Source organism: Bacteroidota bacterium, assembly GCA_030017895.1.
Lineage (GTDB): Bacteria > Bacteroidota > Ignavibacteria > UBA10030 > BY39 > JASEGV01.
Genome location: JASEGV010000012.1, coordinates 1 through 51,900, shown reverse-complemented (window position 1 = coordinate 51,900; position 51,900 = coordinate 1). Strand labels below are relative to the sequence as shown.

Here is a 51,900-nt window from a genome sequence, read left to right as displayed (position 1 = left end):
TTTGTGGGTTTAATATACATCCCCTAATATTGAAAGTCAAGTGTTTTTTGTAAAATTTTTACGAAAAAATATTTTACGTCCTCCTCTCACACTTTTCCGCAACTTGTTGATATAATATAAACCCAGCGAACCTACTCTTTCAACGAACACAAAAAAGCCGATTCCTTCTACCGTGAGATATACTTAACACTTTGTTTAACAACTAATTTAAAATATTTCATCTTCAGTTAGATAGAAGCTTGTACGCACTCAGTGTCATTTCCCCCACCTTCGCCCATAAATAATTATCCCTAATTTGGTTAGTCAGTCCCCCATCCCTTGGTTTTTCAATGGCTTTTCTAATCCCTTCACCAATTGAATCTGCCGAAGTCGGTTCAACATACTCAGCAAAATCCTCAAAGTATTCTTCTGTTCCACCGTATTTCGTAATTACTATTTTTGCGCCGGCAAGTCCGGCTTCTAACGCAGCAATACCGGGTGTCTCGAACAAAGAAGGTAATACAAATACATCGCAAGCCGCATACGCAGAAGCGAGCATATCAGAATCGTTCGGGATGTTATCCAATAATAAAATATGTTTACTTGCTTCTTTGCGAATCGCATCCAACTCTTTTCCTGCCTCCATCCTGCCGATAATCACAGCCGGTTTATCAAGACGGTTTAAAGCGCGAACAAGCCGCAAAACATTCTTTCTTCCCGGTCCGATATGTCCCACGTTCAAAATAAAGTTTGAGATGCCGTAAGTTTTAACAAACAGCGAGGGATCTGCATTTAAAAACCTTTCGCTGACGCCGTTCGGAACAACATGGATTTTTTCTTTTTGGACACCAAGCCCTAACTCAATTAGCTCTGCCTCTTTTTTCGTGTTCGGCAAAACTGCATCAGCCCATTTGCACATCTCGGAAACGAATCCGTAGTCAGTCCATACGCCGCGTAATTTTTTCAGAACGGTCTTGTCGAACCACAACACCCGCTTTATAAATTGAGATGAGTGTCGTGAGAAAAAGATCGGAGACACGACTAACTTAATTCCCAACTTCGACACTTCACGAGTAAAATGGTAAGTAGATATTCCGCTGCCGAAAATGTGCAATATATCGCAGTCGCCTTTCTTAAGTGTTTGCCACATATCGAACAAATGCACCTCCACGCCCAACTTTTCCAACGCGGCTTTGGTTTCAAGTACCTGAGTGCGAGGACCGCCTTTCAGCATCATTACGGATTGATATGTAGCTAAAAATACTCTCATTTTCTACCTGTAAAAAAATAATCTTCAATTTTATTTATGAGCATCCAGATATTATACTTTCTGATACGATGAATATCCTTTGGCAAAGGAATCGGAATTTCTTTTTCCTGCCAACTGATTTTATCTAAATCAATCAAAGGCTCTGGAGCGGTTATTGTTTCTTTTCCAGCAGGAGATGCCAATCTTAATCTTAATTCCGGTATCGTATGCTCAGTGTTTACATTCAGTATAGTTCCATCCTGCTGAATCATAACTTTTGCTTTTTCCCTTTTATTCCACCACCCGGTAAATTGGTGCATTGTAAGTTTAGGTATATCGATTAATTGCATTCTCTGAAAAATTTTTTCTACTACATCAATATTCTCATTTGTCGGATGGTGATAGAAAATGATTGGCTCATTTAGTTTTAATTTTTTCTCAATCTCATTTTCATAATATGCGATCATTTGTCCGGTTGTATAACCCTGCCTTCTCAAACTTCCAATACAAATTGGATGAACAGGTATTTGCAAAGTAGAATAGTTTGTGAATGAAGGTAAGTTATCATAATCATAAGCAAACTCGGAAGAATATTCAAAATCCAAATCTCGAACGGCTTGTCCGAGTGAGGAGTTCCACTTTCCAAACGGTGCAGCAAAACCTTTTGGATTGATTCCGCTTGCTTTCATCATTTCTAATGCTTTGCGGATATTTGAGTAGTTATCTGCGTAAGATTCATACACCGTATGCTCGTAACAATGCACTCCAATTTCTTGATTTTGCATTTCAGTGTACTTTCCAATCCATTTTTGCTGGCTCTTAACATCCACGAACCAGGTTATCGGTATTTTATATTTCTGCGAAAGTTTATACAAAGAATCGACTTGCTGCTCAGTTCCGTAATCGGTATCCACACGAAAGATGGAAACCGATTTTTTGCCATCGGGGTAATACCACTTGTGGGCAAAATGCAAATTAGAATGCGAGTAAATCATCTCGATGGCTTTAGTTATTAATCGTCGAAGCGAACCTTTTGAAACTAATGAAACATTTTCGTACGGCAGGCGTTTCCCTTCTGCATAAAAATTTTTCTTTTTCGATTTAGTGCTTTCCAATAAAGCATCAACATCGAAAGGCATAATTACAACAAAACCATCTCCGTATTTACTCGCCAGAACCGCAGGAATATTTTTATCAGTCTTTAAATGACTCGCCCCTTCCGATATTGTGGCATTAGTATAAACATCTATAATCTCGGAATCAGCAAAAACTCCAAGTAAATCGGAAACGAGATATTTAATATAGTCCTTTTTCGATCTTTCAAGTGATATATTTTCAATTACGGCAGCCGAGCATACCACACATCCGCCAGTTTCGATATATTTTTTTACAGCGAGTAACTGATGCGTTGTAATATCATCAGATAGAACTATTAGCGGAAAGCTGTTTAATTTTACCTTATCAACATTACTACAAATCGAAAAAGGAATTCCGATTTGAGCTAACACACTCTCCCATCCAACCGATTTTCCTATTATTCCAATTTTTATTTCCATAAGAGCAACTCTTTAATTTTTCCAATATCTGATTTGTTAATACATTTGAACAGATAAATTAAAACGGAATAAATTAGTAAGCCCGCAATAAATGAGAGGGCAACGTTGTATGTTATTGTATAGTAAATAGTTAAGCCCATAGCAGCCAATGCAGGCATTTCCTTAAAAATATAAATGATTATATCTATTTCTACAAATTTTTTAAGATATAATTTGAAAGCAATCAGGATTAGCAATTCGGCGGCTACAATTGCGATTGCGGTTCCGAGTAAGCCAAAGTAATAAGTTAACAGAAGAACGAGGATTATATTTGCAACCGCTCCGAAATAAATGGTTCGTGCAAAATATTTTTCCTGTTTGATTGCCACTAATGTGTAACCTAAAACGGAATTCATCATCGTGATCAAGAAATAGCCGATGAGAACTTGGAATATGATGATTGAATTTGTGTATTGAATTCCAAAAACTAAATTAATAAGCGGTTCGGCAGCGACGATACAGAATAAACTCAACGGTAAAATCATTAATATTAACCATCGTAAAACGAAGTTAAGAATTTCAGAAATTCTATTTTGATTTTGTGAATATATTCTTGTGATAGCCGGGAAATAAATCGAATACAACAATCTATCGGCAATCAAAAGAACGAATACTAATTTACTCGATACGTTGAAGATTGCCACATCCGAAGCGGTAAGAATTACTCCCACTACTAACAACGGCAAATTCACATTTAATTGAGCCAATGTCGATGCAAAAGAGACGGCAAACGATTCTTTAATTATTTCTTTCCAACACGAAATTGAAATAGATAATTTTATATATCCATACTTTGAAATAAACCAACCGAAAATTAAAATAAGACCTGCAACATTTGCGAATAAAAACGAAAGCGGCACAACCATAATTGAATTATGATTTAGTAACAATAAAAGTAATAGCAGGTAAACAGCCGATATGATAAGTTTGCTGATTGAAACCGGGACTAAATCTTCTTTGCCTTGAAAATACCAATCTAAAAATAATGCGCTCGGAACAATGCTAATTGTAAAATAAATAATTAAAGTGGATAATCGATAATCGGTAACAATGATAACTGAAAGAATGGAGACAATAATAAAAATTAATACCGATAAAATAAATCGGAGCGAAATATAATTGCCTATGAAATCGTTGTTTGTTCCCGAAGCCACCTGCCTTATTCCATAAGTATTAAACCAGTGAACAGCGAAAAGCAGAGCATATCCGAATACCGCGATTGCTATGCTGATTAATCCGAAATCGTGCATACTCAACGAACGTACTAAATAGACAGTTGTAACGAAACCAATGAGGCGGCTGCCTCCTTCGCTGATTGCGAGCGAGAAAATATTTTTCGAAACCCTCGTCACTTTGTTAAGTCCTGAATGGTTGCGATAAGAGAAGTTTCTCTTTTATGAATCGGAAAATTTTCAATCACGTGCTGACGTGATATTTTTCCTGTTTCAGTTGGAAGTTTAATCGCATTCCTGAAGGCTTCCTTCATAGCATCTTTATCTCCAAATTCAATTATGAAGCCCGTATTTCCAATGCCTGTCGGAATCCCGCCGCGGTTTGTTCCGACCGGAATACATTCGCATAACATCGCTTCACATAACGAGTTAGGCAATCCTTCGGTGTAAGAAACTTGTGTATATACTTTTGCTTTTTGATAGAACTTCAGAAGTGTTTCTCGCTCGACGAATGGGATTACTTCAACATTTTTAGGTAGGTGCGGTTTGATTTGTTTGAATAATTCCTCTTTTATTCCTATAATTTTGAATTGGATTTCGGGAAGCTCAATAGCCGCTTCAATCAACTTGTCAAAACCTTTTTTCATCATACGCCATTCGTTTTCGCAAGCCCCGACACTCAGAATATAATTTTCTTTCTCTCCTTCTGCTTTCCAGAAATTATGATCATAACCTGTGGGAAGATAAACAATATTTTTCCCAGCGTAATTAGCAAGTCGCTTCGCTTCGGCGATCAAGAACGGATCAACAGATAATATTTTATCAGCATTACGAATAGCGTAACGGACAAATTTCGATTTCCACCAACTTATCCAGATACCGTAATTTATTTCCTTATAATCAGCGACATCAACTCCTCCAATTACAATTACAGATTTTTTCCCGAACAATCGTGAGAAGAAAACCCCAAATGCCGAGTATATAGATGCGAACCACGTATAAGTAACATCTGCCTTCGGAACAGAAAACAATAATTTGATGCTGTGAATAATTCCGCTGCCGATTATTTTATGGACCACGAAATGTTTTTCGAGAATGTTAAAATCTTCTTTTATAAAAGAAGTGTAAATTGTAGATGAAAACAGGATCCTTTTCTTTTTGCCCATTTCCATCATACAGACCTTTACTTCTTCACCAACTTACTTTTGAGTAGTTCAATAGTTGTTCTTGCAGTAGCATCCCAATCAAAAGTCTTCGCCCACTGATATGCGTTTGCAGATAACTTATCCCGAAGGGAATTATCGTCGAGCAGGAATTTAATTTTTGATGCAAGTTCCGGAATATTCCCATATTCATAAAGCAGACCTGTCTCCCCATCCTTGACGGAATCTCGTAAACCCGGTACATTGCTCGCAATTACTGGAGTCTGGCAGGCGTTTGCTTCAATAACTGTTAAACCCCATCCCTCCTTTGAAGAAGTATTAACTAAAAACCACATTTGTTGTAGCAAATGCACTTTTGTTACCTCGTCCACAAAACCGGTAAATTCAACATTATTATTGATACCCAATTCTTTAGATAAGTTTTGCAGATTAATCCGATTATCACCGTCGCCAATAATAACAAGGCGTAGGTCAGGATATTCCTTGATTACAATTGCAAAAGCTTGTAGCAAGTGTTCAATTGATTTGTATTTCTTAATCCTGCCGAAATAGCCGATTAACTTTGTTGAGCTTCTGTTATTTTCTCCCGGATTATAAAGCTTATGGTCAACACAATTATAGGCAAAATAAATTTTCTGTGAATCAATTCCTTTTTCGATCATCTCAGCTTTTGTGCTTGGTGAAACTACGATTACTGGAACTCCCATTTTTTTACAAATATAAATTCCAATTTTTTCCATGGAATAAACATAGAGTGCCATCGGGAGAGGAGCTTCTAAAAATATACTCTTATTAAAGAGATGATGAACAATAAAGAATAACGGTTTACGAACATAGAGTGGAGTAAAAAAAGGAATCTTGTTCATATCATCGATGACGATATCATAATTTCCTTTCCGAAACTTTGTTACGTATTTATAAACAACTCGGAAATTAAAAAGATAACGTCCTCCCTCTCTGATAACCCGAATGCCGCCAATATTTTCCTCTCTCTTTGCCCCCTTAAATGATGAACAATAGAGAGTAACTTCATGCCCTAACTGAGCAATGCGTGAAAATATTTCATGCAGGTGAACTTCAGCTCCACCCGAAAGTGGATTCCTGATATCCTGCCAGTTAAAAATTAATATCTTCACGCTTTAGCCGGTTACAAAAAATTATGGTTTAGAGACCGAATCTTTGTTCTCGGCAGCAGCTTTTTGGCTGGCTTGTAATTCTGTAATCCGGCTTCTGATAGAAGGATCGTTCGGATAGAATACTCCAATGCGGTTCAATACTTCTATTGCTTTTTCATAATTGTCGTTGCCGTCATAAATTTCGAGCAGTACGCGATACGGATTGTAGTAAGAATTCATATCAGCTTGATTCGTATTAATCATTTTCCAGCATTCTTTTTCTAAATAATCGGCATACATATTTCGTTTTTCGATGTTGCCAAGCCGTGAATAGATCGACATAACATCCGAAGCTAACCGCCAGTCAAAAGATATTCCCTTCAATGGCATTACTTCTTCCATTCGGTCTAAAACTTTCAGAGCTTTTTCGGTATCCTTCTCAACGTTGAAATACTGCAACGCTAACCTTACAAATCCTGAACGATAGTTCACAGTAAGACGTGTGATATTTTCATCGAAATAGGATGTTGTATCATTTAATCCACGATAGAGATAACCGTATTGCGGTTCTTTGGAGGGGATAGTATTTTCAGACATAAAATTAGCATCCATAATTTTCGTGTGGATACCTGTTTCTTGTGTTGCGGCAACGGGTTTGAATACCCAAGCCAAACCATCCATCCACATATAATCATCCAATCCAATTTTACTATCAGGCGATACTGTGGTGGCAAAATAAATCGGACGTTCCCACTTGTTCGACATTATTATATCTCGCACCATTATATCTTGGACACGAATTACTTTATGCTCACCGAACGTTACAGTATTCTTCATCGTGAAAGAGATTCTACCTTTGTTTATCAGAGCAGTATCGGTAACACCATATTTTTCGAAAACATTTTTGGGCACGGGTATATTCATCTGGCGGGTTTCCCAAACGATCGGTTGAAGCTGGTCGATTTGTGCATCAGGAAAACTAATGGCGACTTTTTTAGCGCCGTGAGGTCTGTAATTTTTTAACTGCTTGATATACCAGTTTGTATTCACTAAACTTAAATTTACAATTCGAATATCTTGGCGAACTCCTTCGACATCCTGAAGATACCAAAGAGGAAATGTATCGTTATCGCCGTTAGTAAATAAAATAGCATCTTTCTCACAAGTTTGTAAAATATTATACGAATAATCCCAAGCGACATAATTATTGCTTCTGTCGAGTCCGTGCCAGTTGATTTTTAAAAAATTAACCGGTATAGCAATAAAAAATAATGCAAGTACACCCCCGGTCCCGATTGAATACAAAACGTCCCTCTTTAAATATTTTTTTATAAAATCGATGACAGCAATGATACCTAAAGATATCCAAATTGAAAAGACGAAAAACGAGCCTACATAAAAATAATCGCGTTCACGCGGTTGTGGCTGCTGTTGATTTTGATAAAGCGCCAGTACAACCCCCATTACTATGAACATTGCAAGGAAAGGTAGAGCCATTTTCCAATCTTTTCGGATATGATAATAAAAACCAAGCAATCCAAGTAAAAATGGAATACCGAATGTATATTTCCAGCTAACGCCTGAATCCTGCCAATCGCCTTCAACACCGACATAATTCCAAAGTAGATAACGGTTATACATGTGATTGATTTGGTAGCGCCACATAAAATCCATATCGCTCGTATAATTTTGCCAAGTTTGTGCATGCATTGGTTCTTGACTATACCGTCGCTGCATCACAGGGGCATCGCCATATTGTTCGCGATTTAAGTAACTGACAAGCCGCGACAAATTACTCGGATCGTTTTCATTCATCGGCATATCGGGAACATTTGCTCGGATAAGAACCAATGTGTAAGTCGAATAACCTATTACTATTAGTAAAAAAGAAATTAAAGTAATATTTAAAATCTTTATCTTATTTTTTATGGAATAATAGATTCCGTAGAAAGAACCCAGGATCATTAAAACAGGAATGTAGGAAATTAAATCGTTCTTTATTCCTCTGAATTCCCCGTTCAACATTATCGGGAAATATTTAACTACTCCGGGATATATTCCAAAGAAAATAATGACTGAAATTATACCCAACTTAATAAACGAATTAGTCTGAAATTCATATTTTCTGAAGTAATAAATCATTGCCACCGTGAACACAGTAAGAACCGCTAATAAGTGGACACCGATCGATAGTCCGATCAGATATGCGATTAAGAAGATATATTTTTCGTTATGCGGCTCCAGATGATGGTCGTACCAGCGCATAATTAACCAAACGATTATGCCTACGAATAGCATACTTACCCCATAAACTTCAGCTTCGGTGGCACTGAACCAGAAAGTAGTCCCGAAAGCTAATGAAAGAGCCCCGATTGCGGAAGCTCCATAAACTGATAATTTATCTAACACTGAAACCGGGTTACCACGGAATGAAACAATCAACCTGACTGCAACTAAATATAGAAACATAACAGTAAGAGCACTCGAAAGACCCGACATCAAGTGAACCCGTACAGCAATATCGCCTGAAAGAGGAAGCATACTTGCTATGCGGCCCAAGAGTAAAAAAAACGGAGAACCCGGTGGATGGGGTACCTGCAATAAAAATGCAGCTGCAATGAATTCGCCAACATCCCAAAATGTTAAAGTCGGAGGTGTTGTTATATAATAAACAATAAACGAAGTTAATAAAACTCCGATTGCAGTAATTCTATGATACCAGTTTTTTTGTTGCATTACTTCCTCATTTAATTAAATTTGCTAAAATATAGATTATTAAAAAGAATTTTGCAAGATGAACATCCTGCTTATTTCATCAGCAATCATAATCCCACTTTTGGTTAGTTGGAGATGATCATTTTCGAACGAAGCTAATTGATTCGATGTAAGTTTTTGTATTAGATTTTCAAATTGTAACTTATAGTCGTAATTGAATTCTTTATTCAGCATCTTAAAATCTACACCTTTACTGCGTAAACCCAACATAAATTTTTCGTTGATTAATTGCTCGGTGTTTAAATTTTCAGTTTCAGAAATCGGTAGCATATTATTTTCAAGCCGGCTATAATAACTGAATATCGTATCAATATTCCACCAGCGTTTGTTTTCCCAGAATGAATGAGCAGAGGGCCCGAAGCCCAAGTAATTCGAATGATTCCAGTAATTATTGTTATGTTTCGATAAGTATCCCGGTTTTGCAAAATTCGATATTTCGTAGTGTTCAAAACCAGCCGATTTCAATTCATCGATTGTCAGATCCATCATCTGCGTTTCGACTGCTTCATCAACGGTTTGAATTTTTTTATTTTTTACGAGTTGATGCAACGGTGTTCCTTCCTCAACAATCAAACTATAAGCAGAGATATGATTGACTTTGGCCTCAATCGCTTTCTGTAGATTATAAAGTAAACTATCTATCGTTTGTGTTGGCAGGGAATAAATTAAATCGATACTGATGTTCTCGAAGCCCGATTCTTTCGCATCAGATATACATCGGACGCCATCGGCAACAGAATGAATACGCGAAAGAAATTTCAGATCATTGTCATTAAACGATTGAACTCCAATACTCAAACGATTGATACCTGAATTCTTATATTCTTTGAGTTTTTGGAAATCAACAGTACCGGGATTTACTTCGAGAGTAATTTCTGCTAGTTCGTTTACCTTAAATAATTTTTTGATAGCATTTATAATTTCAGATATTTGCGATGGGTGGAGCAAACTCGGCGTTCCACCACCGAAATAAATAGTTTGAATTTCTTCAAGATTATGATAATCGCTATAAAGTTCAATTTCTTTTAACAAGAACTTGACGAATACACTATGGTCTTTGTGATTTGTTTCAGAATAAAAGTCGCAATATATGCACTTGCGTTCACAGAATGGGATATGTAAATATATACCAGCCATATTGGATTAGTGGATAAGCATACCGATACGATTCCAACGGATGCTTGCAAATTTTTCTATAAAATTACTGAAAGTGAGTTCTTGGTTCCACGACCAAAACACAAATAGAGCTTTGCCGATGATATTTCTATCCGGTAAAAAGCCCCAGTCGCGGCTATCGGAACTGTTGTTCCGGTTATCTCCCAGCATAAAATAGTAATTTCTTTCAACTGAATAAGTGTCGGTTATTTTTCCGTCCACTAAAATTAAATCGTCATCAGACAAACTTACTGTATGTCCTTCCCGCTCAATAAACATTTTCCAATCAGCGATATTTGATTGATCGAGTGATAATATGCTCCCTTTTTTCGGGACGACCACCGGCCCGTAGTTGTAGGAAGAATGATTAGCTGATGTTTGAATTTCAGGGAATGCAGCGCCATTGATATATAAAACGTTATTGATAATTTGGACAGTATCGCCGGCTATCGCGACACAACGTTTGATGAAACTGACGCTGTTGGAGTTTTCTATATCATCGATGCGCCCCGGATGATAAAAAACTACGATGTCGCCGCGTTGAGGTTTTCGAAAAGTTGGAATGGATAATTGCTTAATCTCTGTATCGGTGAAAGGAAAATATTTAGGACTTCTAAAGTTGTAAATGAATTTATTAACGAGTAAATAATCGCCTTCTAAAATTGTGTTTGCCATAGACGATGTGGGAATACGGTAAACTTCTATAAAAAATGTTCTTAAAAACAATCCTGCAATAATCGTAATAAATATTATTAAAAGATGTTCGCGTAACCAACTTAATTTATTTTCTTGCTCACTCACAATTACTTAACGAGTTTTCCTATACGATTAAATCTGACGGTACTTAACTTCCTGCTAAAATCTAAAATTGAAATATGCGGATCCCACGACCAGTATAAAATGAGAGGTGTGCCGACTACTTCACAAGTCGGGATAAATCCCCAGAAGCGGCTATCAAGGCTGTTATCGCGGTTATCGCCCATACCAAAAACATAATCTCTTTCTACGACGTAGGTGTTTTGTAATTTGCTATCAATAAATACTCCTCGATTATCGTATGTAACTTTATGACCTTCGCGTTCGATGAATATTTTCCATGTAGCATAATTATGAATACCCAATTCAATTATGTCCCCTTTTTTGGGAATTCTAATCGGACCGTAATTATCTTCATTAAAGGGAGCTCTCGGCGGAAATATTCGGTCGTCAGTTTCTCCCTTCGGTTTAATCATCCCTGTATTGAAATGTATGTTTCGTGGAATCGGAGCTGGATCGCCGTTTACGAAAACAACACGGCCACGGACTTCTAAAGTATCGCCGGCAATTGCCACAGCCCTTTTCAAGTAATATGCAAACGGTTCAGCTTCTACTTCTTCCCTGTTACCAGGAAAAGCAAATACAATAACATCACCCCGCTCAACACTCCATAGTGCTGGAAGTTTGAAGTGAGGGATTTTAGTATCGGTGAAAGGAATTGTACGCGGAGTTGTACCGCCAAAAACAAATTTGTTCACAAGTAAAAAATCGCCGCCATAAATTTCGTTCTCCATCGACCCGGTCGGAACCTGGAACGAAGCTATCACAAAACTATTCAAAATCAAAAATATTCCTAGTATTGTACCGGTTTCTTTGAACCAGTGAATAGTTTTTTCTTTAAAAGTTTTCGCTTCTTTTCGAGTTTTTGATGGATGTTGTTTTGTTTCTGTTTTGTTCATAGTTAATAAAATTTTTTATTCTTCAATTGAAAGCACAGCCAAAAAAGCTTCTTGCGGAATTTCGACTCTGCCTACCTGCTTCATACGTTTTTTGCCTTCTTTTTGTTTTTCGAGCAGTTTGCGTTTACGCGAGATATCTCCGCCATAACATTTAGCAATAACGTTTTTACGCATAGCTGAAATCGTGTCGCGTGATATTATTTTACTTCCGATTGCAGCTTGAATCACAACCTCGAACATCTGACGTGGAATAAGTTTGCGTAATCTGGCACAAAGTTTTTTACCCCATTCGTAAGATTTATCGCGATGGACTATGGTGGAGAGTGCATCAACCGATTCACTATTTAACAAGATGTCCAACTTAACTAAATCCGATTCGCGATAATCCAAAAAATCATAATCGAACGATGCGTAACCGCGTGTAGTCGATTTAAGTTTATCATAAAAGTCGAATATAATTTCAGATAGCGGAATCTCGTATCTTAAATCAGCACGGGTCGGATCGAGATAAGTTGTATTTTTATAAATTGCTCGCCGCTCGGTGCAAAGCTTCATTATATTTCCGATATATTCTGTGGGTGTAATAATTTGAGCGGCAATATAAGGTTCTTCGACTCGATCGATATTTCCGATTTCAGGCATCAGCGCCGGATTATCAACCAGAATAACATCGCCTTTATGAGTTGTAACACGATACTCAACGTTTGGAACTGTTGTTATTAAATTTTGTTTGTATTCGCGTTCAAGTCGTTCCTGAACAATTTCCATGTGAAGCAAGCCAAGAAAGCCGCAGCGGAAACCGAAGCCGAGGGCTGAAGATGTTTCAGGTTCAAAGATAAGCGCCGCATCGTTGAGCTGAAGTTTTTCGAGTGAATCACGTAGCAGTGCAAAATCGTCAGCATTAGTTGGATACAAGCCGGCAAACACCATCGACTTCACTTCTTTATATCCGGGCAGGCGTTCTGAAGCCGGGTTATCGGCATTGGTAATTGTATCGCCCACTTTTGTATCGTGAACGTCTTTAACACCTGCAACGAGGTAACCCACGTCGCCCGCCTTCAGCGAGCCAGTGCGAACCCGTTTCATTTCCAATACACCAACTTCTTCAGCTTCAAAAATTTTGTTGTTTGCGAAAAATTTTACTTTGTCGCCTTCCTTTAATGAACCTTCGAAAACCCGAAGGTACACAACTGCGCCACGATAAATATCAAAAATAGAATCAAATATCAGAGCGCGTAATGGAACACCGACATCACCTTTTGGCGCTGGAATCCTAGCAACGATTGCCTCCAAGATTTCATCGATCCCGATTTTTTGCTTGGCGCTTGTTAAGATAATTTCATCCTCGCGGCATCCTATCAAATCCATAATTTGATGTTTAACCGATTCTATCATCGAACTCGGTAAATCAATTTTGTTGATAACCGGTATAATTTCTAATCCAGCGTCGATTGCAAGATATAAATTGCTGATTGTCTGTGCTTCGACACCTTGTGAGGCATCTACAACTAATAAAGCTCCTTCGCACGCAGCAAGTGAGCGAGAAACTTCATACGAAAAATCGACGTGCCCCGGTGTATCGATCAGGTTCAAAGTATAAGTTTTTTTATCGTTTGCCTTATAACTCATTTGAATGGCGTGAAGTTTAATCGTGATACCGCGTTCCTGTTCAAGAGCCATATCGTCGAGGACTTGATTGACCTTCATTTCACGCAGAGTTATGGTTCCGGTGCGTTCTAAGAGGCGGTCGGCTATAGTCGATTTACCGTGGTCTATATGTGCTATTATGCAAAAATTTCTGTTATTTTCCATTTAACCGTTCTAAAAATAAAATAACCGCCAATGGCGGGCGGTTAAAATATACGACAAAATGATTAGATTTGCAATGAAGTTTTAAGAAACTTTTAACCAACTTTCTAACGATTGCAACAATTGACGCAATCCTCCTGTGATTGTATCATGTTGAGATGAGGGAATTTCTTTCAAAATTTCTTTATGAATTTCGATGAATTTGTTGTTAAGAGTATGAACGATTTCAACGCCGGACAGAGAAAGAGTAACAATAGTACTTCTTCGATCCTGATGATCAATCGAGCGGGTGAGGATGTTTTTCTTTTCTAATCCATCCAAAATTCGCGTGAGACGGCTGCCGCTCAGTCGGATTCGGACTACTAATTCTTTTATATTTAAGCTAATATCTTTCCGGAAATATCTTAAAGTTCTAAATTCGGATACCGTTAAATTTAGTTGGTCAGCCAATCTGCTCTCTTTTTCCTGACAATTTTGAAGAAGGTTAAAAGTAAGTTCAGCAATCTGTTCGGCAAAGTTATTTTTGTTACTCATCGAATATTTTTTCCTAAATATAGTTATAAATTTAGCCAATAATTTAATTTTAGCAACAAAACGTTGTCGGGAGGAATGTTGAAAGTATTTGACAAATCTTTTGTTGCTTTTGAAAAGAATATTGGCTCGAAGTTTTGGCGCGCTTGTGTCCAAACAAAAAATAAAGTGCTACCCGGTAAAAATTCCCACCGCACAACAATGTTAGCATTGAGAGCTTTATACGTAAAATTTTGATAATAAAAATCGTAATCGAAAATTTCTAAATTGTCGGGTGTTATGATTTTTTTGAAATTCCTATAATGCCATTTATAAAGAAAGACTTGTGTAAAATATTGCAAACTTAAATTAGTTCGCAAAGTAATTATACCTCGCAATGCAACATCAAAATAATCTAAATCTCTATCACCAAAAAGAGTGAACGGTTTTCCCGTAATAGGATCTATCGCAGTCCGAAATGCCCCTCCTAAAAATACTCCAGTCTCTTCTTTCCAACGTTTTGCGAGTGTGAACATCGGAACAAACTCAAGCCAAGTTGTAGGGCGCAAAGTTAAATTTAAAGAACCGACAATTTCTTTTTTCGACTTCGAATCTACTTCATAGATCAGGTGTGTTTTAAAACTCACAGGCATTCGTGTATCCGATGAAATTTCAGCTTGCAGTGAAAGTATTTCCGGCTTTCTATATAAACCGATTATACCTCGTTCTGCTCCTTGATAAATTTTCATATCTTTCATAACGTGTAAAGTAACCGACCAAAAATTTTTTAGAATGAAATTAGAAGCTATACCAATATTTTTTGCTGTATTGTAATAATCATAGTTCCACCTGTAATCAGTCCCCAACATTAATAAGTACCGGAGAAAAATTCCGCTCGCTTGATCGTCTTTATAAATTAAATTCGACCGTCCACCGAACTCTCGCGGTCGGTTATATAAGCCAAGTTCATTTATGTTGAATTTTTTTGACGCATAATCGAAACTTGTATTATAAACCCAGTTCTTGCCGGCAATTTTTCCAAAGAATAATTTACCCGCACTACCATGATATTTTTGGTGATGACCAAGGAAACCGTCCCTTGCTGAAAACTCTGATCCCGTTAGATAGCCATCAAAGGAATATGTATTATCAAAAAATCTTAAATTCCAATCAGCACCACCGCTATAGTTTGGTGATTGCTTATCGAGGAAAGCACTTGTTGCCATAAATCCGACGGATGAATTTGTTAGAATATCCTGAGATAAACGCAACACATTATAGTTGGCACTCGGTTCAACGATTTTCGTTTTTCTCGCAAATGCTAAATCTTTGTAAACGGCTAATTCACCCTCCGTAACGGTTGATAATGCGCCAACAGTTAAGCCCGATTCAGTCCTCCCAGTTAGTTTAGCAGCCCCAATGATTGTAGTATTTTTCGGTAAATATGTAATTTCAGATATTGAACCAAAACTTCTATCATCGTCAATTTCATAATTATATCTAGGAGTTCTCCCAATTCGTCGGGAATAAAATAAATTCATTTGTTGCTCATCGGGTGTAACTCCGAATGAAAAAATATGATTCCCCTCTAAAAAGAAAGGGCGTTTTTCCGGGAAAAGAGTTTCGAAAACAGTCAAGTTCATAACCTCTTGGTCAACTTCGACCTGTCCGAAATCAGGATTGATAGCAGCATCGATTGTAAAATTATTCGTGATGCCGTACTTAATATCAACGCCGACGTCTTTGTAAAATACTTTTTTAAATGTATGTGGTTTTTGTTGCTGGTCGAAATTAAGGTGTGAAACTGCATAAGGGAGGATTGACAAGTGTAGTGATGGATTTATACCTATGATCCCTGAAAGATTTCCAATTTTTGAAATGCGGCCTGTTTCTCTGCGTGGTATCATTACCCATTCAGCTAATTCCTTTTTGCGCGCAATGTAGCGTCTGAAATTTATCCCCCATACTATTTCTCCTTCCTGGTTTGTGAAACGCAGGGCGCTGAAAGGTATTTCGAATTCAGCCGACCAACCATCACTATTGATTTTCGAAGCATAATTCCATACTGCATCCCATTGAATGTCGTACTTTACTCCATCATGATACAATATACCATCCGATTGGACACCTGAAACAGTACCGGCAAAAACAAATCCTGTTTGTCCATCATTATATGAATCGATTGTAATGCTGAACCGATCTGCTTCGCTACTTCTATCACGCCGGGTCAATTGTTGTTTTATACCTTCGGGATTCGAGTCGCTGCATATAACGCCAAAATACAATGCATAATCATCATACAAAACTCTGACTGTAGTCCCTTCTGTAGGTTTGGCCCCTTCTACAGGATCGTACTGAACGAAATCGGACATCGGTACGGCTTTTAACCAAACCCCTTCATTCAATAACCCATCTATGATGGGTGAAGGGTTTGTGCGGGTTGCAACAATATTTTTAGGACTACTTCCCGCAAAAAGTATGTTCACCAAAAATAAGTAGATGACGCAAAAAATATATTTTTTATAATAAAACATATGTTACCGCCTCCTAAATAATGCATTATTTTAATTGTTGTTTAAAAAACTCTATATAACTGAAGTTACGCAAAAGAGTCATTCTGAACGAAGTGAAGAATCTGAAACCTCAAATTCAGGCTATTTTTAGATGTTTCGCTTCGCTCAACATGACAAAAAGTCAATTCTGCGTAACTTCAGTATATAATATAAAAAAATCTATTTAAAACGCAAGACTTTTCAATTTTATCGTTATTTAAAAAAAACATTCTAAATACAACGGTTTTAAGCGTGTGTTAAAGACGTAACTGTTTCAATATGGAAAGTTTGTGGGAACATATCGACCGGTTGAATGGCTTCAAGAATATAGCCAAGTTCAATCAGCATTTTTATGTCGCGGGCTTGTGTTGTTGGATTACAACTCACATAAACTATCCGTTTTGATTTAAGAGCCGCAATTTCGGTTACAACTTTTGGATGCATGCCGCTACGAGGCGGGTCGAGAATAATTACATCAGGTTTAGAATGATGATTTAGCCATTCAGTTTCCTTTGTTAATTTTTCTTTCAGGTCGCCCTGTATGAAATGGCAATTATTAATTTGGTTAAGTTCGGCATTTAACTTTGCATCTTGAATTGCACTTTCAACTACCTCGATTCCGACAACCTCTGAGGCGGAATCAGAAATATACAGTGCTATAGAACCTGTACCGCTGTAAAGATCATAAACAACCTCATCACCCTTCAATGAAGCATATTCCTTAACAACCGAATAAAGCCGCTCCGCTTGTTTCGAGTTAGTTTGAAAAAATGAATTCGCTGAAATGCGGAATTTATAGCCACCCAATTTTTCGTATATGAATCCGCCCCCGTAATAAACTCTTTCAGTTTCTCCCACAGCAACCATCGATTTCCGACTTGTAACATTATTCACAACGGTTGTTACTTCGTGAACATTTTGGGTTAGCAGCTCCGTATATTTTTTCATAATACTCGGTTTATCGTATGTAGTAACGAGGTTAACCATTATTTCACCGGTTGCCTCACTCGTCCGAATCACCAAGTGTCGTAAATAGCCTTCATGAGTATTTGTAGTATAAATCGTAAGTGCGTTTTCACGAACAAACTCCCTTGTAAAATTTATTATTTTATTAGTCTGTTCCTTTTGCAACCAGCATTCATCAATATCCAAAACTTTATCGAACACTTTAGGAATGTGCAGCCCCAACCCGAATGTTTTTTCTATTTCAGTTCCCGAATCTATCTCTTCTCTAGTAAGCCATTTTTGATTCGAAAAAGTAAACTCCATCTTGTTCCGGTAAAAATAATCGTCGCCGGAGCCGATTACCGGTAAAACATTCGGATTTTTGATGCCGCCGATTCTTTCGAACGCATCCACGACGTTTTTGTATTTAAACACTAACTGGGATTTGTAATCGAGATATTGAAGTTTGCATCCTCCGCAAGTACCGAAATACTCGCATCTTGGCTGAACGCGATATTGGGAAGGTTCGAGAATTTCAATTACACGTACATTGCTGTATGTTTTTTTTGATCTGACCTCAACACATCTCACGACATCACCCGGTACACCACCAGCAACGAAAAAAACTTTCCCATCGGAACGTGCTACACCTTTACCTTCGGATGATAACGAATCGATTTTTAAAATTATTTCATTTTGATTTTGCATAAAAAATAAAACCACGAATAACGAGGTTATCCGTGGCGGATAAAATGTTGGTGTTTGAGTTAACTAGTTAGTTCACGTTCTTTAAAATTTCTAATAGGTATTTCCAAAATTTTTCAACAGTGTCTATATATATCTTTTCATCTGGAGAGTGAACTGCTTCGAGAGTAGGTCCCATCGATATCATATCCATACCGGGAAATTTTTCGCCGATAATTCCGCACTCTAAACCTGCGTGGATAGCTTTAATATGAGGTTCATTACCGTAAAGATTTTTATAAGCACTTTTGGCGGTAATTAAAATTTTTGAATTCATATTCGGTTTCCAACCAGGATAACCGTCCGAATGTTCCACGTTTGCTCCTGCTAACAGCATAGAAGAACGGACTTGGCTCACAATATCCATTTTAGAACTTTCGATCGAACTTCTCTGACTCGTGCTAATTGTTATAGCTTTATCCGTGGTGTTTACAATTGCAAGGTTCGTTGAGGTTTCGACCAAATCTTTTATCTCCTGACTCATCGCAATTACACCGTGAGGTAAAGCGTACAGCAAGTTTAACAAACGATCGGTGAAATTCTTTGTAAACACTTTACTTACAGCATCCGATTTTGCCACTTTAACAGTTACCCCTTTATCCACGACACTGTACTCAGATTTAAATATGGAATCGAAATTCCGGACGGATGTTTCAACTTCCGGAACCTTATCGGAAGGAACAAGTATTGTAACTTCGCCCTCTCGTGGGATTGCATTTCGTTTATTTCCCGATTCAAATTTCGCAATGTAAATACCGATTTTATTATGTAAATTCCAGAGGATACGATTCAATAATTTGATCGCATTACCACGCCCGGTTTGAATATCTAAACCGGAATGCCCGCCGCGAAGACCCGATAAAGTAACTTGCAACGGTACATAACCTGCCGGTACATCTTCCCATTCAATAGGAAGTGTAGCTAATGAATCCTTACCGCCGGAACATCCGACGTAAAGTGCGCCTTCCTCCTCCGAATCTAAATTGATCATTATTTTGCCGTTTAGAAAATCGCCCTTTAAATTTTGCGCCCCCGTTAAACCCGTTTCTTCATCAACTGTGAATAAAAATTCGAGCGGACCGTGAACGAGTGTTTTATCCGCCATTATCGCAAGCGATATTGCTACTCCGATTCCGTTATCGGCACCTAATGTTGTTCCGTTTGCTTTTAGAACATTTCCATCTCGAACTAACTCTATGGAGTCTTTCTCAAAATCGTGTACTTTATCTTTGTTCTTTTCGCAAACCATATCGAGATGACCTTGTAGAATTACTGTGGGGGCATTTTCTTTCCCGGCTGTTCCTGCTTTAAAAACTGCTACGTTACCGAAGCTGTCTTTTTTTGCAGACAAGCCAAGTTTGCTTGCGGTTTGCAGCATATATTCAATTATTGCTGTTTCGTTTTTGGACCCGTGGGGGATCTGACATATTTCAGCAAAGTATTTCCAGACTAATTCTGGTTTTAATCCTTGTATTGCCGTTGACATTTAAATCTCCTATCTATTTAATTAATATTCCATCTTTAATAAAAAATTGTAATTTGCGATTTATGATTTCGTATTTTTGTTTCAGAAAGTTATTTGTTGAACGTTACACAATCACCACGATACAAGTGCTGGATGAACTTTGCGACTCTCTCGACAGCCGGTTCGGCTTCGGCGCCATATTTTTGCCGAAGCCGTTCCGCTATCTCGTTTACGGTTGTACGTCCATCGCATTGTCTCCATACAAAACTGCCATACTTGTCCAACTTAACTTTATAAAATTTCCTTTTAATGTATGGTTGAAGATATTTACCAAGAAATTTATCTCTGAATTTGGGAATTAATAGTGTAACTTTTTCATCTTCCTGAACTTCATATTCGAACATCCGAATTGGTATTAAGTCAAGAATATTTAATTTATCAAATTCCGATTTTTTCTTATTAAACATCTTCATCCTAAAAAATTACATTACTGCTGAAGGCGGAGCCGGTTCATCCGGTTTGCCTGCATTTTTCAGTGGTATTTGGATAAGTATCCAAGCGATGATGGCAAAGATTACCAAACTCGTGAAGAAAGATGGCTGAGCAAAAATTGCTAACAACGGAATTTCACCAAACGCCAGAGCCGCGAACAAAAGCCCGATTAAAGCTTCGCCGGCAATCAGACCAGCAGCGAGTAATACACCTGTATTTTCTATGCGAGCTTTTTGTGCATCGTTATGTTGCCGTTTCAAATTGAATCTCTCAACTACACCTTTAATTAAACCGCCTATAAAAATAGCAAAAGTGGTTTCAAGAGGAAGATACATTCCGACTGAAACTAACATTGGACTCTTTACTTGCATCAGGATAAAGGCAAAGCCCATCAACATACCAACAATAATTAGGGGCCAAGCCATTTGTCCACCAACAATACCTTGAGAAAGTAAAGCCATCAAACTTGCTTGCGGTGCAGGCAAGTTTTTACCGCCGAAACCTGTACCGCCCATATTTATATCGCCTTGATGCAGAACAACGAGCGGGATAAACATTACAATACCTGCTAATGCAACACCAAATAAATCTCCAACTTGCATCTTCCATGGTGTTCCTCCTAAAATATGACCGACTTTTAAATCCTGCAACATTTCGCCAGCAACTGCTGCAGCTACGCAAACAACAGCCGCAACACCAAGCACCGCGGCTACTCCTGTGCTACCGGTCATTCCTAATAAAACCATCAACAATGCAGCAACAAGTAAAGTCGATAATGTTAATCCGCTAATGGGATTGTTACTCGAACCGATAATACCCACTAAATAACCTGAGACAGCCGCAAAGAAGAAACCTGCGATTATCATCACAACTGTAGCTACCAAAGCAGCAACAATATCTTGAGCAAAATAGTTATAAATGAAAAATGTAGCAACGGAAGCTATGGCGATGCCAATCATAATCCATTTGAAATTTAAATCTTGTTCTGTTCTTACAGTTGTGTGACCGCCACTCGCGGCTTTCCTAACATCGCCAACCGATCTTTTAATTCCGGTAATTAAACTTTTTCTCATCCGGAATAATGTAAAACCTGCACCAACCAACATACCACCGATTGCGATCGGGCGAACGATAAACTTCCAAATATTCACAGCGGCTGCCATCCAGGTTTCATCAGTAACGACAGTTCCATCAGGAAATAAAGTCGGGGATAAAAAGTACATTATGATTGGAACAAAAAGACCCCATGCGAGTAATCCGCCGCTGAAGTTTAGAGATGCGAGTTTAGGACCGATTATATAACCGACGCCGATATAAGCGGGGCTTACACCGGGGGAGCTTAACAGGATACCACCTTGAGCGGTTGCTGTACCGGTCGCTTTTAGTCCGATTGTTGTTTGAGAGAATGTAATAAATTTTTCCCAAGATGTGGCAAAGAATTTGAATTGACCTAAAGCTTGGATAAGTGCACCGATGCCCATTGCACCGAATAAAAATTTTGCACCGGTTCCGCCTGAACGTCCCGCCTTATGAATTTCGCCGGCAGCAACTGATTCCGGAAAAGGCAGCTCAACATCTTCGACCATCACACGTCGTAATAATGCAACGAACATTATACCTAACACACCGCCAGCAATCATAATTGCCGTTGATTCGAGGTAATGCCCTGTTGTAGCGAAATCGGGCCAGATACCAGCGATATAAAAAGCTGGAATTGTAAAAATAGCTCCTGCGGCAACTGATTCGCCTATCGAACCGACAGTACGAGCGAAATTTTCTTCAAGTATCGACCCTTTAAAAATTCTTAACAAAGCCATTCCTATAACGGCGGCAGGATATGTGGCTGCTATAGTCATACCTGCTTTTAAGCCCAAATAGGCATTGGCTGCTCCTAATACTACACTTAATATAAGTCCGATTATCAACGCCTTTAGTGTAAATTCTTTCATATCGGTTGTAATCGGAACATAAGGTTGGTATCTTGGACCCGAACCTTTGGCTGTTACATCTGCCATAAGTTTTTCTCCTTAAATGATTTTTAATTTAGTTAATTAATTTTATTACTTGTGAACAAACTCTTGAATACATAACCGGCTATTTGCGGGTTTTCTTTGAACCTTCTTATTGAATATTTATACCAATGATGTCCATAAGGGACATAAACCCGCAACCGATGCCCTGCTCGTACAATCTGTGAACGTAATTCCGGGCGGACACCTAACAACATCTGAAACTCATACTCGTTTTTTTCTAATTTCAAATCTGAAATTAACTTGTATGCAGAATCAACTAATTCTTCATCGTGTGTTGCAATGCCTACGTAAGCTTTTCGCTCGAGCATCGTTTTTAAAATTTTGTTGAAATTATTATTTATCTCTTCTTTCTTTTTGAAAACGATCGCGACAGGTTCAACGTATATGCCTTTGCACAAACGGAAATTCATAAACCCACGGTCCATCAATTTCACAGCATCCGTTTCTGTGCGATGCAAGTATGCCTGTAAAACTATTCCGACATTCTTAAACTCTTGCCTAACATTAATATAAATATCAATCGTATCATCGGTACAACTCGAATCTTCCATATCAATGCGTACAAAATTATTAAACTCGTTAGCTGTTCGAACAATTTTCCGTACATTTTCGAGACAATAATTTTTATCGAGCTGTAAACCTAATTGAGTGAGTTTGATTGATAAATTCGAATTAAGTTTTTCATCACTAATAATTTTTAGGGTTTGGAGAGCAGCTTGAGTTGCACTATCGGCTTCATCTTTTTTTGTTATCGACTCGCCAAGCACATCCATGGTTGCGACCATATTAAGTCTATTGAAGCTTTTTACGGTCTTCACAGCGTCGCTCAATTCTTCACCCGCGATATAACGGTTGGCAAAAAAACGGACAAGTGGGCGTGGAATGGCAGGAATTGTTGCTACAATCAGCTTATTTAGTAAATGCATTGTTCTTTAAAATAGGATTAGTAATTAGTTTTCCAAAAAACCTTCGTCAATATAGGCAAGAAGTTTTAAAAAATCAAGGAAAAAAGTCGATTTTGTAAATATTTATTTATCCAAAAATTAGGTTCACAAGCCAAACTGACATTAAGAGACCTACCATATCTGCAATAATGCCTGCCGGAACTGCATGACGTGTTCGATATACACTCACAGAACCGAAATAAACTGCCAATACATAAAACGTCGTCTCGCCGCTGCCCATCATCACTGATACCATTCTGCCTATCAGAGAGTCGGCACCGTGTGTATTTATTGTCTCGCTCATCACTCCCAAAGCACCCGAGCCGGAAAGTGGACGCATAATAGCCATCGGCAAAGCTTCAGCAGGCATACCTATTAAATTTGTAATTGGAGAAATGATTAAAGCTAAAAAATCCATCGCTCCGCTCGCACGAAATATTCCGATCGCAACCAACATAGCCACGAGGTATGGAATTATTCGCACACCGACGTTGAAACCTTCCTTCGCACCTTCGACAAATACTTCATAGATTTTTACTTTCTTGACAGCGCCGTATATAACGATGGATAATATTAACGACGGTATTGCCACTACTGATAGTGTTTGAATTATATTTATGACTGCTTGCATTTTAAATCCTGAACTTTGAACGTTAAGTTATGGAATTTTTGAAAAATCCGAATCATTTATTCGGTTCCAATTGCTTTCTAAATATTTTTAACCCCGCCAACAATTTCACCACCGTAATACCAACAATTGTACTCACTGTAGTTGCCACTATTACAGCGCCTATAATTTCTGTTGGATTAGAAGAGCCGCTCGCCGCCCGAATTGCGATGACAGTTGCAGGTATTAGCTGAACATTACTTGTATTGATAACGAGGAAGGTGCACATTGCATCGGTTGCAGTTCCTAATTTTTTATTGAGCTTGTTGAGTTCCTCCATAGCTTTTAGTCCGAGAGGTGTAGCCGCATTAGCCAAACCTAATATGTTAGCTGATATATTCATGATCATCGCTCCCATTGCAGGATGTTCGGGCGGAACATCCGGGAATAAACGAGTTGTGATTGGTTTCAGAAAACCGGCAATTTTTGTGATTAATCCGGATGCTTCGGCAATTTTCATCACTCCTAACCAGAGAGCCATAATACCTATTAATCCAATTGCCAACTCGACTGCCGTCTTAGCATATTTGACTATACCGTCGTTAGTAACAGAATTAAGCTTAACAAATTTTACCGGAGCGAAAGAAAGTGTAGCTTTAAAATTGAGCGTATCGGCTTTATCCCTTCTTACACTGGCAAGTAAGTAATCCTTTTTATTTTGTGCGGCAAATATTGCGCGCCACAGCGGAGGTGTATGTTCATCCAAGAATATATGGACCACACCAGAATGATCATCAGCCATAATTAAATTTGCACGTTGAATTATTTCACGCTCCTCTGAATAAATCAATGAGCAAGAGTAGGCGCGTGATTTTTGTAACGGTTCACCTGTATTGTCGGAAATTTTAATTGCAATATTAAATTCTTTTCCATTCTGATATTTATCATTTGCAATATCGCGCCAATCGCCCACAACAGCTACAAATATCCCAATTACAATTAATGAAAGCCAAATATAGTTGAGCATCTTATTCCTCGATTATATCAGTGTTTAACAATTTTGAGAAATATACTTAATTCTTTTTAAAATAGAAAAGCCGACTTAGAATTTAAACATGTCGGCTTTTTAATAATTTATGCACTAACATCATTCGATATGTTCACTTGATTAGCAGCATCTGCTTTACATCTATAAATGTTTGTTTCACCGGTGAGTTTTAATCGGTTGCTGACAACCGGAAATAATAAATTCCGCTCGGTATCTTGCTCGCGTCGAAAGTTACTTTATATTTGCCTGCGGCATTAACCTCATTTATCAAAACAGCAATTTCCTCGCCTAATACATTGTGAACTTTTAGCCTTGTGTAACTCAACTGTGGTATTTGATATTCGATTTGCGTTTCTGATTTGAAGGGATTCGGATAATTTTGATGAAGAACATAAGTTGACGGATAATTATTTACAATTACCGGCGAGCCTAATGCTAATATATCATCATCAGCATCATCAATATGACTTGTTCGAGAACAAGTAGAAGTATAATGTCGGTCATTTCTGTAAATAGTATAGACCAAATATTCTTCTCCTATTGAAAATGGATAACCACAAGATATACCATGAATTGCTGTATACACATCGACAATATCCGTAGTTATCCCTTTCCATGAACTGGTCACTGAAAATTTCACCCGATAAGTTAAAAAAATAGTTGTAATATTTTTCATTTTCACAACCCCTTTCGTATTTTATAATAATTGTTACTGTTAAAAATATACTAAAATCTTAATAAAATGCAAAGCCGGTCTATCTTTCGATAAACCGGCTTTTATTATCAAATAATCTATCTAACTATATACTTTACTTAGTTAGGATCATCTTCTTAACAGCCGTAAACTCGGGTGATGTTAATTTGTATATATATACGCCGGTAGAAAATCCTGAACCATCGAATGGAACCTCGTGTCGCCCGACTCCATAATTTTTATTGATGATTAAATCTTTTACTTTTTGTCCCAATAAATTAAAAACCGTTAGACTAATATTCGTTGACTTAGGAATATCGAAGGATATCTTGGTTGTCGGGTTGAACGGATTAGGATAGTTACCATTTAACGAATATTTAACCGGTAATACGTTAGGTTCACTAACATTTACCTGTATTGTTACATCTGATACGAGCACCGGGCTTAGTTGGTATCCAGCTGCCGGATCGGTAGAATGAAACTGTCCCAACACACCAGTAAATATACATTTTGCTGCCGGGATCGGTGTACCATCAATATCAGAATCGGCGGCACTTGGAGTACGTAAAACAACTGGGCTGGTTGGGCTCGACAAGTCTGTGATATTATAATTTTTCGCGGCAACGAAATTTAAATCACCGGCGGGATCGATAATCATATCAGTTACTTTGATAAGTTCGCTTTCGTATTGTTCACCATTAGCAGCAATTTCAGCAAGAGTTACGAGTTGTGGGATTGGCAGTGGATTATCACGCGAAAGTCGTTCCCAACTTAATAAATCAGCTTCGTTGATTTGTTTTAAAAATCTGAACTCAGAAGTTTTCCCCGTAACTCTTATTTTATCGCCTGACCTTAAAGCACCTGACGCAAGATCGTCAAAAAAAGTACCGCTCGTTTTACGAACCACGATACCGGCAGTTGCATCTTGTATGCGTGTGAATGCTCCCATACCACGCGTAATAACACCTTCAATAATTACTTCAGATGTGTTTGGTAATGCACGAGCTTGGGCTATTGAATTTATACCTGTGCCGCTAACTGAAACTGAATCACGACCTGTGGGACCATCATGTAAAAATACGATATAACCAGATTTTAATCCTCCAGTAGTAGGTGCAAAAGTTATAGCAAATTTTTGGATTCCGGTGGGACTAATAATAGCACTTGTTGGAAGTACGCTAAATTGGTTATTTGTGGGATATACGGAAGTGATATTCAAATTTCCGCTACCCAGATTTGTAACTGTAACACTATCCGTCCATGTAGATTCTACATATACACTACCAAAATTTAATTCGGTTGGAGTTACTGTAACACTATCGGACCAGATAGATTCTACATAACCATTACCAGAATTTAGATCGGTTGGAAATATTAAAACTTGAGCAGTTAATATTGTACTAAAAATTAACAATAAAATTACGAATGCTACAAAAGTAATTGCGATTTGCTTCATTTTTTTTCCTTTCTTTTTTTGTTGAGATATATGTACAGCTAACTGCGACAATATAATGCTTTATTTCGTTATTGTCAACTATTACTTTAAAATCAAAAAAATATCCTTAATTTGAAGCCAGAATAATGATTAGCTAAATTATCATCAACGCTAAACTCAAACAAGCTTGCATCAACATAAGCATCTAAGATATTTACTACATATAAAATACCTAAATACCATGCAAACTTATCTCGCTCGCTTCTATAAAAATCGCGGTCAGTTCGATACTGGTAATTTCCGGAAGGTGGGAGTTTGATTAAACTTTCTGAATAAAGGTTTTTAAAATTTTTATACTCCCTATTTAGACCTACCCATTCGTAACCCCAATAACCGGCTAAACCGAGAATCACCGGTATCTTCCAGTACGATTCGTTGTAAAGTTGTCCGGCACCGGGCAAACCGGCTGACAGTAGCATTGCAATAGTGGGTGATTTTGTTTTGGTGGTTTTGAATACCTCACCTTGACTCATTCGTTCGGAAACGACTCGCAACGAATCATCTTTTAATCTCAAGTCGTTAAACAAGCTTGGTTGTGCATCAACACCGATAACGAGAAATAATAAAAATAAAATACAGCCAAATATTTTGGGTTGAAACATAAATCGTATTTTACTTATTTATCCGTTCACGACTAATGCAACTGCTTCGATTTCCACTTTCACATCTCGTGGTAGTCGCGATACTTGTACTGTTGTTCTGGCAGGTGGAGATTCCGAAAAAAATTCTCCGTAAACTTCATTCATTCCGGCAAACTCGTTCATATCTGTTAGATAGACGGTAGTTTTCAGAACCGATTGCAGAGTTGCTCCACTCGCTTCCAAAATTGCTGCTAAGTTTTTTAATACCTGATTGGTTTGTGCTTTTATATCGCCGGCAACAATTTGTCCCGATGCTGGATCAATCGGTATCTGCCCTGCTGTAAATAGAAAACAACCTGAACCAATGATTGCCTGGCTGTACGGACCAATAGGCGCGGGGGCATTTTCAGTATAAATTTTTTTTCTCATTTTTTAATTTCCTTTCATTACCATCATTATTTCAATTAAACGATCTAAATCGTCGTTTGAATAATACTCAATCAGTATTTCACCTTTTCCATCTGCACGATGATGCAATTTTACTTTTGTTCCAAATATATGCCGAAGCTTCTGTTCAATATTAGAGAATGGCGAATCAGTAACAAATTCAGCTATTTTAGATTCAGTTTCGGGCTTTTTATTAATATCGCGGACTAATTTTTCCACCTGGCGGACGTTCAAATCGTTCTTGATAATCTTATGGAACAATTTCATCTGGATCTTCTCGTCGGGCAAATTCACTAACATACGTGCGTGTCCCGCCGAAATTTGTCCCTTTCTGAGCGAAATCTGAACTTCATCAGGCAGCCGCAACAGCCTGATAAAATTAATTACTGTAGTCCTGTCTTTCGCGATTCTCTTTGCAACTTCTTCGTAAGTGAGATTACAATCTGTGATTAAACGTTGATAAGAAATTGCAATTTCAATAGCATTAAGATGTTCGCGCTGGAGATTTTCGACGAGGGCTAACTCCAACATATCTTCATCGGTTTTAACATCAATTATGTAAGCCGGAATTTGCATAATGCCTGCATCAGTCGAAGCTCTCACTCTTCGTTCACCGGCAATCAACTCGAAGTATCCGTCTTTCCGGCGCACCGTTATCGGTTGGATAATTCCTTTTTCGATAATCGATTTCTTTAATTCATCAAGTGCTTGCACATCAAAATCGGCACGAGGTTGAAACGGATTCGGTTTTATTTTATCAACATCTATTAAAATTATCCCTTCAGTTTCACGAGTTACCGTTTGAACTATTACTTCTCTTTCAACTACCGCTGGTGTTTCTTCATCTGTTGCTGATGGACGGATTAATGCAGCAAGCCCTTTTCCGAGCCCACCTTTAATTTTCGACATCTTTATTTACCTGTTCTTTTTGAAAATGATTGTTTCTCAATAAAAATTCTTGTGCTAAATTCATATAATTTTTCGACCCGCTCGATAAAGCATCGTATAACAAAATCGGTTTACCGTAGCTCGGAGCTTCGCTCAAGCGAACATTTCGGTTCACAATTGTTTGATAAACTTTGTTGCCAAAATATTTTTTAACCTCTTCAACAATTTGATTCGAAAGACGCAATCTTCCATCGAACATAGTCATCAGAACACCTTCAATCTCCAACTTTTGATTCAGGTTTTTCTTTACAATGTTGATTGTATTCAATAATTGAGTCAGCCCTTCAAGTGCATAATACTCGCATTGCACCGGTATTAAAACTGAATCGGCAGCAACAAGTGAATTCAATGTTATCAATCCTAACGACGGCGGACAGTCGATAAAAATATAACTATACTTATCTTTGATACTATCTACAACATTCGCAAGCAATTTTTCACGATTCTCAATTTCTACCATTTCGATTTCTGCACCAACCAAATTTATGCTCGAAGGCAAAAGCGAAAGAAACGGCATACTTGTTTGCTGTATTGCCTCGAACGGATTTACACCGTCGATTAATACATCGTAAATATTTTTCCCGCCGCTTCGGGCATCAAATCCTAATCCCGAAGTAGCATTAGCTTGCGGATCGTTATCTATTATCAGAACCGGAACTTCAGCCGCTGCTACACATGCTGCTAAATTTATTGTAGTAGTTGTTTTACCAACTCCACCCTTTTGATTTGCTACTGTTACTACTTTACTCAACTCGTTATCTCAATCTTAAAATTCAACTGTTTCACCAAAATTAAAAACTTTTCCATTAAATCCGTTAGCTTTTACCTTTGCAATAAAAACATTCGGGTCGGCTTCAATCACAGGAAAAGTATTGTAATGCATCGGTACTACAAATTTAGGATTTACCAATTCAACTGCTTTCACCGCATCATCAATTCCCATCGTGAAGTTGTCGCCAATTGGAAGAAGCAAAATATCCACAGGGTTCATCTCGCCAATCAATTTCATATCCGAAAATAATCCTGTATCGCCTGTGTGATAAACCGTTTTACCCCCCATTGTAACCAAAACACCTGAAGGTTCTCCCGTGTAAGTTCCTTCGCCAGAAGAAGAGCCGTGATGGGCGATTGTAAATTTCACACGACCGAATGGAAAATTAAATCCACCGCCTATGTGCATGTTGTGGGCTTTGGCGCCTTTGCTTGCGACATAATTTGCTAACTCATTCACCGCAATAATAGTTGCATCGCACCTTTTCGATATACCAATTGCATCGCCAAGGTGGTCGCCGTGTCCGTGGGTTACTACAATGTAATTTACATTCACATCCTTTTCTTTGATTGGAGAAAGCGGATTCCCTTCAATAAAAGGATCGATAATCAATTTAGTTTTTCCATCATCCAATAAAAAAACCGAATGACCGTAATATGTAATTTTCAACATATAACCTCCGTTGTTATGAAAAATTTGTTTGATAAAGCACGTTCAAATATAAATGATTTTTATAAGGATTGCAACGAGGAATTGGAGATTGCTAAATTCGGTGGACGACTCGACTCGTCGAGAATTCGGAATTCGGTTTTTGTGAAAATTATCCGACTTTCGACTTTTATAATATGAAACTCTCTTAAACTAACTTCGTAGAATATCCAAAATTGAAATATTCCAATTTTTTTCTTATAATTCTATCGCCTCTTGAGGCTCAATGGACTTGTTTGTTGTTGAGTCCATTTATCATTTAAGCAAAACAAAAATTAATACAGGAGTTTTGATGACAGACATAAAAACATTGAACGAAAAAATTCAAAAAGAAAGCGCCTTCGTCGATTTGTTGACGATGGAAATCGGTAAGGTAATAGTCGGACAGAAATATATGGTCGAACGATTGCTTATTGGCTTACTATCGAACGGGCATATTCTTTTGGAAGGTGTGCCGGGTTTGGCAAAAACGCTCGCTATAAAAACTCTGGCGGCAACGATACAGTCAAAATTTCAGAGAATCCAATTTACACCCGACCTGCTTCCGGCAGATTTAATCGGAACAATGATTTATAGTCAGCGGAAAGAAGAGTTCGCAGTAAAGAAAGGACCCATCTTTGCTAATTTTATTTTGGCAGATGAAATTAACCGCGCACCTGCAAAAGTTCAAAGCGCCCTGCTCGAAGCGATGCAAGAAAGGCAAGTTACAATTGGCGAGGAGACATTTCAGCTCGATGAACCGTTTCTTGTTTTGGCAACCCAAAACCCGATTGAGCAAGAAGGAACTTATCCGCTGCCCGAAGCACAAGTCGATCGTTTTATGTTAAAGATTAAAATTGTTTATCCAAATCGTGATGAAGAACGATTGATTATGCGGCAAAACATTACCGACTCACTCCCGAAAGCAAAAGCAGTGGTAAACCCGGCTGACATATTGAAGGCGCGGAATGTTGTTCAAGAAGTTTATATGGATGAAAAGATTGAGAAATATATTTTAGATATAGTTTTCGCAACCCGCGAACCCAAAAATTTTAAACTCGAAAAGTTAGCTCAACTTATCAGTTATGGCGGTTCGCCCCGTGCGACAATTAACCTTGCATTAGCAGCAAAAGCATTTGCATTCATCAAGCGCCGCGGATACGTTATACCCGAAGACGTGCGTGCAGTATGCCACGATGTCCTCCGCCACCGTATCGCTGTTACTTATGAAGCTGAAGCAGAAAATGTGAACTCCGAAGATATTGTGAGTGAGATTTTGAACACAGTCGAGGTACCTTAATAGTGTGAAGTGTCATTTGTCAATAGTCATTTGTATTTTCACTTAATTAATGATCAAATTAACTGGAGGCGAAAATGGCTAAATCAATTGATGAGTTAGAAGTTTATCAGATTGCAGCAGAATTATCAGATGATATTTGGAATATTTGTTCAGAATGGAATTGGTTTGATAGAAAAACAATAGGAATTCAATTAGTTAAAGCAGCTGATTCGATTAGCGCAAATATTGCTGAAGGCTATGGAAGATATTTTTATAAAGAAAATATACAATTCTGCTATTATTCCCGTGGCTCACTTTACGAAACACAACATTGGATACGTCGAGCATTTAAAAGAAATATTATTACTTCTGAACAAGAATTAAATTTAAATAAAATAATAAATACTCTTGCACCGAAATTGAACGCATACATAAATGCTATAAAAAAGGAATCTAATAAAGATAAATAAACTACCAATGACAATTGACTAATTACTAATGACTATCGAATGGAAACAACTGAGTTAATTAAAAAAGTTCGAAAAATCGAAATAAAAACCCGTGGTATCGCCAACCAAATTTTTTCTGGTGAATACCACAGCGTGTTCAAAGGACGCGGTATGGCTTTCAGCGAAGTGCGAGAATACCAGATTGGCGACGATATCCGTTCAATCGATTGGAATGTTACAGCCCGATTCAACCATCCGTATGTAAAAATTTTCGAAGAAGAACGTGAACTTACTGTAATGATTCTTGTTGATGTAAGCGGATCAGGCGAATTCGGAACTGCCGTCCAAATGAAAAAAGATCTAGGAATCGAACTTTGTGCAGTGCTTGCCTTCTCGGCAATTCAAAACAACGATAAAGTTGGAATCATTTTTTTCAGCGACATCATCGAGAAATTCATTCCACCCAAAAAGGGACGGACGCACATACTACGCATCATCCGTGAATTGCTCGATTTCCAACCACAGCACAAGAAAACTGACATCACGGAAGCTTTTCGTTACCTGCGAAGTGTTATTAAAAAACGAAGTATTGCATTTGTGATTTCTGATTTTATGGATAAGGGATTTGAGGATGCGCTTAAAATTGCAAATAAGAAACACGATGTAGTCGCAATAAATATTTTTGATAGGCGCGAACAAGAATTACCTGCAATCGGTTTGATGCGCCTTGCTGATGCCGAAAGCGGTAATGCAATTTGGGTAGATACTGCAAAAAAACAAGTTCGCGATAATTACAAAAAATGGCGCCAACAAAGAGAAGAATACTTAAAATCTATCTTCCGTAAAAGCGGTGTGGATAGCATTAACATACGAACCGATCAATCGTATATTCAACCTCTGATGAATTTTTTCAGGATTAGAGAAAAAAGATGGTAATTTCGGCCAATTCAAAATTAAAAATTCAAAAAGCAAAAAAGATTCTCATTTCTCATCGTTCACGGTTCTTTGCTCTTGGTTTCCTTCTCATAGCTTTTAGTTTCCCGCTCCTCGCTCAGGAAGTTCACGTATCAGCACGGGTTGATTCTAATAATATATTAATCGGCGATTGGCTAAAACTTCATATCGAATTAGAATATCCACCCGATGCAAAAATTTCTTATCCCGCAATTTTAGATTCACTCGAAGGATTGGAGTTAATCGAACGCACTCAACCTGCAATTACAAAATCTGAAATTAAAATAATCGAGAAAACTGTTTTAATAATTTCAGCTTACGATACGGGGACATTTGTAATTCCCTCTTTGGATTTCGGATACATTTTAAAAAACGATACAAGTCCGCTCTTCGCATCAACTTTTCCGATTCCAATTTTTGTTCATAGTGTTGGAGTTGACCAAGCACAAGAGATAAAAGATATCAAACCGCCATTGAGTGTGCCGATAACATTTGCTGAAATACTTCCTTATCTATTTGGATTAATAGTCGCTATTCTCATTAGCTTTTTTATATTTTATTTCATCAAAAAGCGGCAACAGAAAAACATTTGGAAAATTTTCAGTGAACCAAAACGTTCCGCACACGAAATTGCGATCGACGCACTCAAGTCGCTGGAAGCCGAAAAACTTTGGCAGCGCGGCGAAGTTAAACTCTACCATAGCAAACTAACTGATATAGTTCGAACATACATCGAAGACCGTTTCAATATCAAAGCGATGGAATCCACAACCGATGAAATATTAGCCGACTTCATTCATCATTCAGAATTTAACGGAGAATTACAAACGGTATTAAAAAAGATGCTCACACTTGCCGACTTCGTTAAATTTGCGAAACAGCAACCGCTACCCGATGAAAACGATTTAAGTATCAGACAAGCATTTGAATTCGTAGAAAAAACTATTCCTCTTAAATCGAAGGAGGAAAAAGTATGAACAATATAACCTTCGCATCGGCTTACTTTTTCTATTTACTCTTTTTGATTCCATTATTCATTTATTGGTATTGGAAACGTAACCGTCAACAATATGTTGAAATGCAAGTTTCTACGTTAGAAAGTTTCCAGACGGCGCCGCGTTCTTGGCGACAGAGGTTTCGGCATATCCTTTTTGCATTCAGAATTTTCGCATTCATTTTGTTAGTAATCGCTCTTGCCCGTCCGCAATCATCAACCCGAAGCGAAAATGTTACTACTGAAGGTATCGATATTGTACTTTCAACCGATATATCGGGGAGTATGTTAGCTGAGGACTTGCGACCCAATCGTATAGATGCGGCAAAACAAGTGGCACTCGATTTTATCGACAACAGAGAGAACGATCGAATCGGTCTTGTTATTTTTGCCGGCGAAAGTTTTACTCAATGCCCGCTAACAACCGACCGCGCTGTCGTAAAAAATTTATTGAAAGATGTTAAAAGTGGTATGATTGAAGATGGAACCGCAATCGGAATGGGCATTGCAACATCGGTGAGCAGGTTAAAAGAAAGTAAAGCTAAAAGCAAAATTATTATTTTGTTAACTGATGGAATCAACAATCGTGGTTTCATCGATCCGCTCACTGCGGCAGAAATTGCCCAGCGGTTTGAAATCCGTATTTACTCTATCGGCGTTGGAACAATCGGACTTGCACCTTACCCGGTTCAAACTCCATTCGGAACTCAATACCAAAACGTTCCCGTTCAGATAGATGAAGAATTGATGAAAAAGATTTCCGAGATGACCGGTGGTAAATATTTTCGTGCAACCGACAATAAAAAACTGAAGGCGATTTATCAGGAAATTGATAAATTAGAAAAAACGAAAATTGAAGTAACTGAATTCAGACGTAAATCAGAACAATTCACGATGGCAGCATTGTTTGCAGGATTGTTTCTCCTGTTGGAAATATTATTCAGATACACGATATTCAGGATAAACCCGTGATTGATTTCGGATTTCGGATTTATGATTTCGGATTTATGATTTATGATTTGAAATTTTAGATTTTATAATTCACATTTACAATTGACTATTGACCATTAACAATTAGAAAATGATTCGTTTTGCTAACATAGAATTTTTATACACTCTTTTTCTCATACCAATGTTCATACTTATTTTTTGGTATGCGATGAGAAAGAAGAAAAAAGCGCTAATTGATTTCGGCGACCTTAACTTAATCAGCCGATTAATGCCCGATTCTCCGAAATACAAATATGCTGTAAAATTTTTATTACTAATTTCAGCATTTGTTTTTACGATTTTAGGACTTGCAAATTTACAGGTCGGCTCGAAGTTAGAAGAGATTAAACGTGAAGGCGTGGATATCATAATTGCCGTCGATGTTTCGAACAGTATGAAAGCGGAAGATATCAAACCGAACCGCCTCCATAGCACGAAACAGGCAATATCGCGTTTAGTAGATAAACTTCAGAACGACAGGATTGGTTTAATTGTATTTGCCGGCGACGCTTATCTTCAACTGCCATTGACACCCGATTATTCTGCTGCGAAATTATTTTTGAGTTCAATAGATACCGACATTATTCCTATACAAGGCACAGCCATCGGTTCGGCTATCCGGCTCGCTATGAAATCATTCGTCGGAAGTGAGAAAAAATATAAAGTGTTGGTTGTAATTTCTGACGGTGAAAATCACGAAGACGATGCTATCAGCGAAGCCAAAAATGCAGCCGAACAAGGCGTAATTATACACACAATTGGAATGGGCTCGCCGATGGGGGCGCCAATTCCGATTTATAAAAACAATGTGCAAGTCGGTTTCCGCAAAGACAGAGAGGGAAAAATAGTTGTTACAAAATTGGATGAGCCCGGTTTACAACAAATAGCATCGGCAGGCAGCGGTAAATATATCCGCGCAACGAATCAGCAGAATGAGTTAGAACTTGTTCTGCAAGAAATTTCAGCGATGGAGAAAAAAGAGTATGCAGCAAAAATATTTACCGACTATGAAGACCGTTTTCAATATTTTTTGGCAATCGCACTTTTATTGTTAGCGATTGAATTTTTTATTTCAGACCGCAAAAATAAATGGCTTTCGAAATGGAATTTATTCGGAGATAAAAACAAATGAGATTAATCATAATCATATTAATCGCCGCAAGTTCAGCTTACTCGCAATCGGAAAGGGCTATCATTAACGAAGGTAACCGACAATATAAAGAGAATAAATTTATTGATGCCGAAGTGAATTATCGTAAATCATTAGAGAAAAACAAAGATTCTCAATACGGCACTTTTAATTTAGGCGATGCATTGTATAAACAAGAAAAATATGACGAAGCGGCTGAGAAGTTTAAAATTGCAGCTACAAAAGAAACCGACAAAGAAACCCGTGCGAAAGCATTCCATAATCTTGGGAACTCATTGCTCAAAACACAGAAATTTCCAGAAAGTATAGAAGCATATAAAAATGCTCTCAAGCTAAATCCTAACGATGTTGATACTAAATACAATTTAGAATACGCAAAGATGATGCTTCAGCAACAACAAAACAAAAAAGACCAGAAGCAAGACAAACAGGAACAGCAGAAACAAGACAAAAAAGAAGAACAAAAACAAAATCAACAAAATCAGGAACAACAGAAACAAGAAGAGCAAAAACAGGAAGAACAAAAACAGCAACAAGCCAAACAACAAGGACAGAAAATTTCAAAAGAAGACGCCGAACGCCTTCTTGAAGCATTGAAGAACGAAGAAAAGGATGTTCAGAAAAAGATAAAAAAGAAAGCTCCTGCAAGAATCACAATTGAGAAGGATTGGTGAAATGGATTTTAGATTGCAGATTGGAGATTTTAGATTGGGGTTTTTATGGGTGTTGATTTTAATAACCATTTCATTTTCGTTCGCTGTAGCTCAAGACGGGTCTTTTGCGGCTTCTGTCGATAGAAACCGCGTCGTGATGGGCGAACGGATCGAAATTACTTTTTCTTTAAACGGAAGCGGAAAAAATTTTCAACCACCCGATTTCAAAGATTTTTTAGTCTTATCAGGTCCAAATCAATCTACAAGTATGCAGATCATTAATGGTGCGATATCGCAATCTATCTCTTATTCCTACATTCTACAACCTCGCTCTGAAGGTAAATTCACAATTGGAACAGCTTCAATAGAATTTGGTGGCAAGAAACTCCAATCGAATAGCATCACTATTGAAATCGCGAAGGGTGTACAACAACCGAAGCAGCAGCCGTCGCAATCGCAAGAAGATGCAAGCATTTCAAAGCAAATTGGCGACAATCTTTTCATTCGTGTAAGTGTGGATAAATCAAGCATTTATCAAGGCGAACAAATTACAGCAACTTACAAACTTTACACACGTGTAAACATAACTAACTATGGTGTCAGCAAAGTCCCGTCCTTCACTGGTTTTTGGAATCAAGAGATTGATTTGCCAAAAAATCCACAATTCGGGAATGAAGTTTTAAACGGAATTCAATACAGAGTTGCGACTCTAAAAAGAACAGCCCTCTTTGCTCAGCAAAACGGGACACTTGAGATTGACCCAATGGAAGCTGACTTCGTGGTGCAGGTTCAAACCAAAAGACGCGGCGGCGATGTCTTCGACCAATTCTTCAACGACCCATTTTTCGGAAATGTGCGAAACGTGGAATACAAAGCTAAGAGTAACAACATAAAAATTCATGTCCGTCCACTTCCGCCCAATTCACCACCAAGATTTAGCGGTGCCGTTGGAAAATTTTCTTCCGAATTTTGGTTAGATAAAAATGAGACCAAGTCAAACGAACCAGTAACCCTGAAAGTAAAAATTTCAGGACGAGGTAATTTAAAGCTAATTCAACCTTTAAAAATAAACTTCCCGAACGATCTCGAAGTTTATGAGCCAAAAATATCAGACAACATTTCTCAAGGCACCAATATTATTTCAGGCAGCAGGACTTTTGAATATCTGTTAATACCACGCCGGCAGGGAAATCAAAAAATATCTTCTTTCTCGTTTGCTTACTTCGACCCGGATAAAAAAGAGTATGTTTCAATTACTTCACCCGATTTTAATATCAATGTTACAAAAGGGACCGAAATAGTTTCGGCACCAGTCGCAGGTTTGAGCAAAGAAGAGATAAAACTGTTAGGTCAGGATATACGTTTTATAAAGAGTGGAACAACAAGCTTCAAGAAGCAGGGCGAAAGTTTCTTCGGCTCTCTCGGCTTCTTCATACTGCTTCTCTCTCCGATGTTTTTGTTTGTCGGGTTTATCTCTTACATCCGTCACTATGAAAAGATTTCCGGAGATGTTGTCCGACTCAAAAGCCGTAAAGCGACAAAGATAGCAAAAAGGCGGCTTGTGCATGCTGAAAAGTTTCTCTCACAAAAGAAACGCGAAGAATTTTACAGCGCAATTTCACAAGCATTGTGGGGATACGTCGGCGATAAACTCGGCATCCCCTTATCCGATTTATCTCAAGACTCAATCAAAACCACTCTTACATCACGTAAAGTAAATGATGCTTCAATCGAGAAACTGATCAACACAATCAATCATTGCGAGTTTGCTCGTTTTGCCCCCTCATCGGGTTCTCACGAAATGGAAATGATTTACAAAAATACTATAGAACTTATTACAAGTATCGAGGAGGAATTGCGGTGAAATACATTTATCCTCTTATCCTGATTTTGTTTTTGTCTGCCTTCTCCCAAGCCGATGAAGCCCTCGTGCAATTTGAACAAGCTAATTATTTATACCGAAACGGCGATTTTAAAAACGCCGCCATCCTCTACGAAAAGATTGTTCACAACGGTTACCATAACTCAGAATTATATTACAATCTCGGCAACACATATTTTAAGTTAGACGAAACCGGAAAAGCTATTCTTTATTACGAGCGCGCAAAAAAAATATACCCAAACGATGAGGACATAAATTTTAACCTCAAGATAGCTAACCTAAAAGTCGTGGATAAAATCGAAGCCATACCACAATTATTCTTTATCGAGTGGTGGTATTCGGCAAGTAAAGCTTTTTCATCGGACACGTGGGCTATTTTTACCCTCACAACTATTTGGTTGGGTATTATTTTACTATTGCTGTTTAGAATTTCAAAGTCGCCGTTTACCCGCCGAGCTTTTTTCTTTGGCGGTATCTTTATCGTTGCCATTGCGGGGTTCTCGTTAATTTTTTCTATACAGCAAAACAAGAGTGAAAAAAGCGAAAGTATGGCAATTGTATTTTCTCCGAGTGTAACAGTTAAAAGCTCGCCCGATGAAGCCGGCACCGACCTATTCCTCCTGCACGAAGGGGTGAAAGTGGAGATGGTCGATAAAGTTGGAAATTGGTTTAAAATAAAGCTCGTAGACGGGAAAATTGGGTGGCTTCCTGAAAAAGATGTTGAAGTGATTTAATTTGCAGAACTATCCACGATTTTATTCTATCTACTAAAATGCGTATATTACATAGAGATTTTTACACGGATTGACAGATTAATATCGGACATGGATTACGCTATCAAATTATTTATACTGTTTTGTTTGTGGTCTGTAGTTTTACTCTTAGCAGTTAGTGTATTCCCAGCTGCATGGGAAAATACTATGTATAGAATCGGAACGATTACACTTTTTATTTTAATCATTCTCATTACCCTACAACATTATCGGGATTTAATTATTCCTTCTGATAAATCCAAAGAAGAATAAAAATTTAGCCGATGTATTTTTTATCTTCAAAAGTTTTCTAAACAAACATTAACATCAATGAAAAATGAAAGTCCTGAAAACCTGAAATCGCTTTTTGAAGTCCTGAAGTTAGCTACACCATTCGATATTGCAGCACACTCCATCTTTTTGGGTTATCGGGGTAGTATTGCGCATGGAACATATATTCCAAATGAAAATCCATATTCAATTGATGATCGAGATATTATCGGAATCGCAATACCTCCACCCGGATACTTTTTTAGTTTAAGGTCGTTTGAACAGTATGAAAGTATGCAAGATAAGTGGGATATTGTGGTGTACGATTTTATAAAATTTATTCGATTGCTTACAAAGGCTAATCCAAATACCTTACAAGTACTCTGGACTTCCAGTGAGTTTGTGTTGAAAGGTACTTGGCATTATGACTTACTTCACAAAAACCGATATCTATTTGCAAATAAAACAATTTATAAATCATTTTGCGGCTACTCATCAGATCAGCTACATAAAATGGAACACACTTCATACAACGGTTATATGGGCCAAAAACGAAAACAACTCGTCGATAAATTTGGATTTGATTGTAAAAATGCCCAACATTTGATTAGGTTACTTCGCCAAGGAATAGAATTCCTAAGGACGGGCGAGTTGCTAGTAGAACGACCAGATAAAGATGAATTAATAGAAATAAAAACTGGTAAATGGTCAATCCAAAAAATTAAGAGTGAAGCACAAAAGCTGTTCAAAGAAATGGAGCAAGCACACAAAGAATCAAGTTTACCAGAAAAACCCGATGTAGCTGCGATTGACAAACTTGTATATAGCATACTTACGCAACACTATTCAAAATTGATATGATATCATGAAATATCAACCATTAATAATGATAGCACTACTAACGGTTTTCGGAGTCCGCCTCACGATCTACGCCGGCATAAGGGACGGCATTGACGCGATGATTGAAGTAGGTTTTAGCGCCGTATTATTGGTACTGTTTGGTTTTTTGTGCATTCTCCTCTACTACATACTTGTAGGTGAATTTAATACCATTTTTAGAAAGTTTTTAGGAAAATAGTTTTTTAACATCCCGCTAAAGTTATATCTTTATCCTTTCGCTTTTTTTAAAACTGGGATCTTCGTAGGGTTTATCATATTCTAATTCGACCAGATCACCTAATTCGTTTTTAACTTTGCTTGCCAATTCTATTCCGCGTGCATTATACTTGTGCCAGTTTTCAGCATCCCATGTAGTACAATGTGCTTCAAAACTGTTTTGCCATTCATCCAACTCTTCCTTCAGTTGTATTGAAAAAGTAAAATAATGGAGCCCGTATGTACCACCTACACAAGATCCTTCATCGTCCCAAAATACCGCATCCGCATAATCGCTGTACATCAATATTTTATAAACATCCTGAACCTCCACATCTTCAAACATCAATATATCGTTTGTAAAAACTCTGCGTTTCAATTTTGTAGCAATTCTAAAACTTACCTCTTCCCCTTCGTCCTCATCATCGCAATATGAATCGAGATATTCATCAATTTCTTTCAACAATGTTTTGTCAGTAATTTTATTCCGATAATCGAAAGGTTTGCTGACAATTCGGTTTTTCTTGTCATCGATTTCCCAAATAATATTTTTCCCTATTCTCTCAAATCTGAATATTGCCATTTTTATACCTTTTAATTTCCTGTAAAAAATATTTCACGAATAAATTACCGTTTAAAAATATCTCTGTATATATCGTCGCCGATTTTAATCCCTAAAATAATAAGCGCAGCGAACAATGCAAATCCAAGAAGTCCCAGCGTCATCGCGCTTATGAACAGATTAAAATCACCCGAGCTTATCATTGCAATTATTATAATAAAAACGTACGCCCCTATCAATACAAGAAATTTTTTTAGATAGATATTCATTCTTTGCAATTAAACTTTATACTTTGCTTTTGGCTCTTCAACACAAAAACCGATCCGCCTTTTTGGTTTTTCCGGCGGTTGAAGTAGTTGCCGTATTGCTTCGAAGATAGCCTGTATTTCTGTGTCATGTTTTTCAATCTTGTGTTCAAGCTCTGAAAGCTTCTGAGCAAGTTCTTTGTTAGTTGAGATTATCTCACGAATCTTCACAAACACACGCATAATACCGATGTTTACTTGGACAGCATTTTTGCTTCTTAAAACGCTGGAGAGCATTGCAACTCCTTGTTCGGTAAATACATACGGGTTATACCTACGTCCCCCTTTGCCTGCCTTTGAGGTTTCAATTTGAAACCTCAAAAGCACCTGTCGATATTCCTCATCAGTTAGTTGGAACATAAAATCTTCAGGAAATCTTTCTCTGTTTCGTTTTACTGCAAGGTTGAGCGACTTCGTTGGTACACCATAAAGATCCGCCAGCTGACTGTCGAGCATTACTTTTTGACCACGAATGAGATAAATCCGATGTTCTATAGTTTCCGATGGTATAATTTTAACGTTCATAAAATATCCCTCCCAATCATTTTAATGTATTAACATCAATAATATTTCTCGCTTCCTCTGTAATGTTGTAAAGCTTGTAAACTAGTTGATCTATTTCCCTATCCGTCGCTTTGACCTGGTGCTCGAATAATTCCTTCTCGCTCTCCGCTTTGGATTGTTGTTTCTTTTTATGTAGGTCTAACATCCTCTCGACAAGCTGCACCATCTTATCGTGCATTGCTTTTTCTTCCGGATTGTTAAAATCGATTGTGCGGATGGGAAGTTCAACAAGATATTGATAGATAAACCTGAGATACCCACCGCGATAAACCGAAGATATTTTACTATAAAAGAAAGTCATGAGCTTGGAATTAAGTATCCCAAGTAAGTACTTATCAGAGCTTGATATTATGTAGCATGTGTTGACACAATATGTATCTTGATCATCGAGAATAAAGTTGCCTCTTGTTGAAATATCCGGTAGCATTATTTTAGGTTTCTCAAATTCAGTATAATAATCGCATGACCGAAGTTCCCACCAATATTCACCTTGGTCGTATCGGGCTTTTGCATCCGCTTCGGATACTTTTAGATGTTTCGCAATGGCAGGATAAGTATTTTCAAACCAACTCCATTTGTCTCTTATTCCCTTTGAATTCTCATTTGTCCAACCGGATGGAATCAAGATAAGATATTTCGTTATCTCAGGCATTGCATATCTTTTAATATCCCGACCAGCCAAGAAAGGTTTTATCAATTCTTTGGATTTAGAATCTTCACGTATGATTTCGTCCCTTGTTTCTTTATCAATTACAAATGCTTCGTTTAATCCAGTCAAAACTCCACGATAAATTTTGCCTTCAACATAATCACCGAGCAGTTTACAGTTGTCCTTTAGTTTATCTAAAAACAGAAGAGTACTTTCATCCGAAAGCGACCATCCCGAATCTTGTAAATTTTCTTGAGTAACTCGGTAGCCATTCTCACTTACATATTTTTCAAGATTTAGAGAATCGAGAGATTTTACCTGAACGACAGTCAATGATTTTTGAGGAATAGATTTCTTAAGGCGTATTATACATGGATACGTAGTCGCACTTTGAAATACTGGAAGATCGCCAAAGTCGATAATCTCCTCGATAGATTTTTCCTTCATCCATTTACGAAGAGGATCGCCATAATTTGCTCTCATCCATTTGTTGGCGACGATATAACTAAAGAGTCCGCCATTTTTTAAAAGTGAAAATCCTTTTTCAATAAAATAGGTATATAGGTCAGCAATACCATGATAGACATTGTAATGTTCTTCAAAATATGATTTAAACCCGCCCAAAGTTTCTTGTCTTACATACGGCGGGTTGCCAATAATCGCGTCAAACCCTTGTCCTGAGCTTGTCGAAGGACGCATTATCTCTGGAAACGCCGTCTCCCAATCAAACGGACGTATCCTCAATTCGTCTTCAAGAGAAAGATTGTTGCCCAAACCTTTAATATCCATACCCACAAGCGAGTTACCGCACTTGATGTTGTTAGAGAGTGTTGGCAGTATCGTTTCTTTCAGCTCAAGCGTCAGTTGTTTATCGAACGATTCGGCATTTTCACCTTCCAAAAATTTCAAATACAAACTCATCTGAGTTACTTCAACCGCCTGCGGGTCAATATCAATACCGTAAATGTTATTTAGCAGAATTTCTTTTTTCTTCCGGGATGAAAGGTGCCATAATTCCTGCGCATCCTTATAAGCATCGGGAATTCCGTCAGTCGTTTTTATTGTGCCGGGATTTGAACCGTAATAATCGATGTGATAACGAATTAAATAATCGAACATTTCAAGCAGAAACGAGCCGCTGCCACAGGCAATGTCGGCAAACTTGAGCTTTGAGATTTGCTCGGGAGTCTTTCCCTCAATTAGCGTTCCGATAGTATTCTTCACGATGTAAGATGTAATGAACTGCGGTGTATAGAACACGCCGCCCGCTTTGCGAACTTCCGGTTTAATATCAACCTTTGCTCTGTGCGTTGGTGTAAGCGTTATTACCCTTCCAAGGAATTGTTCGTATATTGTTCCGAGAATTTCAATAGGAATTTCGTTGAAACGGTATGGAGAGTAAGGCAGGTAAAGATTTTTGATAATGTCCTTTAGCAGTTTATCATCTATCGCAAGATTTTCGGTTAGCTCATGCTCGTTGAAGATTAAACCATTGAACTTTAAACGCAGGCGTGCAAATTCTTTTAACAGCTTTTTATAAATTTCTTCTTTATCCTTATAGCTGAGTAAGATTTCGCTCTCTTCGATCTGCCTGTCCTCGCAGATGCGCAGGAATATCATCCGGTCGAGTATGCGCTGGACAGCTTCGTTTATTTCGCCGACTGATAACTTGGAATTACGCAAGGCGATATTTTTTGCAAGCTCTTCTTGCCATGTTGAAAGATCGGCAAGAAATTCCTTATCAACCGTTTTGGATGCTTCTTTCTTATCTATTGGAATATGTTTTTCCAATGCACCGCTGCCAACTGCTTCGCGAGAAAAAATATCGTAGAGAGTATCGAACTCATCTACATAACGATCATAAGTGAAGTCGAACTCTTTAATCAGTCCATCAAGCGGTCGGTCGAATTTCGGGCGGGCAAGAGTTCTGAACGGACGGAACTCTTCGAAGTCGGTGAGAATCACGACTGAAACTTTCGAGCTAAATCCATACGACTTTGCCTGAAAGATTGGCGCAGGATCGGTGAGTTTTACAGACGGTTTCTTTGCCTCGACAAAGAATTTCGTTTTTCCATCTATCAGGAAACGATAATCCGGTCGTGTAGAATCCGTGCGTGCAAGTACAGATTCAATCCGAACTTCTTTTGGATTACGGATGTCCCAGCCCAAGGCTTCGAAGAAAGGGTCGATGAAACGTAGGCGGGTTTCTGCCTCGTTCATAGTTCCTCTCCTCTCAACATGGAACGTTTGTACTAAGCTCTGGATTATTCGCTTGGATTGTTTTTGATTCATACGCTTGCAATGTAATTAATTCTCATCTAAAATGAAAATTCTAAATATTCTGAATATTTGATTTTTCAGAAGTCTCTATTTCATATTCAAAGTCCTCAACTTTATACGTATTTGTTGCTGCTCTTATCTTTCCCGCGATTCAAAGTAAGCCAAAGTCTCATTGACTTCTGCTTCCCCATTCTGTATATTTGAACTGAACTTAAGTGGGCCACTGCCTAAGGTGGAGTGCTTCCTTACAGAATCAGTGGATTCTGATAAGGCCGAAACCGAAAAGTGTAGCACTTCACCTTTCTTAAGTTTACCCGTGTCGTCTTGTATATTATTATCGGCAAAGTTAAGGTAACCGGGGGAACTGATGAATTCCTTACCGTTGGTGTGAGACCCGGCTCCATGCTTCCAGCGGGAATAAATAAGGAGTTTACCTTCTTTAACTTTGCTTATTATATTTCCAATCCTTCTGTCTGAAAATCTTACTTTGATGATTCTTTTTTATCCACCGGGATATGTTTCTCCAATGCACCGTTGCCAACTGCTTCGCGAGAAAAAATATCGTAGAGAGTATCGAACTCATCTACATAACGATCATAAGTGAAGTCGAACTCTTTAATCAGTCCATCAAGCGGTCGGTCGAATTTCGGGCGGGCAAGAGTTCTGAACGGACGGAACTCTTCGAAGTCGGTGAGAATAACGACTGAAACTTTCGAGCTAAAGCCGTACGACTTCGCCTGAAATATAGGCGCAGGGTCGGTGAGTTTTACAGATGGTTTCTTTGCCTCGACAAAGAATTTTGTTTTTCCATCGATCAGGAAACGATAATCGGGTCGTGTTGAATCAGATCGAGCAAGAGCCGATTCAATTCGCACCTCTTTTGTATTTCTGATTTCCCAGCCCAACGCTTCGAAGAAAGGGTCGATGAAACGGAGGCGGGTCTCCGCTTCGTTGATAGTTCCTCTCTTCCCGGCATGGAACGTTTGGACTAAGCTCTCGATTTTCTGCTTAGACAGTGTTTTATTCATACGGTTCAAATTTAGTTAATTCTCATCCAAAATAAAAATTCAAAATCCGTTTGCTTTTTCATCTACTTTTCTGCATTTTACAGCCGAATCGAATGTAGAGAATTATTAAGTTTATGAAGAAAATTTCTGCCAAGAGCATCCAATCCCAATTAATTATTTATTTCACGATAGCTATTATTATTCCGGCGGAAATTACAAGTATAGTGGGGGTAAAATTAATTTACGACCAGATTATTACACGCGCTGAAACGAAAGTAGTTTCCGATTTAAGCTCCGCTCGTGAAATCTACCTAAACAAAATATCGCATATCGAAAGCATCGTTCGACTTACAGCATCCAGAAGTTTAGTAATAAAAGCAGTCAGCGAAAACGATAGAGTTTTTTTGCAGAAGGATCTGCTAAGAACTCTCAAACGTGAACAACTCGACATCTTAACGATTGTTGATAAGGAAGGAAAAGTTATTTCACGCGGTAGAAACCCGAATTCATCTGGTGATATCCTGTTGAATGATAATTTCGTTAAACAGGTAATAAAAGTAAAACAGATAGTAAGTGGAACTGATGTGATATCTGGAGACCAATTATTTAAAGAATCGCGAGACCTTGCAAACCAAGCTCACATGGAAATAACTCCAACTACTATGGCTAAACCCAGAACATCACTTGCAGAAAAATCAGGTATGATGTTGAAAGCAGCCGTCCCGATTTTCGATGAATCGAATGTTTTTCAAGGCGTATTAATTGGCGGAATTTTGTTGAATAGAAATTTCGAGATCGTAGAAAAAATTAAAACAATAATGCAGGAGCGGGAGTTATATAAAGGTAAAGAGGTTAGCACTGCTACAATATTTCAAAACGACCTGCGAATTTCAACCAACGTAAAAAACGAGGACGGTACAGTGGCAATCGCGACACTCGTTTCTGAAGAAGTAAACGATGCAGTGCTGAGAGATGGGAAACGATGGATTGGTGATGCGTTTGTGGTTAATACCTGGTACATCGGTGCTTATGAGCCTATCAGGGATATTCAAAATAAAATTATCGGAATTCTTTATGTAGGAATTCTTAAAGAACCGTTCAACGATTTATTACGCAATACGTTGATCACATTTCTTGGAATCACATTGGTCGGAATATTTTTAATAGTTTTAGTATCAATCCATCAAGCAAAAAAAATATCGAAACCACTGAAGCAATTAGAAGAAATCGCAGTGGAAATAACAGCGGGTAATTACAACCACGACCTTAAACTTAAAGCCCCGCGCGAGATTGAACGACTTGCATCCTCATTTAATTATATGGCAAAGGAACTTAAGAATGAACAACGTGAGTTAGAAGAATGGGGAAACAAACTCGAAATAAAAGTTGAAGAACGGACGAATGAGATCAAAAAAATCCATTCCCAATTGTTCCGTTCCGAAAAACTTGCATCGTTGGGAAAACTCGCGGCAGGTGTCGCTCACGAAATCAACAATCCGTTAACTGGTATTCTAACTAACAGCAGCTTATTGTTGGAAGATTTACCAGAAGGCGACCCGAACCGTGACAACGTTGAAGTTATCGTAAAAGAAACAATCCGCTGCCGCGAAATTGTAAAGCGGTTGCTCGATTTTGCCAAACAAATTGCACCACAAAAAAAACTAACCAATATCAATACTTTAATCGAAAATATAATTCTTCTTGTTAGAAATCAAACTTCATTTCGAAACATTAAAATTGAAAAAAATCTCCCCACTGATATTCCGGAGATAATGATAGACCCCAACCAAGTTCAGCAAGTTTTCATTAACATTATTCTAAACGCATCAGAAGCAATGACACGTGGCGGTGATTTAACAATTGAATCAAAATTAGATACTAATAGCAATTCGATTGTAATCTCCATTAAGGATACAGGACCCGGGATACCTGAACACATACGGGAAAATATATTCGACCCGTTCTTTACTACAAAAGAGCACGGCACAGGATTAGGGCTTTCTATCAGTTACGGAATCATTGAGCAGCATGGCGGAACGATTAATGTCGAAAGTATAACAGGAAACGGAACTACGTTCACTATTTATCTACCAATAAAATTATTAGAAATTGAAACAAATGACAGCTAAAATATTAGTCGTTGACGATGAATTAGTAATTTGTAAAAGTTGTGAAAAAATATTTCTGCGGGCAGGACACAAGGTAAAATACAGCACATCGGGCAAGCAGGCGCTCGCACTTTTACAATCCGAATCTTTCGATGTGGTCTTCACCGATTTGAAGATGTTGGATATAAGCGGATTTGAGGTTTTATCCACAATCAAACAGCGGTATCCTGAAACTGTCGTAATCATTATAACGGGTTATGCTACTATTGCAGCAGCAGTCGAGACGATGCGTTCGGGTGCATTCGATTTTCTCCCTAAACCATTCACACCCGGCGAACTTTTAGCAGTTCTAAACCGAGCATTAGAGAAACTCAAACTGATGCAGCGTATGAGAGACGATACCGAGTCTTCAGAAACATCCGACTCCGAAGGTTTTATCGGTAAAAGCCCTAAAATGATTGAGGTGTTTAATTTAATCCGGAAAGTTGCCCCCACCGATTGCACTGTTTTAATAATCGGTGAGAGCGGAACCGGCAAAGATTTAACAGCACGAGCAATACATAATTGCAGCAACCGAAAAGACAAAAAATTTTTTGCAATAGATATATCTACACTATCGAGTACCTTATTGGAGAGCGAATTGTTCGGACACATGAAAGGTTCATTCACAGGAGCGACATCCGATAAACAAGGTTTGTTTGACGCTGCTGATAACGGAACAATTTTCTTAGATGAAATCGGCAACTTATCGCTTGAAGTACAGTCACGATTATTACGCGTTTTGCAAACTAAAGAAATTCTTCCTGTTGGAAGCACAAAAATTAAAAATGTTGATGTCCGTTTGATTTTTGCTACTAACCAGAATTTGAAAAACTTGGTTAGCGAAGGGAAATTCCGCGAAGACCTTTATTACCGGCTGAATGTTTTCCCGATTAAACTGCCTCCTCTCCGTGAAAGGAAAGATGATATTCCTGAATTGATAAAACAATTTCTAAAAATTTCTTGTAACAAATTAGCAAAACCAATTCTAAAAATCGGATCTGAAACTTTTGAAGTTATGCTAAATTATCATTGGCCCGGAAATGTTCGCGAACTCGAGCACACAATTGAGCGATTGACAATATTAATTGACGGAGATGAGATTTTGCCTGTTCATATTTCAGCCGCTCTCTTTAAAACCGAAACACAAGTCAACTCCCTCATTCCAAAAGATACTGAGGAACTCAAAAAGCTCAAGAAGCAAATCCGTGAAGCATCAATTCAGGATATAGAAAAAATGTTTGTGGAAGAAGCTCTTATCCGCAACGATTGGAATGTATCGAAAGCTGCGCGTGATGTTGAGATGCAGCGTTCCAACTTTCAGGCCCTAATGCGGAAATACGGTATTAACAAGTAATTTATATGCAGGTGTATATTTTTTTTATCTACATAATTTTCGCATACTCACCTCTTTTCAGCATATTCTTTTTTTTTGTTAGCTCTAAATATTTTTAATCTCTCACACTACTATATTTTTTTTCACCCATAACTCATTATAATATAATTAGTTATAGCTAATCATTTCCCACTACAACATCAATGGCATAGTCGTTGCAATTATTGGTGTATTATAAAAATGATAATTAAACAAAAACCAAAAGAAAAGGAAAAGGAAAAATAATATGATAACTGAAAAAATATTAGTGGTTGACGACGAAGAAATTGTTTGTCAGAGCATCAAAAAAATTCTTTCCCGCAAAGGATATGAAATCGATAACGCATTGAATGTTGAAGATGCAGTCAAAAAAATTAATCAAACCTCATTTGATTTAGTAATTACTGATTTGATGATGCCTAAAACTAACGGAATGGAATTGATGCAGATTATTCGCGATCATTATCCTGAACTCGAAGTAATAATGATCACCGGCTACGCATCCATCGAATCAGCAGTTAAGGCAACAAAGCTTGGCGCTTCGAGCTACTTACCAAAACCATTCACTCCCGATGAATTGGCTGAAGCCACAAAAAAAGCTTTAATCCAAAGACAAATAAAGATTGAACAACGAAAAGTTGAACCCAAGGTTGATGATCAAACTTACGACATAATCGATGTGGATATGCCATTCAATATAAACGAAGTAGCCAAAGCAACCTCGATAGAATATGTTGAAGCTCTCACTCATACTGATATACCGCTTGCAAAAAAAACAGCACTCAAAGCATACTGTAATTTGGGAAAACGTGAATGTCGTCGAGTAATTACTGAAGGCCGTGAATGTGTTAGTGAATGTCCACTCGAAAAGAAAGAACGGACAAAAGCCGTTAAAATAAAAAGATATACATCTGAAATTATCGATGTTGACCTGCCATTCAGCATTTCGGATGTTGAACAAGCAACAAGTTCGGATTACATTAATTGCCTCAGCAGATCCGATATACCATTAGCAGCATTATGGGGCAGAGATGCAACGGCAAAGCATTCAGTATTAGTAGTTGACGATGAACCTATAGTTTGCCACAGTGTCCGCAGAATTTTATCTAAACAGAGCTGTGTTGTTGAAGAAGCATTCGACGTCGATGCCGCACTCCAAAAAATGAAACTAAATAGATACGATTTGATACTGTTAGATTTAAAGATGCCAAAACGGAGCGGTATAGAAGTTTTGCAGTCAATTAAAAGCAATTGGCCCGAAATCCCGGTAATTTTGATTTCAGGATATGCCTCAATTGAAAATGCTATAGAAGCAATAAAATTAGGTGCTTCAGATATCATCCCTAAACCATTCACACCTGCCGAATTAACTAAAAAAACGCAAGAAGTATTAGTTGCATAATCCATACTAGTATTAGGGCTGATTTGTACGAGGAATATTTTTATCCCAGATTTGTCATTAGGAATAATCATTTGAAACAACAAAAGGCCAGCTAAAAAGATTTGTATTTGCCCAGAGTCCCTCAAACCAACTTCTTCGTTTCATAGCTAATGATAGTTTTAATATTCTTTCGTTACCATTTTTTACAATGTATGATCCAATAGCAAATACTCGGTAGCGTAGTGTTTTTAATTGTGCATGAGTTTTTGTTTGCATTATCACTTGCCTGAACAAACTCATTAGATTATATCCCATCATAACAAAATTTAATGCTGCCTCTGTTGCAAAAAATTCTTGTACATTAAAACTGCCAGCTCCAAAATCTTCCTTCAATTCTTTTATTCGATTCTCTGCATCTGCTCTGTTTCTGTATAAATCCCATACTACTTTTGCAGGTAATGTAAGGTTTGT

46 protein-coding genes are annotated in these 51,900 nt (G+C 37.9%); 14 read left to right on the top strand and 32 right to left on the bottom strand.

The features are described 5' to 3' along the window. Positions 1-223: 223 nt before the first annotated feature. The 26 genes from QME58_03855 to QME58_03730 all read right to left on the bottom strand — a co-directional run bounded on the left by QME58_03855 (position 224) and on the right by QME58_03730 (position 30,673). A complete protein-coding gene (locus QME58_03855; protein ID MDI6802967.1) occupies positions 224-1,249 on the bottom strand; it encodes a glycosyltransferase in 1,026 nt (341 codons plus the stop codon). Then, the gene (locus tag QME58_03850; GenBank protein ID MDI6802966.1) at positions 1,246-2,784 is read right to left on the bottom strand and encodes a polysaccharide deacetylase family protein; all 1,539 of its coding nucleotides are present in this window, start codon (positions 2,782-2,784) and stop codon (positions 1,246-1,248) included. The genes QME58_03855 and QME58_03850 overlap by 4 nt, the downstream gene beginning before the upstream one ends. Further along, on the bottom strand, positions 2,775-4,175 hold the full coding sequence (locus tag QME58_03845) for a flippase (protein ID MDI6802965.1): 1,401 nt from the start codon (positions 4,173-4,175) through the stop codon (positions 2,775-2,777). Before QME58_03845 ends, QME58_03850 begins: the two co-directional genes overlap by 10 nt. Next, the gene (locus QME58_03840; GenBank protein ID MDI6802964.1) at positions 4,172-5,161 is read right to left on the bottom strand and encodes a glycosyltransferase family 4 protein; all 990 of its coding nucleotides are present in this window, start codon (positions 5,159-5,161) and stop codon (positions 4,172-4,174) included. Before QME58_03840 ends, QME58_03845 begins: the two co-directional genes overlap by 4 nt. Before the next feature lie 17 nt (positions 5,162-5,178). Continuing rightward, positions 5,179-6,294: a glycosyltransferase family 4 protein gene (locus tag QME58_03835; protein MDI6802963.1), complete on the bottom strand. Its 1,116-nt coding sequence runs from the start codon at positions 6,292-6,294 to the stop codon at positions 5,179-5,181. Positions 6,295-6,315: 21 nt separating this feature from the next. Further along, a complete protein-coding gene (locus QME58_03830) occupies positions 6,316-9,009 on the bottom strand; it encodes a DUF2723 domain-containing protein (protein MDI6802962.1) in 2,694 nt (897 codons plus the stop codon). Positions 9,010-9,048: 39 nt separating this feature from the next. Continuing rightward, positions 9,049-10,185, bottom strand: coding sequence for a radical SAM family heme chaperone HemW (gene hemW, locus QME58_03825; protein MDI6802961.1), 1,137 nt, complete (start codon positions 10,183-10,185; stop codon positions 9,049-9,051). A 6-nt stretch (positions 10,186-10,191) separates the two neighbouring features. Next, entirely contained in the window at positions 10,192-11,004 is an 813-nt protein-coding gene (gene lepB, locus QME58_03820; protein ID MDI6802960.1) for a signal peptidase I, read from the bottom strand. Positions 11,005-11,006: 2 nt separating this feature from the next. Continuing rightward, positions 11,007-11,918 (bottom strand): signal peptidase I, encoded by a 912-nt coding sequence (gene lepB, locus QME58_03815; protein MDI6802959.1) that lies wholly within the window; start codon positions 11,916-11,918, stop codon positions 11,007-11,009. A gap of 15 nt (positions 11,919-11,933) precedes the next feature. Beyond that, positions 11,934-13,730: a translation elongation factor 4 gene (gene lepA, locus QME58_03810; GenBank protein MDI6802958.1), complete on the bottom strand. Its 1,797-nt coding sequence runs from the start codon at positions 13,728-13,730 to the stop codon at positions 11,934-11,936. A gap of 81 nt (positions 13,731-13,811) precedes the next feature. After that, complete coding sequence (locus tag QME58_03805) at positions 13,812-14,261, bottom strand: MarR family transcriptional regulator (GenBank protein ID MDI6802957.1); 450 nt, start codon at positions 14,259-14,261, stop codon at positions 13,812-13,814. Between the two features lie 23 nt (positions 14,262-14,284). Continuing rightward, positions 14,285-16,771: a DUF5916 domain-containing protein gene (locus QME58_03800; protein ID MDI6802956.1), complete on the bottom strand. Its 2,487-nt coding sequence runs from the start codon at positions 16,769-16,771 to the stop codon at positions 14,285-14,287. Between the two features lie 264 nt (positions 16,772-17,035). Next, positions 17,036-18,442, bottom strand: a complete 1,407-nt coding sequence (gene rlmD, locus QME58_03795; protein MDI6802955.1) for a 23S rRNA (uracil(1939)-C(5))-methyltransferase RlmD — start codon at positions 18,440-18,442, stop codon at positions 17,036-17,038. A gap of 67 nt (positions 18,443-18,509) precedes the next feature. After that, positions 18,510-19,964: an aminoacyl-histidine dipeptidase gene (locus QME58_03790; protein MDI6802954.1), complete on the bottom strand. Its 1,455-nt coding sequence runs from the start codon at positions 19,962-19,964 to the stop codon at positions 18,510-18,512. A gap of 89 nt (positions 19,965-20,053) precedes the next feature. Continuing rightward, complete coding sequence (locus tag QME58_03785; protein ID MDI6802953.1) at positions 20,054-20,410, bottom strand: PqqD family protein; 357 nt, start codon at positions 20,408-20,410, stop codon at positions 20,054-20,056. Between the two features lie 15 nt (positions 20,411-20,425). Beyond that, a complete protein-coding gene (locus QME58_03780; GenBank protein MDI6802952.1) occupies positions 20,426-22,450 on the bottom strand; it encodes an oligopeptide transporter, OPT family in 2,025 nt (674 codons plus the stop codon). A gap of 32 nt (positions 22,451-22,482) precedes the next feature. After that, the gene (locus tag QME58_03775; GenBank protein MDI6802951.1) at positions 22,483-23,394 is read right to left on the bottom strand and encodes a proline dehydrogenase family protein; all 912 of its coding nucleotides are present in this window, start codon (positions 23,392-23,394) and stop codon (positions 22,483-22,485) included. Positions 23,395-23,500: 106 nt separating this feature from the next. Beyond that, positions 23,501-24,043, bottom strand: coding sequence for a spore maturation protein (locus tag QME58_03770; protein ID MDI6802950.1), 543 nt, complete (start codon positions 24,041-24,043; stop codon positions 23,501-23,503). 52 nt (positions 24,044-24,095) lie between these two features. Beyond that, on the bottom strand, positions 24,096-25,046 hold the full coding sequence (locus tag QME58_03765; GenBank protein MDI6802949.1) for a nucleoside recognition domain-containing protein: 951 nt from the start codon (positions 25,044-25,046) through the stop codon (positions 24,096-24,098). Between the two features lie 190 nt (positions 25,047-25,236). After that, positions 25,237-25,743, bottom strand: a complete 507-nt coding sequence (locus QME58_03760; protein ID MDI6802948.1) for a T9SS type A sorting domain-containing protein — start codon at positions 25,741-25,743, stop codon at positions 25,237-25,239. Positions 25,744-25,876: 133 nt separating this feature from the next. Further along, a complete protein-coding gene (locus QME58_03755) occupies positions 25,877-27,217 on the bottom strand; it encodes a T9SS type A sorting domain-containing protein (GenBank protein ID MDI6802947.1) in 1,341 nt (446 codons plus the stop codon). A 92-nt stretch (positions 27,218-27,309) separates the two neighbouring features. Then, positions 27,310-27,858, bottom strand: a complete 549-nt coding sequence (locus QME58_03750; GenBank protein ID MDI6802946.1) for a DUF5683 domain-containing protein — start codon at positions 27,856-27,858, stop codon at positions 27,310-27,312. Between the two features lie 18 nt (positions 27,859-27,876). Next, the gene (locus QME58_03745; GenBank protein ID MDI6802945.1) at positions 27,877-28,266 is read right to left on the bottom strand and encodes a RidA family protein; all 390 of its coding nucleotides are present in this window, start codon (positions 28,264-28,266) and stop codon (positions 27,877-27,879) included. Between the two features lie 3 nt (positions 28,267-28,269). Further along, positions 28,270-29,193 (bottom strand): ParB/RepB/Spo0J family partition protein, encoded by a 924-nt coding sequence (locus tag QME58_03740; protein ID MDI6802944.1) that lies wholly within the window; start codon positions 29,191-29,193, stop codon positions 28,270-28,272. Further along, positions 29,180-29,983: an AAA family ATPase gene (locus QME58_03735; protein ID MDI6802943.1), complete on the bottom strand. Its 804-nt coding sequence runs from the start codon at positions 29,981-29,983 to the stop codon at positions 29,180-29,182. Before QME58_03735 ends, QME58_03740 begins: the two co-directional genes overlap by 14 nt. A 15-nt stretch (positions 29,984-29,998) precedes the next feature. Next, positions 29,999-30,673: a metal-dependent hydrolase gene (locus tag QME58_03730; protein ID MDI6802942.1), complete on the bottom strand. Its 675-nt coding sequence runs from the start codon at positions 30,671-30,673 to the stop codon at positions 29,999-30,001. A 331-nt stretch (positions 30,674-31,004) separates the two neighbouring features. Between QME58_03730 and QME58_03725 the strand changes: the two genes are divergently transcribed. The 11 genes from QME58_03725 to QME58_03675 all read left to right on the top strand — a co-directional run bounded on the left by QME58_03725 (position 31,005) and on the right by QME58_03675 (position 41,142). Further along, the gene (locus QME58_03725; protein MDI6802941.1) at positions 31,005-31,991 is read left to right on the top strand and encodes an AAA family ATPase; all 987 of its coding nucleotides are present in this window, start codon (positions 31,005-31,007) and stop codon (positions 31,989-31,991) included. 74 nt (positions 31,992-32,065) lie between these two features. Next, positions 32,066-32,440 carry a four helix bundle protein gene (locus QME58_03720; protein ID MDI6802940.1) on the top strand — a complete coding sequence of 125 codons (375 nt, stop codon included), beginning with the start codon at positions 32,066-32,068 and terminating at the stop codon, positions 32,438-32,440. A gap of 39 nt (positions 32,441-32,479) precedes the next feature. Continuing rightward, the gene (locus tag QME58_03715; protein MDI6802939.1) at positions 32,480-33,355 is read left to right on the top strand and encodes a DUF58 domain-containing protein; all 876 of its coding nucleotides are present in this window, start codon (positions 32,480-32,482) and stop codon (positions 33,353-33,355) included. Then, entirely contained in the window at positions 33,349-34,350 is a 1,002-nt protein-coding gene (locus tag QME58_03710; GenBank protein MDI6802938.1) for a hypothetical protein, read from the top strand. The genes QME58_03715 and QME58_03710 overlap by 7 nt, the downstream gene beginning before the upstream one ends. Continuing rightward, positions 34,347-35,339 (top strand): VWA domain-containing protein, encoded by a 993-nt coding sequence (locus QME58_03705; protein ID MDI6802937.1) that lies wholly within the window; start codon positions 34,347-34,349, stop codon positions 35,337-35,339. The genes QME58_03710 and QME58_03705 overlap by 4 nt, the downstream gene beginning before the upstream one ends. A gap of 109 nt (positions 35,340-35,448) precedes the next feature. Beyond that, positions 35,449-36,489, top strand: a complete 1,041-nt coding sequence (locus QME58_03700; protein MDI6802936.1) for a VWA domain-containing protein — start codon at positions 35,449-35,451, stop codon at positions 36,487-36,489. Beyond that, a complete protein-coding gene (locus QME58_03695; protein MDI6802935.1) occupies positions 36,486-37,181 on the top strand; it encodes a tetratricopeptide repeat protein in 696 nt (231 codons plus the stop codon). Before QME58_03700 ends, QME58_03695 begins: the two co-directional genes overlap by 4 nt. A 1-nt stretch (position 37,182) precedes the next feature. Continuing rightward, positions 37,183-39,024, top strand: coding sequence for a BatD family protein (locus tag QME58_03690; GenBank protein MDI6802934.1), 1,842 nt, complete (start codon positions 37,183-37,185; stop codon positions 39,022-39,024). Continuing rightward, on the top strand, positions 39,021-39,776 hold the full coding sequence (locus QME58_03685) for a tetratricopeptide repeat protein (protein MDI6802933.1): 756 nt from the start codon (positions 39,021-39,023) through the stop codon (positions 39,774-39,776). Before QME58_03690 ends, QME58_03685 begins: the two co-directional genes overlap by 4 nt. 348 nt (positions 39,777-40,124) lie before the next feature. After that, positions 40,125-40,925 carry a nucleotidyltransferase domain-containing protein gene (locus tag QME58_03680; GenBank protein ID MDI6802932.1) on the top strand — a complete coding sequence of 267 codons (801 nt, stop codon included), beginning with the start codon at positions 40,125-40,127 and terminating at the stop codon, positions 40,923-40,925. Positions 40,926-40,929: 4 nt separating this feature from the next. Further along, entirely contained in the window at positions 40,930-41,142 is a 213-nt protein-coding gene (locus QME58_03675) for a hypothetical protein (protein MDI6802931.1), read from the top strand. Positions 41,143-41,163: 21 nt separating this feature from the next. Here the strand turns inward: QME58_03675 and QME58_03670 are convergent, their stop codons facing one another. From QME58_03670 to QME58_03650, 5 genes are all read right to left on the bottom strand, one after another. Further along, entirely contained in the window at positions 41,164-41,742 is a 579-nt protein-coding gene (locus QME58_03670) for a hypothetical protein (protein MDI6802930.1), read from the bottom strand. Positions 41,743-41,786: 44 nt separating this feature from the next. Then, positions 41,787-41,990 carry a hypothetical protein gene (locus QME58_03665; GenBank protein MDI6802929.1) on the bottom strand — a complete coding sequence of 68 codons (204 nt, stop codon included), beginning with the start codon at positions 41,988-41,990 and terminating at the stop codon, positions 41,787-41,789. Positions 41,991-41,999: 9 nt separating this feature from the next. Beyond that, complete coding sequence (locus QME58_03660) at positions 42,000-42,551, bottom strand: ORF6N domain-containing protein (GenBank protein MDI6802928.1); 552 nt, start codon at positions 42,549-42,551, stop codon at positions 42,000-42,002. A gap of 16 nt (positions 42,552-42,567) precedes the next feature. Continuing rightward, entirely contained in the window at positions 42,568-45,459 is a 2,892-nt protein-coding gene (locus tag QME58_03655; protein MDI6802927.1) for a TaqI-like C-terminal specificity domain-containing protein, read from the bottom strand. A 542-nt stretch (positions 45,460-46,001) separates the two neighbouring features. Further along, a complete protein-coding gene (locus QME58_03650) occupies positions 46,002-46,547 on the bottom strand; it encodes a hypothetical protein (GenBank protein MDI6802926.1) in 546 nt (181 codons plus the stop codon). Between the two features lie 113 nt (positions 46,548-46,660). On the opposite strand from QME58_03650, the gene QME58_03645 reads away from it, so the two are divergent. The 3 genes from QME58_03645 to QME58_03635 all read left to right on the top strand — a co-directional run bounded on the left by QME58_03645 (position 46,661) and on the right by QME58_03635 (position 51,450). Next, positions 46,661-48,655: a cache domain-containing protein gene (locus QME58_03645; protein ID MDI6802925.1), complete on the top strand. Its 1,995-nt coding sequence runs from the start codon at positions 46,661-46,663 to the stop codon at positions 48,653-48,655. Next, complete coding sequence (locus QME58_03640; protein ID MDI6802924.1) at positions 48,645-50,030, top strand: sigma-54 dependent transcriptional regulator; 1,386 nt, start codon at positions 48,645-48,647, stop codon at positions 50,028-50,030. The genes QME58_03645 and QME58_03640 overlap by 11 nt, the downstream gene beginning before the upstream one ends. Before the next feature lie 265 nt (positions 50,031-50,295). Next, positions 50,296-51,450, top strand: a complete 1,155-nt coding sequence (locus tag QME58_03635) for a response regulator (GenBank protein ID MDI6802923.1) — start codon at positions 50,296-50,298, stop codon at positions 51,448-51,450. A gap of 57 nt (positions 51,451-51,507) precedes the next feature. Here QME58_03635 and QME58_03630 read toward each other — a convergent pair. Continuing rightward, positions 51,508-51,900 (bottom strand): transposase (locus QME58_03630; protein MDI6802922.1); only part of this gene is annotated, 393 nt, incomplete at its 5' end.

What these genes read in the sequence shown, in the direction of transcription:
- QME58_03855 (MDI6802967.1), bottom strand. Translation starts at nt 1,249, where the DNA reads ATGAGAGTATTTTTAGCTACATATCAATCCGTAATGATGCTGAAAGGC.
- QME58_03850 (MDI6802966.1), bottom strand. Translation starts at nt 2,784, where the DNA reads ATGGAAATAAAAATTGGAATAATAGGAAAATCGGTTGGATGGGAGAGT.
- QME58_03840 (MDI6802964.1), bottom strand. Translation starts at nt 5,161, where the DNA reads ATGGGCAAAAAGAAAAGGATCCTGTTTTCATCTACAATTTACACTTCT.
- QME58_03830 (MDI6802962.1), bottom strand. Translation starts at nt 9,009, where the DNA reads ATGCAACAAAAAAACTGGTATCATAGAATTACTGCAATCGGAGTTTTA.
- hemW (MDI6802961.1), bottom strand. Translation starts at nt 10,185, where the DNA reads ATGGCTGGTATATATTTACATATCCCATTCTGTGAACGCAAGTGCATA.
- lepB (MDI6802959.1), bottom strand. Translation starts at nt 11,918, where the DNA reads ATGAACAAAACAGAAACAAAACAACATCCATCAAAAACTCGAAAAGAA.
- lepA (MDI6802958.1), bottom strand. Translation starts at nt 13,730, where the DNA reads ATGGAAAATAACAGAAATTTTTGCATAATAGCACATATAGACCACGGT.
- QME58_03805 (MDI6802957.1), bottom strand. Translation starts at nt 14,261, where the DNA reads ATGAGTAACAAAAATAACTTTGCCGAACAGATTGCTGAACTTACTTTT.
- QME58_03800 (MDI6802956.1), bottom strand. Translation starts at nt 16,771, where the DNA reads ATGTTTTATTATAAAAAATATATTTTTTGCGTCATCTACTTATTTTTG.
- rlmD (MDI6802955.1), bottom strand. Translation starts at nt 18,442, where the DNA reads ATGCAAAATCAAAATGAAATAATTTTAAAAATCGATTCGTTATCATCC.
- QME58_03790 (MDI6802954.1), bottom strand. Translation starts at nt 19,964, where the DNA reads ATGTCAACGGCAATACAAGGATTAAAACCAGAATTAGTCTGGAAATAC.
- QME58_03785 (MDI6802953.1), bottom strand. Translation starts at nt 20,410, where the DNA reads ATGTTTAATAAGAAAAAATCGGAATTTGATAAATTAAATATTCTTGAC.
- QME58_03780 (MDI6802952.1), bottom strand. Translation starts at nt 22,450, where the DNA reads ATGGCAGATGTAACAGCCAAAGGTTCGGGTCCAAGATACCAACCTTAT.
- QME58_03775 (MDI6802951.1), bottom strand. Translation starts at nt 23,394, where the DNA reads ATGCATTTACTAAATAAGCTGATTGTAGCAACAATTCCTGCCATTCCA.
- QME58_03770 (MDI6802950.1), bottom strand. Translation starts at nt 24,043, where the DNA reads ATGCAAGCAGTCATAAATATAATTCAAACACTATCAGTAGTGGCAATA.
- QME58_03765 (MDI6802949.1), bottom strand. Translation starts at nt 25,046, where the DNA reads ATGCTCAACTATATTTGGCTTTCATTAATTGTAATTGGGATATTTGTA.
- QME58_03760 (MDI6802948.1), bottom strand. Translation starts at nt 25,743, where the DNA reads ATGAAAAATATTACAACTATTTTTTTAACTTATCGGGTGAAATTTTCA.
- QME58_03755 (MDI6802947.1), bottom strand. Translation starts at nt 27,217, where the DNA reads ATGAAGCAAATCGCAATTACTTTTGTAGCATTCGTAATTTTATTGTTA.
- QME58_03750 (MDI6802946.1), bottom strand. Translation starts at nt 27,858, where the DNA reads ATGTTTCAACCCAAAATATTTGGCTGTATTTTATTTTTATTATTTCTC.
- QME58_03745 (MDI6802945.1), bottom strand. Translation starts at nt 28,266, where the DNA reads ATGAGAAAAAAAATTTATACTGAAAATGCCCCCGCGCCTATTGGTCCG.
- QME58_03740 (MDI6802944.1), bottom strand. Translation starts at nt 29,193, where the DNA reads ATGTCGAAAATTAAAGGTGGGCTCGGAAAAGGGCTTGCTGCATTAATC.
- QME58_03725 (MDI6802941.1), top strand. Translation starts at nt 31,005, where the DNA reads ATGACAGACATAAAAACATTGAACGAAAAAATTCAAAAAGAAAGCGCC.
- QME58_03720 (MDI6802940.1), top strand. Translation starts at nt 32,066, where the DNA reads ATGGCTAAATCAATTGATGAGTTAGAAGTTTATCAGATTGCAGCAGAA.
- QME58_03715 (MDI6802939.1), top strand. Translation starts at nt 32,480, where the DNA reads ATGGAAACAACTGAGTTAATTAAAAAAGTTCGAAAAATCGAAATAAAA.
- QME58_03710 (MDI6802938.1), top strand. Translation starts at nt 33,349, where the DNA reads ATGGTAATTTCGGCCAATTCAAAATTAAAAATTCAAAAAGCAAAAAAG.
- QME58_03705 (MDI6802937.1), top strand. Translation starts at nt 34,347, where the DNA reads ATGAACAATATAACCTTCGCATCGGCTTACTTTTTCTATTTACTCTTT.
- QME58_03700 (MDI6802936.1), top strand. Translation starts at nt 35,449, where the DNA reads ATGATTCGTTTTGCTAACATAGAATTTTTATACACTCTTTTTCTCATA.
- QME58_03695 (MDI6802935.1), top strand. Translation starts at nt 36,486, where the DNA reads ATGAGATTAATCATAATCATATTAATCGCCGCAAGTTCAGCTTACTCG.
- QME58_03690 (MDI6802934.1), top strand. Translation starts at nt 37,183, where the DNA reads ATGGATTTTAGATTGCAGATTGGAGATTTTAGATTGGGGTTTTTATGG.
- QME58_03680 (MDI6802932.1), top strand. Translation starts at nt 40,125, where the DNA reads ATGAAAAATGAAAGTCCTGAAAACCTGAAATCGCTTTTTGAAGTCCTG.
- QME58_03675 (MDI6802931.1), top strand. Translation starts at nt 40,930, where the DNA reads ATGAAATATCAACCATTAATAATGATAGCACTACTAACGGTTTTCGGA.
- QME58_03670 (MDI6802930.1), bottom strand. Translation starts at nt 41,742, where the DNA reads ATGGCAATATTCAGATTTGAGAGAATAGGGAAAAATATTATTTGGGAA.
- QME58_03665 (MDI6802929.1), bottom strand. Translation starts at nt 41,990, where the DNA reads ATGAATATCTATCTAAAAAAATTTCTTGTATTGATAGGGGCGTACGTT.
- QME58_03660 (MDI6802928.1), bottom strand. Translation starts at nt 42,551, where the DNA reads ATGAACGTTAAAATTATACCATCGGAAACTATAGAACATCGGATTTAT.
- QME58_03655 (MDI6802927.1), bottom strand. Translation starts at nt 45,459, where the DNA reads ATGAACGAGGCAGAAACCCGCCTACGTTTCATCGACCCTTTCTTCGAA.
- QME58_03650 (MDI6802926.1), bottom strand. Translation starts at nt 46,547, where the DNA reads ATGAATAAAACACTGTCTAAGCAGAAAATCGAGAGCTTAGTCCAAACG.
- QME58_03645 (MDI6802925.1), top strand. Translation starts at nt 46,661, where the DNA reads ATGAAGAAAATTTCTGCCAAGAGCATCCAATCCCAATTAATTATTTAT.
- QME58_03640 (MDI6802924.1), top strand. Translation starts at nt 48,645, where the DNA reads ATGACAGCTAAAATATTAGTCGTTGACGATGAATTAGTAATTTGTAAA.
- QME58_03635 (MDI6802923.1), top strand. Translation starts at nt 50,296, where the DNA reads ATGATAACTGAAAAAATATTAGTGGTTGACGACGAAGAAATTGTTTGT.